At 53.3% G+C, this 57,671-nt stretch carries 45 protein-coding genes and 4 tRNA genes (2 of these 49 cut by a window edge); 30 read left to right on the top strand and 19 right to left on the bottom strand.

Annotated features, from left to right (window positions below; genetic code table 11):
• The 6 genes from argF to dksA form a co-directional block, all read right to left on the bottom strand.
• Nucleotides 1-492, bottom strand: partial view of an ornithine carbamoyltransferase gene (gene argF / locus B5D23_RS02610; RefSeq protein WP_144012513.1) — the 5' portion only. It extends 411 nt beyond the left edge of the window; the window shows 492 of its 903 coding nt (coding positions 1-492); it begins with the start codon at nt 490-492; the stop codon falls past the left edge of the window.
• Between the two features lie 725 nt (nt 493-1,217).
• Nucleotides 1,218-1,772, bottom strand: a complete 555-nt coding sequence (ybeY, locus tag B5D23_RS15170; protein ID WP_234985053.1) for an rRNA maturation RNase YbeY — start codon at nt 1,770-1,772, stop codon at nt 1,218-1,220.
• A complete protein-coding gene (locus B5D23_RS02600; RefSeq protein WP_078683821.1) occupies nt 1,769-4,285 on the bottom strand; it encodes an HD family phosphohydrolase in 2,517 nt (838 codons plus the stop codon). The genes ybeY and B5D23_RS02600 overlap by 4 nt, the downstream gene beginning before the upstream one ends.
• A complete protein-coding gene (locus B5D23_RS02595; RefSeq protein WP_078683820.1) occupies nt 4,251-5,234 on the bottom strand; it encodes a PhoH family protein in 984 nt (327 codons plus the stop codon). Before B5D23_RS02595 ends, B5D23_RS02600 begins: the two co-directional genes overlap by 35 nt.
• A gap of 79 nt (nt 5,235-5,313) precedes the next feature.
• Nucleotides 5,314-6,630: an NFACT RNA binding domain-containing protein gene (locus tag B5D23_RS02590; protein ID WP_159445879.1), complete on the bottom strand. Its 1,317-nt coding sequence runs from the start codon at nt 6,628-6,630 to the stop codon at nt 5,314-5,316.
• 279 nt (nt 6,631-6,909) lie between these two features.
• The gene (gene dksA, locus B5D23_RS02585; protein ID WP_078683818.1) at nt 6,910-7,272 is read right to left on the bottom strand and encodes an RNA polymerase-binding protein DksA; all 363 of its coding nucleotides are present in this window, start codon (nt 7,270-7,272) and stop codon (nt 6,910-6,912) included.
• Between the two features lie 213 nt (nt 7,273-7,485).
• Between dksA and B5D23_RS02580 the strand changes: the two genes are divergently transcribed.
• The 8 genes from B5D23_RS02580 (at nt 7,486) to B5D23_RS02545 (ending at nt 13,677) form a co-directional block, all read left to right on the top strand.
• Nucleotides 7,486-8,232, top strand: coding sequence for a Rossmann-like domain-containing protein (locus B5D23_RS02580; RefSeq protein ID WP_078683817.1), 747 nt, complete (start codon nt 7,486-7,488; stop codon nt 8,230-8,232).
• Nucleotides 8,233-8,341: 109 nt separating this feature from the next.
• Nucleotides 8,342-8,416, top strand: a tRNA-Gly gene (locus B5D23_RS02575).
• A gap of 155 nt (nt 8,417-8,571) precedes the next feature.
• Nucleotides 8,572-8,646 (top strand) — tRNA-Cys (locus B5D23_RS02570).
• A gap of 6 nt (nt 8,647-8,652) precedes the next feature.
• Nucleotides 8,653-8,727 (top strand) — tRNA-Gly (locus B5D23_RS02565).
• A gap of 103 nt (nt 8,728-8,830) precedes the next feature.
• Nucleotides 8,831-9,568 carry a class I SAM-dependent methyltransferase gene (locus B5D23_RS02560; protein WP_233813892.1) on the top strand — a complete coding sequence of 246 codons (738 nt, stop codon included), beginning with the start codon at nt 8,831-8,833 and terminating at the stop codon, nt 9,566-9,568.
• A 2-nt stretch (nt 9,569-9,570) separates the two neighbouring features.
• Nucleotides 9,571-11,301, top strand: a complete 1,731-nt coding sequence (locus B5D23_RS02555; protein ID WP_078683815.1) for a YcaO-like family protein — start codon at nt 9,571-9,573, stop codon at nt 11,299-11,301.
• A gap of 232 nt (nt 11,302-11,533) precedes the next feature.
• Nucleotides 11,534-11,851, top strand: coding sequence for a TusE/DsrC/DsvC family sulfur relay protein (locus B5D23_RS02550; RefSeq protein WP_078683814.1), 318 nt, complete (start codon nt 11,534-11,536; stop codon nt 11,849-11,851).
• Between the two features lie 587 nt (nt 11,852-12,438).
• On the top strand, nt 12,439-13,677 hold the full coding sequence (locus B5D23_RS02545; protein ID WP_078683813.1) for a M48 family metallopeptidase: 1,239 nt from the start codon (nt 12,439-12,441) through the stop codon (nt 13,675-13,677).
• A 482-nt stretch (nt 13,678-14,159) separates the two neighbouring features.
• Here B5D23_RS02545 and B5D23_RS02540 read toward each other — a convergent pair whose 3' ends face one another.
• Nucleotides 14,160-16,775: a tetratricopeptide repeat protein gene (locus tag B5D23_RS02540; protein ID WP_144012511.1), complete on the bottom strand. Its 2,616-nt coding sequence runs from the start codon at nt 16,773-16,775 to the stop codon at nt 14,160-14,162.
• Between the two features lie 42 nt (nt 16,776-16,817).
• Here B5D23_RS02540 and B5D23_RS02535 point away from each other — a divergent pair, with 42 nt between their 5' ends.
• From B5D23_RS02535 to B5D23_RS02520, 4 genes are all read left to right on the top strand, one after another.
• Nucleotides 16,818-17,183 (top strand): molybdenum cofactor biosynthesis protein MoaE, encoded by a 366-nt coding sequence (locus B5D23_RS02535; protein ID WP_078683811.1) that lies wholly within the window; start codon nt 16,818-16,820, stop codon nt 17,181-17,183.
• 125 nt (nt 17,184-17,308) lie between these two features.
• Nucleotides 17,309-18,409: a glycosyltransferase gene (locus tag B5D23_RS02530; RefSeq protein WP_078683810.1), complete on the top strand. Its 1,101-nt coding sequence runs from the start codon at nt 17,309-17,311 to the stop codon at nt 18,407-18,409.
• Nucleotides 18,410-18,426: 17 nt separating this feature from the next.
• On the top strand, nt 18,427-19,518 hold the full coding sequence (locus B5D23_RS02525; RefSeq protein WP_078683809.1) for a glycosyltransferase family 4 protein: 1,092 nt from the start codon (nt 18,427-18,429) through the stop codon (nt 19,516-19,518).
• Nucleotides 19,519-19,533: 15 nt separating this feature from the next.
• A tRNA-Tyr gene (locus tag B5D23_RS02520) sits at nt 19,534-19,619 on the top strand.
• Between the two features lie 142 nt (nt 19,620-19,761).
• Here B5D23_RS02520 and B5D23_RS02515 read toward each other — a convergent pair.
• The 9 genes from B5D23_RS02515 to B5D23_RS02475 form a co-directional block, all read right to left on the bottom strand.
• The gene (locus B5D23_RS02515; protein WP_078683808.1) at nt 19,762-21,573 is read right to left on the bottom strand and encodes a DegV family protein; all 1,812 of its coding nucleotides are present in this window, start codon (nt 21,571-21,573) and stop codon (nt 19,762-19,764) included.
• Nucleotides 21,574-21,703: 130 nt separating this feature from the next.
• Entirely contained in the window at nt 21,704-23,110 is a 1,407-nt protein-coding gene (locus tag B5D23_RS02510) for a class II fumarate hydratase (protein ID WP_078683807.1), read from the bottom strand.
• 30 nt (nt 23,111-23,140) lie between these two features.
• On the bottom strand, nt 23,141-24,328 hold the full coding sequence (locus B5D23_RS02505) for a DNA polymerase IV (protein WP_078683806.1): 1,188 nt from the start codon (nt 24,326-24,328) through the stop codon (nt 23,141-23,143).
• A 118-nt stretch (nt 24,329-24,446) separates the two neighbouring features.
• Nucleotides 24,447-24,983 carry an OmpH family outer membrane protein gene (locus B5D23_RS02500; RefSeq protein WP_078683805.1) on the bottom strand — a complete coding sequence of 179 codons (537 nt, stop codon included), beginning with the start codon at nt 24,981-24,983 and terminating at the stop codon, nt 24,447-24,449.
• A 110-nt stretch (nt 24,984-25,093) separates the two neighbouring features.
• Nucleotides 25,094-26,761: a gamma-glutamyltransferase family protein gene (locus tag B5D23_RS02495; RefSeq protein WP_078683804.1), complete on the bottom strand. Its 1,668-nt coding sequence runs from the start codon at nt 26,759-26,761 to the stop codon at nt 25,094-25,096.
• 129 nt (nt 26,762-26,890) lie between these two features.
• Nucleotides 26,891-27,745: an ABC transporter permease gene (locus B5D23_RS02490; protein WP_078683803.1), complete on the bottom strand. Its 855-nt coding sequence runs from the start codon at nt 27,743-27,745 to the stop codon at nt 26,891-26,893.
• 37 nt (nt 27,746-27,782) lie between these two features.
• The gene (locus tag B5D23_RS02485; protein WP_200803614.1) at nt 27,783-28,796 is read right to left on the bottom strand and encodes an ABC transporter substrate-binding protein; all 1,014 of its coding nucleotides are present in this window, start codon (nt 28,794-28,796) and stop codon (nt 27,783-27,785) included.
• A gap of 186 nt (nt 28,797-28,982) precedes the next feature.
• Complete coding sequence (locus tag B5D23_RS02480) at nt 28,983-30,260, bottom strand: quaternary amine ABC transporter ATP-binding protein (RefSeq protein ID WP_078683802.1); 1,278 nt, start codon at nt 30,258-30,260, stop codon at nt 28,983-28,985.
• Between the two features lie 305 nt (nt 30,261-30,565).
• A complete protein-coding gene (locus B5D23_RS02475; RefSeq protein ID WP_159445878.1) occupies nt 30,566-33,151 on the bottom strand; it encodes a [protein-PII] uridylyltransferase family protein in 2,586 nt (861 codons plus the stop codon).
• Between the two features lie 900 nt (nt 33,152-34,051).
• On the opposite strand from B5D23_RS02475, the gene gpt reads away from it, so the two are divergent.
• From gpt to B5D23_RS02395, 15 genes are all read left to right on the top strand, one after another.
• Nucleotides 34,052-34,534, top strand: coding sequence for a xanthine phosphoribosyltransferase (gpt, locus tag B5D23_RS02470; RefSeq protein WP_078683800.1), 483 nt, complete (start codon nt 34,052-34,054; stop codon nt 34,532-34,534).
• Nucleotides 34,535-34,642: 108 nt separating this feature from the next.
• Complete coding sequence (locus tag B5D23_RS02465; protein WP_078683799.1) at nt 34,643-35,713, top strand: BMP family ABC transporter substrate-binding protein; 1,071 nt, start codon at nt 34,643-34,645, stop codon at nt 35,711-35,713.
• Nucleotides 35,714-35,727: 14 nt separating this feature from the next.
• Complete coding sequence (locus B5D23_RS02460; protein WP_078683798.1) at nt 35,728-36,801, top strand: ABC transporter permease; 1,074 nt, start codon at nt 35,728-35,730, stop codon at nt 36,799-36,801.
• On the top strand, nt 36,798-37,724 hold the full coding sequence (locus tag B5D23_RS02455) for an ABC transporter permease (RefSeq protein ID WP_078683797.1): 927 nt from the start codon (nt 36,798-36,800) through the stop codon (nt 37,722-37,724). The genes B5D23_RS02460 and B5D23_RS02455 overlap by 4 nt, the downstream gene beginning before the upstream one ends.
• A 5-nt stretch (nt 37,725-37,729) precedes the next feature.
• Nucleotides 37,730-39,229 carry an ABC transporter ATP-binding protein gene (locus tag B5D23_RS02450; protein ID WP_078683796.1) on the top strand — a complete coding sequence of 500 codons (1,500 nt, stop codon included), beginning with the start codon at nt 37,730-37,732 and terminating at the stop codon, nt 39,227-39,229.
• 503 nt (nt 39,230-39,732) lie between these two features.
• The gene (locus B5D23_RS02440; protein WP_078683794.1) at nt 39,733-40,095 is read left to right on the top strand and encodes a SpoIIAA family protein; all 363 of its coding nucleotides are present in this window, start codon (nt 39,733-39,735) and stop codon (nt 40,093-40,095) included.
• Between the two features lie 532 nt (nt 40,096-40,627).
• On the top strand, nt 40,628-41,617 hold the full coding sequence (locus B5D23_RS02435; RefSeq protein ID WP_078683793.1) for a 4Fe-4S binding protein: 990 nt from the start codon (nt 40,628-40,630) through the stop codon (nt 41,615-41,617).
• A complete protein-coding gene (locus B5D23_RS02430; RefSeq protein ID WP_348980881.1) occupies nt 41,617-42,315 on the top strand; it encodes a phosphoribosylanthranilate isomerase in 699 nt (232 codons plus the stop codon). Before B5D23_RS02435 ends, B5D23_RS02430 begins: the two co-directional genes overlap by 1 nt.
• A gap of 106 nt (nt 42,316-42,421) precedes the next feature.
• Nucleotides 42,422-43,264, top strand: a complete 843-nt coding sequence (locus tag B5D23_RS02425) for a tetratricopeptide repeat protein (protein ID WP_078683792.1) — start codon at nt 42,422-42,424, stop codon at nt 43,262-43,264.
• A gap of 161 nt (nt 43,265-43,425) precedes the next feature.
• The gene (locus tag B5D23_RS02420) at nt 43,426-43,905 is read left to right on the top strand and encodes a hypothetical protein (RefSeq protein WP_078683791.1); all 480 of its coding nucleotides are present in this window, start codon (nt 43,426-43,428) and stop codon (nt 43,903-43,905) included.
• A 44-nt stretch (nt 43,906-43,949) separates the two neighbouring features.
• On the top strand, nt 43,950-44,444 hold the full coding sequence (locus B5D23_RS02415; RefSeq protein WP_144012510.1) for a hypothetical protein: 495 nt from the start codon (nt 43,950-43,952) through the stop codon (nt 44,442-44,444).
• Nucleotides 44,445-44,638: 194 nt separating this feature from the next.
• Nucleotides 44,639-45,820 (top strand): aminotransferase class I/II-fold pyridoxal phosphate-dependent enzyme, encoded by a 1,182-nt coding sequence (locus tag B5D23_RS02410; RefSeq protein ID WP_078683790.1) that lies wholly within the window; start codon nt 44,639-44,641, stop codon nt 45,818-45,820.
• Nucleotides 45,820-47,103: a homoserine dehydrogenase gene (locus B5D23_RS02405; protein WP_078683902.1), complete on the top strand. Its 1,284-nt coding sequence runs from the start codon at nt 45,820-45,822 to the stop codon at nt 47,101-47,103. The genes B5D23_RS02410 and B5D23_RS02405 overlap by 1 nt, the downstream gene beginning before the upstream one ends.
• Nucleotides 47,104-47,242: 139 nt before the next feature.
• On the top strand, nt 47,243-48,439 hold the full coding sequence (apgM, locus tag B5D23_RS02400) for a BPG-independent phosphoglycerate mutase family protein (protein WP_078683789.1): 1,197 nt from the start codon (nt 47,243-47,245) through the stop codon (nt 48,437-48,439).
• A complete protein-coding gene (locus tag B5D23_RS02395; protein WP_078683788.1) occupies nt 48,436-48,846 on the top strand; it encodes an acyl-CoA thioesterase in 411 nt (136 codons plus the stop codon). Before apgM ends, B5D23_RS02395 begins: the two co-directional genes overlap by 4 nt.
• A gap of 568 nt (nt 48,847-49,414) precedes the next feature.
• Here B5D23_RS02395 and sucD read toward each other — a convergent pair.
• Both sucD and B5D23_RS02385 read right to left on the bottom strand, forming a co-directional pair.
• Complete coding sequence (gene sucD, locus B5D23_RS02390) at nt 49,415-51,490, bottom strand: succinate--CoA ligase subunit alpha (protein ID WP_078683787.1); 2,076 nt, start codon at nt 51,488-51,490, stop codon at nt 49,415-49,417.
• Nucleotides 51,491-51,631: 141 nt separating this feature from the next.
• Nucleotides 51,632-54,625: an NAD-glutamate dehydrogenase domain-containing protein gene (locus B5D23_RS02385; RefSeq protein WP_078683786.1), complete on the bottom strand. Its 2,994-nt coding sequence runs from the start codon at nt 54,623-54,625 to the stop codon at nt 51,632-51,634.
• 290 nt (nt 54,626-54,915) lie between these two features.
• Between B5D23_RS02385 and B5D23_RS02380 the strand changes: the two genes are divergently transcribed.
• The 3 genes from B5D23_RS02380 to B5D23_RS02370 are packed head-to-tail and all read left to right on the top strand — an operon-like array spanning nt 54,916 to nt 57,148.
• Nucleotides 54,916-55,410, top strand: coding sequence for a MarR family winged helix-turn-helix transcriptional regulator (locus B5D23_RS02380; RefSeq protein WP_078683785.1), 495 nt, complete (start codon nt 54,916-54,918; stop codon nt 55,408-55,410).
• The gene (locus B5D23_RS02375) at nt 55,407-56,186 is read left to right on the top strand and encodes a DUF429 domain-containing protein (protein ID WP_159445877.1); all 780 of its coding nucleotides are present in this window, start codon (nt 55,407-55,409) and stop codon (nt 56,184-56,186) included. Before B5D23_RS02380 ends, B5D23_RS02375 begins: the two co-directional genes overlap by 4 nt.
• Nucleotides 56,186-57,148, top strand: a complete 963-nt coding sequence (locus tag B5D23_RS02370) for a 4Fe-4S dicluster domain-containing protein (RefSeq protein ID WP_078683901.1) — start codon at nt 56,186-56,188, stop codon at nt 57,146-57,148. Before B5D23_RS02375 ends, B5D23_RS02370 begins: the two co-directional genes overlap by 1 nt.
• A 15-nt stretch (nt 57,149-57,163) precedes the next feature.
• On the opposite strand, the gene B5D23_RS02365 is transcribed toward B5D23_RS02370, so the two are convergent.
• On the bottom strand, nt 57,164-57,671 hold the 3' portion of the coding sequence (locus tag B5D23_RS02365; RefSeq protein ID WP_078683900.1) for a chemotaxis protein CheW. The gene runs 65 nt beyond the window's last position; 508 of the gene's 573 nt are visible here — the last part of the coding sequence; its start codon lies beyond the right edge, outside the window; its stop codon occupies nt 57,164-57,166.

The raw sequence follows: 57,671 nt of genomic DNA, 5'->3' as shown, positions 1-57,671 counted from the left end.
AATAAAGGAATGCGCCATGTTGTTGCCATCACCAACCCAGGCAACCTTCAGCCCTTCAAACTCGGGAGTGTTTTCGTACATCGTCAGCATGTCACTCATCACCTGGCAGGGATGATAGCTGTCTGTCAGGGCGTTCACGACCGGAACACTGCCCCACTCCGACAACTCATCAAGCTTCTCCTGACCAAATGTGCGCACAACCATGCCAGCACAAAAACGGGAAAGAACCCTCGCCGTGTCTCGCAGTGGCTCGTTACGCCCAAGCTGAGACTCAGCTGGCGTCATCAAAAGCGGACTGCCACCGAGATGACGAATGCCAACTTCAAAGCTCACTCGCGTTCGGGTCGATGCCTTCTCAAAAATCATCGCTACCGTCTTGCCAGACAGTAACGTCGTCCGGCAATCCGTCCGCTTCATCTCGTGCGCTCGTCGCACCAGTGCATGAGCCTGCTCTCTGTCAAGATCGAGGATGCTCAAAAAATGTCGAGACATGGGCACTTCCCCCTTTTAACTGTGCGTGTTTCTATGACCTATACGTACGGGAAACGAATAGTTAACGCCGAAGCACAGCAATTGTAAAGCACAGACACCCCATTTCACCATCATAAACCACCTTTTTGACATATTTGGCCAAACACCGTTCCTAACCACGATTTTTCCCAGGACTGTCAATTTTTGAATTTTTCCAGAAACCTACGCAAAAGGCTCCGGGTGGGTGGGGTTACGAGACTCCGTCTCATGCTCTGCAAGGGGCGCAGGGCGGGCGGTGTTTTTATTGGGGCGCTGCCCCAAACCCTGCAAGGGGCGCTGCCCCTTGACCCCGCCCAAGGACGAGGCCCTTGGGAATCCCGCTTTCGCCCGAAAAAAAAGGGGCCGGATGAGTGAAAGCCTTTGGCTTTCCCCTTCATCCGGCCCCTTTTTTTTCGGCCTAATTAACTAGGCGTGTGTTCTTTTTCTTTGCGCCTCACCCCTTTCTTTCTGAACGCTCGCGTTCAGAAAGAAAATGGTGGCAACTCGCAAAAGAGAAAGACTTTCTTATCGCTTTCTCACCCAAGTTTAAAAGCCGTGCAAGCGAAGCTTGCACGGCTTTTAAACTCGATGAGGATACGTAAGGGAATCATTCCCTTACGCGGGGGTTTGGGGGCTGGCCCCCAATCTTTCCCCACCCGCCCATCCAGCCCTTGCGGGCTGGGGCTAGCCCCAGTTCTCTCCCAGCTCTAACGAGCAGGGCCTTCCCCTGTAGCAGCCTGCACAGCCTGCTCAGTGAGGGAATACATTTCCTCGCCGTGGGGATAGCCTGCGAGATGTAAAAAGGCATGGGCGAGAAGCCGGGCAAAATGCTCAAGCACGGGCTGCCCGTAAAGGTCAGCTTCTCGCACAAGGGTGTCGGCAGAAAGAATAATCTCACCAATATACTGCGGGCGCTCTGGATCAGAATCCGGGAACGACAACACATTAGTGGGACCGATGCGGGATTTAAACTGCTCGTGATGCTGCGCCATCTCCGCATCGTTGACGATAGAAAGCTGCACTTCTGCTTCTGACATGCCAAGAGCAAACCGAACAGCCTCCACAAAGGGACGTAACTCACTCTGAGAAAGCGGAAGGGAGGGGTTCAAAAGACAATGCGTCTCAATAACCAACTCCCCTGCGGGGAGAAAAGAGACCTCTTCACCAGCTTCGGGAACACCAAGACTGGCGAAAAAATCAGGGTCCATGTTCTCAAGCTCAGGAGGCAGCTCGCCGAATTCGGCCTGCGAAAAATCCGTCATGAATTTACCGATCGAGATTTGCTAAATTTAAGTTCAGTGTCGCCATATCCATCATAACCATACGTTACAGGCACAGAGGAATCATGACAGGAACGCTCCGCGTCACAGGACGAATCCCCAGATGACGAAGAATCTTTTGCTGCATCAGAGGCAGAGGCGGAAGCAGAGGCATCCGAAGCCTGCTGGGAAGACGACGACTCAGCCGGAGGAAGCTCCTTGGCACTGTCCGCGGCCTGTCCATCAGTACGCGGCTGAGAACCAGAAGGATACTCAATGCGCTGATGGAAAATACCCGTAAGAATCCGGTGAAAAACCTCACTCAACCGATGCAAATCCTTCAGGGTCAGCTCTGACTCATCAAGCTGCCCGTCAGAAAAGATTTTCTTGATGACAGACTCAATGTGCCCCTTGATGCGAGACGGAGTCGGCTCAGAAAGCGTGCGACTTGATGCCTCAATGGCGTCAGCGAGCAAAATAAGTCCAGCTTCCTTGGTCTGCGGCTTGGGACCGGGATAGCGAAATTCTTCTTCGCGAACATCCTCTTCACCACGCGCCTCAGCCTGCTCCTTTGCCTTGTGATAAAAATACGAGATCAGATTTGTCCCATGATGCTGCTGAATAATGTCTTCAATCTCCTTGCCCAGCTTATGCTGACGGGCAAGCTCAACGCCCTTTTTGACGTGAGAGATCAAAATAAGCGCACTCATGGACGGGGTCAGCTTGTCGTGACGATTCCGCTCACGTCCAAGCTGATTCTCAATAAAATACTGTGGCTTGGTAATCTTGCCAACGTCATGATAGAGGGCCGCAACCTTGGCAACGAGAGGATTCGCCCCAATGGCCCGCGCACCAGCTTCGACCATGTTGGAGACAACAAGCGAATGATGATAGGTGCCGGGAGCTGCAACCATAAGCTCCTGCAAAAGTGGCTGCTCAAGATTCATCAATTCCATCAGCTTAAAGCGCGAGGTGAAACCAAGAATCAGCTCAACAGCAGGCGAAAGCGCCAAAACAATGAAAAGCGAGGCAATGCCACCTGCCAACACATAAAGCGTTCCAGCTCCAAGCTGCAACAGATCGCGAGACTCAACAAAGGCCACGCCAAACCAGGCAAGAAGAAGCCCACCGAGCAAGGGCACCAGACTGTAGAGCGTCTGATACCGGGTGTGCGTCTGCTTCATGAGGAAAGTCTGGAGCATGCAGCCGAGAAAATAAAAGAGGAAAAGCGGAAGCCCACCACCAAAAATGCTGGCGCAAAGAAAAGAAATAACGATGCCGATGTTAAAGCAAATGGCATGCGAAAAGAACAGGGCCAACAAACCACATGCACCTGCAATAGGCATTGCATAGGGCAAAAGATCGCGCGTCCATGCTCCGGCAGAAAGGGCAAGAGGTGCACCAAGAAGAGCCATGGCCTTTGCAAGCAGACCAAAGCCAAGAACAATGAGCGAAACGAGCATCATGTCCCGACCTGTCATGGCAGTGCACAGACCAGAGCGGGAGCTAAACCGAAGGCCGCCAACAAGAAGACACCCGACAAGGAAAAGGCCAATTGCCCGACCAAAGCCAAAGGTCTCGGGCGCATCGGAAATCATGGCCTTGAGCTTCACGTGCTGCGGCAAAGACACAGCCTCGCCCTGCCGGACAATGATCTGCCCCTGCTGCACATGAAAATATGCAGGCTCAACAGCGCGGGCGACTTCCCGCTTACGCGCCGCAGTCTCCTGCGCATTGAAGCTTAGGCTTGGACTCGCCAGAGGGCCAATCAGTGCCCAAATGTCGCGACGAATGAGCAGACTCTTGTGCAGGTCCTTCTTGAGATAAAATGCGAGGTCGTCCCGAAGAGCGTAGCGATCTGAAATTGCTGCGGGGTCCATGCGAAGCGTTTCAATGCCGGTTTCGACATTGCGGACCATGATGCCAGAATCAAAACGAGACATGGCACCAGAATCTGAAACAACGCCTTTTGCCATGTAGCCCTTGAGCCAAGGCAAAACACGCCCCAAAACAAGATTCTGAAAACTCTCTTCTTTCCAGCGCTCAAAGATGGGAAGCGCAACCTCGGAATTCAGGTCTTCGGACACGCGCCAGCGCACCTCGTTCACGTCCTCACCCTCGGAGGTATTCAGGACATGAAAGATGCGGGAAACGCGACGGTCAACGAATTCATAAGCATCGGGAGCCAAATCAAAAACAGGTGGCTGCGCTGCTGCGGCACGCCGACGTTTCTGCCGGGTAGCCTCAACATTTTCGACGAGAAATTCACGGTCCGCAACAACGTCACGGTCCGCAACCTCACCGACAAAATAGAGTCGGGGACCCGCACTCCAGTCTGCTCCAGCAAGCACACTCAAAATGAGGATGGCGGCGAGTATCGAGATGATGCCCATCGCACCGCTTGCGGCACAGAGACGACTGGAAAGAGTCCCCTCGCAGTTTCCAAAACCAGCGGAAGAATGACGCTCCCGCGACTTGGAACTATTTTTTTTCTTCAGCTTTCGAAACACGTTCATAAGCTTGTACTATTCTCCCCACAAGAGGATGCCTGATGACATCTTCCTTGTGGAACTGGACAAATGAAATACCTTCCACCCCCTGGAGGCAGTTTGCAGCGTGAATGAGACCTGACTGGGTATTCCCCGGCAGGTCAATCTGAGTCACGTCGCCTGTCACAACGGCCCTTGAACCAAAGCCAAGGCGCGTCAAAAACATTTTCATTTGCTCAGGTGTTGTGTTCTGGGCTTCGTCGAGAATGATAAAAGAATCATTCAGGGTTCGGCCACGCATAAACGCCAGTGGAGCGATTTCAATGACATTCTGCTCCAGCATTTCCTGAACCCGCTCAAAATCGAGCAGGTCATTCAGGGCGTCATACAATGGACGAAGATAGGGGTCGACCTTCTGCACCAGATCGCCGGGCAAAAAGCCCAGCCGCTCTCCGGCTTCGACAGCCGGACGGGTCAGCACAATGCGCTTGACCTCATGCCGTACCAGCGCAGCAACAGCCATTGCTACGGCAAGGTAGGTTTTTCCTGTGCCAGCCGGACCAATTCCAAAGCTGACATCACTTGTACGGATATTTTCCAGATAATCGCGCTGAGTCAGAGTCCGTGGACTAATGCGCTTTCTGGGCGTGACAGCCACAGTCTGCTCCTCAAACATGTCGCGGAGCTTTGCCGTGGGCTTCTGATTCAAAATGCCAAGCGCGGCGTCGACATCTTTCTGAAAGAGTCGGTTGCCAGCACGCAAGTGGTCGTGAAGCTGGATAAGCACATTGGCCGCCAGAGCAACAGCGTCTGCATCATCCCCACGCAAAAAGACCCGGCTTCCACGAGAACCTATACGGATGCCACTCTTCTTTGCAATAGAGGCAAGATGCGCGTCTTGCGGTCCAAAAAGCTCTCGTGCAAGAGCAATATCCTCGAACTCAAGAATTTTTTCGACACACTTTTCTTTTGGCATGTATTTCCAATGCTTCTCTTTTTCGAAGCAGTTGCTACAGCGTCACGGTAGCCTGTTTTATCACTACAGTCCAACGCGACTAAAACGCCGCGTCCTGCATAAGTTTTTCTTCCACGGAGGGGTCCAGATCAATGTGCAGCATCTCCTGAAGCTGGTCGACAGCGACCTGCCCCAAAGCCAGCCCCTTAGACTTGCGAACGTACTTGGCAAGCGCACACATCACCTCGGCGCGATCGGCGTTGGCATAATGGCTTTTGAGCGCAGCAAGGCAGGCTGCTTCTCGAATGCTCTGTTCCGGGACGTGCTGGTCTGGATAGTCACGTTTCAGAATAACGTGTGCGCCCGGTCCATTGGCGGCATGGAACCACAAATCAAACGGACTCGCCAAAAGCGACAAAATTTCGTGGTTGCCCTTGGCGCTCTTGCCCCGATACAGCGTAAAGCCATCAGAACTGGTAAACGCGGCAGCCTGAATTCCCTTGAGACGGCCCCGGTCATTTCGGCCGTGGCCCTGTGCAATACCAGCCCTTTTCAGATCTGGCAAAATGCTCCCATGCTCAACAGCATCCAGAGCAGACTCAAGGCTTTTGCGCCGCTCAACGGCAAACTGTAAGCCACGTTTTCCCTTGGCGGACTTCTTGAACAAACGGTTCATGTTGTCCCGCAAAGAAAAGCGAGGATCGAGCTTAATCCGACGCGCAGTTCCGTCAGGACACGGTACGTCGAGGTAAGGGCGTTTCTCGTTCTTGTCAAACTGGTAGAGCACAGCCTGAATTGCCTGCCCATCTTCAACACCAGCGACAAGCGCCTGCATTCGCAGCTCTTCTTCTTCCAGCTTTTTGAGGGCACGATGCAGTTTCTTCTTCTGGGCCTTGAGCCGAGCTGTGTCCTCTGCCGAAGCGAGTTTTGCCAACTCTGGGAACAGCGCTGTACGGCCAAAGAAGTCCGCAGCCTCCAAAACAGAATCAAAGGCATGTTCTTCACGCCCCCGACGCAGCTCTTCGGGCAGTCGCCATGCAAGGGCTTCAGCTTTTGCCCCAGCTTCTCCAGCTGTGAGATACACAAAGAAACGCTGACTTGCGCCACGTTCCAAAGCGCCAAGCATGGCCTGCGCTCGCTCTTTGGGAAAAGCCCGCACAAAGCGGCGCAGTGCAGGTGAAATTTGAGGATGTTCCCGCCAGACTTCCCGATTTTCCAAAACTTCCGAAAGCTCCGGCCAGCTTGGGTCCAGTCCAAAATCTTTGGGCAAGACCTCAGCCAAAACAGGTTCCTCGGACTCGGAGAGGATAAACCAGCGCCCTTCGCCGGGTGTTAGCTCAAAGGCTATGCGGCGGGTCGGCCAGTCCATGACATAGTCGACAAAACGCCTGTTTTCGAGGCGCTTGCGCAACCACATGCAGTATCCTGTTGGAACTGGGGGATTTGCGGGTTTTTCGCGTGTAATGAAGAGCAGACCATCTTTTTTTGAGGTCCTGCTTACAAGATAGGACCCCGCGTCCGAGCGGATTTTGAAAGTCCAGACACCGGGCGCGGGGTTAAAGATCCGATCGACTCGTCGCGAGGAGAGAGACTCCCCTACCTGAACGGCGAGACGTCTAAAAAAGTTCGCTTCCATATGATCAGTTCGCTGCAAAGCCGTCCGCTGCCATAAGGGCGTTCGGCCACCGCACAAGGTCTAGTCGCCGCGAACCTTTTCCTCTTCTTCCTGATGGCTTTTACATTGAATGCACAGAGTCGTCATAGGACGAGCCTTGAGACGCGGTACACCAATTTCTTCGCCGCATTCCTCGCAGATACCAAAGGTGCCGTTATCAATACGAGCGAGGGCCTGCTGAATCTTTTTAATGAGTTTTCGTTCCCGATCACGGAGCCGAAGGGTAAAGGAACGGTCAGACTCCGCAGTGGCACGGTCTGTAGGGTCTGCATAGTTCTCATGTCCATCAGTCATATCGCCAAGAGTTTCATCACCCTTTACGGAGACGTCTTCCAACATCTGCGTCAAACGGGAGCGAAACATTTCAAGATCTTTCTGATCCATGTCATTCCTCCGAGCTAAGACGGTCCAGACCCGCATCCAGGCGGGAGATGGGATTGAGTGGCTTCTTTACCGCAACCTTAGGACAAAAGTAAAGAAGTGAAATGGGAGAGACCAGCGGAATGTTATACCGCATAATACCGCATCTTGCCAAAGAAGAAAAAGAGGAAGTATATCTACCCAAGTTTACAGATTATCATCCAAGGAGTCACATCCATGCAGGAAAACATACTACACGAGCTTGTTGAAAGCGTACAAGATATTCCAGACAGCCCGGTTACGGGAAGCGTTTGCGGTCGATATATGGTCGGGATCAAAGGCCAAAAAGCAGGACTTGCAACCCGTATTGGGCACAAAGGTCCATATCCAGCCCCCCTCACGACCGAGGGTTTGCCCGACACACTCCACGGCATGGTGCGGCTCCTGACAGCTCCAGAAAAAGAACTCCCGCACCCAGAAGCCCGTGTTTTTGGCATTGCAGCCCTGAATGCCCTTTTGCCCATTCCGGACGGCGTCGAAGAAAGCAAGGGACAGGACATGATCGTCAAACACGCTATCGGGCAACGCGTTGTTGTTGTCGGACATTTCCCCTTTGTAGAAAAAATCGGACAAAAAAACGGAGGCTTTGCCTCTTTCCACACTCTGGAACTTGTTCCTCGCCCCGGCGACCTCTCCACGGATTACGCCGAAGACATGATTCCTCGGGCTGGCTTTGTGGCGATTACAGGAACCACCCTGCTCAACGGAACTCTTGCGGGACTTCTTGAGTTCTGCCGGCCCTCAACCCATGTTATGCTCCTTGGACCAAGCGTTCCTTTCTCACCTATTTTATTAGATATGGGCCTGAGCAGTTTGGCAGGCTGTGAGATCACAAACGCCGAACTCGCCTTTGCAGGAATAAAAAAGGGCCTTCCGTTTAAGGATATAGCCGGGACACGAAGCATAATTTGGAAAGAATCTTAAAAAAATTACACTTTTTTTGAAAATGTTGTTGACAGGTTTACCGTCTTCACATAAACCCTCTTTCACCGCAACGACGGCGGTTCTTTCAAAAGCGAAACAAACGAATTGGGCGGGAGTAACTCAGTGGTAGAGTGCAACCTTGCCAAGGTTGAAGTCGCGGGTTCAAATCCCGTCTCCCGCTCCACTCAATTCAATATGTTTCCGTCAAAAAGATTTTTCACCATGTGTAAAAAATCCTTGAAGACAGCTTAGAAAGAGGTTAGGTCTCATCTGGCCGGAGCAATTACAGGCATTGACAAATGCTTTGCACTCGGTATAAAAGCCTAATCGCATGATCAAGGCGACATAGCCAAGTGGTAAGGCAGAGGTCTGCAAAACCTCCATTCTCCGGTTCAAATCCGGATGTCGCCTCCATAATTCGCGGGAGTAACTCAGTGGTAGAGTGCAACCTTGCCAAGGTTGAAGTCGCGGGTTCAAATCCCGTCTCCCGCTCCAGTGAAATTGTAAAAGCCGGCTTTATAGCCGGCTTTTTTTGTGTCCAATGGGCACCACGCCTTTCTTGGTGCCTTCCACCCCCTTTTTCGATTCAGGAGGCCCCTTGAGCACGTCCCTTCCTTTTTCACCCGATGATACGCTGGACGAACTCCTTCACAAAGCAGAAGAGCGCTACACCCTGCGCTTTGAGCCTATCTCTGCTGGCGGCCAGACCATAGAAGTTTTGCAAATTGCAAACATGGCCGAATATGTCGAAAAAATTACAGAAGCAGAAAACATAGACGATCTGGAGCTGCCCTTTTGGGCCAAGATCTGGCCCGCTTCCATGATTCTTGCCCACTTCCTCTCTTCCATGCCACACAACCCAGACATTGAAATTCTGGAAATTGGCGCCGGACTCGGAGTTTGTGGGCTTTTTGCTGCTGCACGTGGATTCAAAACCACCATCACCGACATTACCCCTGACGCCCTGCTCTTTGCCCGCATCAATGCGCTCAAGAATGGACTTCAGGACCGAGTCGACATTCGCCCCGCTGATTTTTCTGCCGACAAACTTGGTCGACGCTTCGATTACATCATTGGCTCGGAAATCCTCTACGTTGAAAAGCTCCACCGTGGGCTTTCCAAATTCCTGCTCAATCACATTAAGCCAGCTCGCCACGCAGAAATTTTGCTGAGCCGCAGCTACTCCAGAAAAAGTATCCGGTTTTTCAAACTGATGGATAAGGAGTTCCTCTCTCAGGAAAAAGTCGTCGGTGGCAAACGACACGACACTGGCTCTGATCAGGAAAAATTCCTCTGTTCCATACACAGATTTAAACCCCGTAAGCAGGTTGCCTAGCTATGATCGAACTGAAAAGCTGTCCCAAGTCCTATTCCAAGGAACAGGATAAAGCCTGTTCCCCTCAGGAAACCGTTGAGCGCGTTCACGAGCGTCTCAAAAAATTTGGTACCGACGTCCTCGCGGAAGTCAAACGCATCGACACCGGCCGCCTTGGCATTCCCGTCTACATGAGCATCTGCGGCAACGCTGCCCGCGGCATTATGCCCACCAGAAAGCAGATGGGAAAAGGCGCCTCCCCCATTCAGGCCCAGGCCTCCGCGCTCATGGAACTGACTGAGCGATTCAGCTATTTCAGTTACTGGAGCAAAGAAGAAAACTTTGAGGAGCTGACCTGGTCCGAGGCTCAGGACGAATGGCCGGGTAAAGTCATTCCCGTTTCTGAAATCATCGCCTCTGCCAACGACTCCATTTCTAAAGAAGACGCCGCACGCATTCTCGATCTTATTACCTGGCGCTTTGTCCCTGCAACCAACGTGAGCAAAGAAACAGAGGAATACGTCCCTCTCGACTGGTTTAAAAAGCTCAACGAATTCAATGGCTCCAGCGCAGGCAACACCTTTGAGGAATCTATTCTGCAGGGTGCGTCCGAGCTGGTCGAACGCCACGTCAGCACCGTCAGCGACCGCCAGCAGCCACAGATGCCGACCATCGACCCCGACAGCTCTGACGACGCCGTGCTCGCCGAACTCGTTCGCGCCTTCCGCGACAACGGCATTCGCTTTTGGCTCAAAGACATGAGCCTTGGTATGCCTGCCCCCACAGTTGCAGCCATCGCATACGATCCCGAGAACTTCCCGCAGGCCAGCGAAATCGTCTACACCGCAGGCACAGCCGCTACGCCAGAAAAAGCCGCCATTCGTGCGCTAACCGAAGTCGCCCAGCTTGCTGGTGACTTTGAGACCGGCGCCAACTATGAGGCCTCCGGCCTGCCCAAGTATCTCAAGCTTGAGGACATCTCCTGGATCACTGACGGCCCGGTCGTTCCCCTCTCTTCCCTGCCGAGCCTCGAAGCTGACGACATCCGCAAGGAACTTGCAAACCTCTGTGATGGTCTTGCCGCCAAGGGGCACACACTTTACAGTATTTCCACCATGCACGACGAGATCGGGATTCCCACAAACTACAGTTTTGTGCCCGGATTCCTCTTCCGCGAACGCACCGAACAGGCCTCTCTTGGTCTCTTCGTCGGACGCATGCTCGCCGAAGATGCCCCAATTCCCAACGCACTCGAAGGGCTGGATGTGCTCGAAGAAGTCTACCCCAACGCACATTTCCTCCCCTTCTTCCGCGCGCTGCTGAACCTGCGCATGGGTGATCCTGCTGCTGCCGCAAAACTTTTTGCTACGGCAGAACCTCTTCAGCCAGACAGCGAAGATAAAGGCCTCGCCGCTTTTTATCAGGCCTATGCCCTTACTCAGGCTGGAGATTTTTCCAACGCGATGCCGCACCTCGACCGCGCTATCTCCTACTGTCCTGAAGTCAAAGAATACTTCAACCTGCGCGGCGTCTGCTTCTTCAAAGCCGAAAACTATGAAGAAGCTATGAAAAATTTCAAAGCAGCACTCGATCTCGACAGCGGTTCAGCAATGGACTTGGCAAATCTTGGAATGTGCTATAAGAAACTCGGACAGGCACAAGAAGCGATTCACTGCCTCGCCAATGCATATGAACTCGACCCTAACCTTGAGTTCGCAAAGGAACAGCTCGACCAACTGTTACAAGATGAATAATTTTCCGTCATTTTGCTGACAACTACGTCAAGTTCCTCTCATTTCAGAGGCAAAAGGCATTGACAAAAATCGCCCCAGAGTCGTAGACTCCGCAAAGTTTACGGCATGGTAGTTTGCCCTAAATACGAAGTTGAGCAGCGGAATGCTGCTAACTATAGGCGCTCATCTTTTACTCTTAGAGTAGCAGTGAGCTTGAACGGTTTTTCGTTCGAACACCCTAAGGAGGATGAACATGGCAACTGTTGAGTTCCAGGGAATTTCTTTCGATATCGATGAAGACGGTTTTCTTCAGCGTTTCGAAGACTGGTGCCCTGAGTGGGTTGAGTACGTTAAGGAATCCGAAGGCATCAAAGATCTGACTGACGAACATCAGAAAGTTCTCGACTTCCTGCAGGATTACTACAAGAAGAATGGCATCGCTCCTATGGTGCGCATTCTCTCCAAGGTGACTGGCTTCAAGCTGAAGCACATCTACGAGCTGTTCCCCTCCGGTCCTGGTAAGGGTGCTTGTAAGATGGCCGGTCTTCCTAAGCCCACCGGCTGCGTCTAATCGATCTCTCGATTCGACATTTCAAGGCGGAAGCTCTGCTTCCGCCTTTTTTTGTGCCCTAGGAAAAAGATTGAGTGGTAGGGGAAGAGAACCGGGGCCAGCCCCGGACCCCGCGTAAGGGAATGATTCCCTTACGTATCCTCAGCGAGTTTAAAAGCCGTGCAAGCTTCGCTTGGACGGCTTTTAAACTTGTTGGGGCTGCCTAAAGCGGCTTCTTTCTCTTCTGCGAGTTGCCACTCTTTTCTTTCTGAACGCGAGCGTTCAGAAAGAAAGGGTTGAGGCGCAAAGAAAAAGAAGGAACTGGGTGCCCACTAGCTCAAAAAATATGGCTGATGGAGAGAAAAGCAAAGCTTTCATCCCATTCAGCCATATTTTTTGAGCGATAGCGGGATTCCCAAGGGCCTCGTCCTTGGGCGGGGTCACGGGGCGGCGCCCCTTGCAGGGGTTGGGGCAGCGCCCCAATAAAACAACACCTGCCATCCAAGCGTCCCAATCTTCTCCCCACACTCGTGCCCCACACAGCTCATAGTCCGAGTAAAAAGGTGTATCCGTTGCAAGACAGGGAGAGGTGACGTAACAGAGGGGGGATGAACGCATACCTCCTTTTCATTGTAAGCTTTATGATCCTGGCGTGGGGAGTGGAGAGCTATGTCTCTCTGCTGAATCTCCGAGCACTGCACCCGGAGCTTCCGCGCGAATTCTCAGACACATTCGACGCAGCGAGTTACGCGAAATCGCAAGAGTACACACGAATTGGGAGCCGCTTTGGTCTCATCGCGAGCAGTGTTGAGCTTGTGGTGCTCCTTGCCTTCATTTTTCTTGGTGGTTTCCCGGTAGTAGATAGCATTGCCAAAAGCTTCGGCTTTGGGAACATCATCACTGGCCTTCTTTTCTTTGCCATCCTGAGCCTGCTCGACGGCATTGTTGGCCTCCCCTTCTCCATTTACCGCACCTTTGTGATCGAAACGCGATACGGTTTCAACAAGACCACACCGCTCACATTCGTCATGGACCGCCTCAAAGGAATGCTCCTTGGTGTTGTGATCGGCGGACCGCTCATGGCCGCCGTTCTCTGGTTCTTTGAAGCCACAGGTCCCGCAGCCTGGCTCTACGCATGGGCGACAGTCACCGTGGTCAGCCTCGCCCTGCAGTACCTCATGCCCAAGTACATCCTGCCGCTTTTCAACAGCTTTACGCCGCTGCCCAAAGGACCGCTTCGCACCGCCATTCACGACTATGCCGAGTCCGTTGGTTTCCTTGCCAATGACCTCTTTATGATTGACGGCTCCAAGCGTTCCAGCAAGGCCAATGCGTTTTTTACAGGCTTTGGCAAAAAGAAGCGCATCGCCCTTTTTGACACGCTCATCGACAAGCTCAGCACAGAAGAAATCGTCGCCGTCGTCGCTCACGAGGTCGGGCACTCCGCCTGCGGCCACATTCTCAAACTCTTTCTGCTCTCCACTCTCAGAACAGGCGCAACCTTCCTGCTCCTCTCTCTCTTCCTCAATGCAGAAGGACTTTATCAGGCCTTTGGCATGCAATCACAAAGCATCTATGCGGGCTTTGTCTTTTTTATGCTCCTGTTGCACCCCTTTAGTCTCCTCATATCTCTCGGCACACAGACCCTCTCTCGGCGCTTTGAGTTTCAGGCCGATGCCTTTGCAGCTCGCACGACTCAGACACCGGGCGCCCTCATCTCCGGCTTAAAAAAACTCTCCGTGACCAACCTCGCCAACTTGACCCCGCACCCCGCATATGTGCGACTCCATTACTCCCACCCGCCACTCTTGCAGCGCATTCGCGCTATACAAGGTGTCGACGTATAGGACTCAGGTTAGGGCGCAGTTTTATTGGGGCGCTGCCCCAAACCCTGCAAGGGGCGCTAGGGTGGGCGGGTGTTGTTTTATTGGGGCGCTGCCCCAAACCCTGCAAGGGGCGCCGCCCCTTGACCCCGCCCAAGGACGAGGCCCTTGGGAATCCCGCTTTCGCCCAAAATTAAAGGGCCGGATGTGTGAAAGCCTTTGGCTTTCCCTTACATCCGGCCCTTTAATTTTGGCCTAGTGGGCGTTTCCCTAGCGCGTGCTCTTTTGCCTTTTCTGCCGCACTTATTTTCTTTCTGAACGCAAGCGTTCAGAAAAAAATGGTGGCAACGCGCAGAAGAGAAAGAAGCTCTCGACGTTATACCCAACAAGTTTGAATTTCATTCACGCGAAGCGTGGAGGGAATTCAAACTCGCTGAGGATACGTAAGGGAATCATTCCCTTACGCGGGGTCCGGGGCTGGCCCCGGTTCTCTTCCCCTCCCAACTTTACCCTTTACCGTCTTTGCTAAAAAGCGCTCGGCGTTTTTTTTCAAACACCAGTGCAGTGCGAATAGTGGAGAGAACGAGGGCAATCGCGGAAAAGATAACCACAGCACCTTTCTGGAGAGACCACTTCTGCTCTCCGACAAGAGAGTTAAGCCACGGGTACTGACTCATGTCCAAAAAGTAGACCGCAGCGGGTACCGCAGCGAGGGCGAAACCGAGACAAACGATTTCGATCCACATAAAACTCTTGCCTAAAATGAGCGAAAATAAGGTCGTGTCACGAATAATCTTAAGTGTAATAAGGCGATGCCCAAGCCGCTTGAGCTTGTCCTCAACCTTCTCAAAATACTCATGACTTCGGCGGAAATTTCGAGGGACCTGAAAATGCTGCTGCGCGACCCAGTTGAGCTTGGTCACACAATAATTGAAGTCCCGATTAAACTCTCGAAGCGCGCGAGGAAAAGGGAACCATGAAATTTCGCTGTTGATGACCTTGAGTTGCTGACGGAAACGCTTGCCCTTCTTTTCGAGAAGCTGCACTTCGGATTCGACACGGGCCTTTTTCTTTTTGGCAAGAAGCTTGTAACCATTGCTGAGATGGCAAAAGGCAACAAAATTCTCAATGCCATCCAAGCGAAGAAGCGCAGCAATGCGCCGCTGCATGTCCCGATTAAACTCGTGTTCCGTGCCAAACCACTCGTCGAGGTCAGCCTTTAATTCCTCAAGATTCTCCTTGCCTTCGATGGCCTTGGCTTTGGCTGTGCTCCAGACAGTCCAAAGATGAGAGAGAATCTGAAGATAGCCACGCTCAATTTCCGGATCCATGAGCAAACGATTGAACATGTGCGGATCGCGCTCAAAAAGATCATCTAAGACGCCAACGACATGCTCGGAAAAGCCCATACGCACCATGCACACAGCCTGACGATACAGCAGCTCATTCCAGCGAGGAGCGACACTCTGGGCGTCCTTATAAAAAGTGCTCGCAAGATCACTCCGCCCAATGACTTCATTGGCCCTGCCCTGAACAAATTTCAGATACGAAATGTGAAGCGGGGTTGCTCCGAGAGACTCAGCTTCCTTCCAGTAGGAGAGCGCGCGTTCAATGTCGCCACGCTCTAGAGCAATAAAACCAAGCAGCGAGCGAGACTTGTAATCACGCGGATGATGGAGGGCGGCATCCTTGGCAAGCCGCTCTGCACCGGGGATATCTCCAGCAAGAAGCGAATTGTATGCCTGCTCGACAGGACTGCTTTCCTGCGGAGAAAGCTGCTCCAAACCACGAGGCATGTTCTTGCCCTGCGCACGCCAGACAAGAGGGAGAAAACGAAGCTGACATACAGCCTTTGATTCAAAATAACTTTTGGTGAGAAGCGAAGGCTTTTCCTTGCCCTCCAAAAGGGCACGAACCCCTTCAAGTGGCTTTTCCTTGAGAGTATCACCAGCCTGATGATAGGCCTCGTTCATCTGCTCCACGTCAAGACGGGAAAGCTGCTTAATGGTCTCTGGCGAAAGTTCTGCTAGCTTTCGGCTTGGGCAGTCTTTTTCTGTATGGTTGCGCATGCCACAATAAAAGCACTCACGATGCTTGCCCGCGAGAAAACCAATTGGGAGTGACATGGGCAAAGAGCCGCCAAGTTCTTCTTCGCTGGACTCAGGGAGATAGAGATAACACCAGTCAGAAAAACGACTGCGCTCAAAACTGTAGTTAACGTCCTTGATGTGGAAAGGCTTGCCCAAAAGAAACGCTGAGCGGTAGCTCATGTGCGGGAAGTCTGGCGCGAGCTTCGCCCAGTCCAGCGGAATCTTCTTGGGAAGTTCTTCGTTGAACTGATAGCCGTCTTTTTCTACGGCAGCCATAACACTCGGCCAGTACGAAACATCACCCTTGCCTTTGCCACGATGCAAAAGAGAGAGAATCTCCATGCACCACTTGCGCAAAGTGCCGTAGCTGTCGAGATCACAAATCAGGTTATCGTTCTGGACAATGTAGCGAACTTTGAGCCGCTTGAGGACGTTCTCAATCTCTCCAAAAAACTTGCGCCAGCCCTCGACGAAACCTTCATCATGGGAATTTCCAAGAGGCTTAATCACAAAATACCAGCCCAGCTTGGAAGAAAATCCCATACGGGCGTCACCATGCAGCTCGCTCCACGACGCGGCAGAAAGTCCGACGTCAGGATGCTCCAGCTTGGTGAGCCGCATGCCCGGAATCGCTTCAATGGAAGGACGCAAATCAGGATGAATCAGGACCTGAAATGAATGTGGTTCCATTATTTGTTGACTGTACAACTCGGAATGAATTGACAAGGAGAGTTCAAGCTGGAATCCTACCTGTAAGGCTGATGGCATGGCCTGGAGAAACACCGGTAAATCATTAAGATTTGCCCAGACCTGAAGCCGTGCCAACGCTGTGAACACGTCCTTGGAGAAGAAGAACCAAAGAGCCTGATTCTGCTCTTCGGCAATACGCATTCCTCCAAAATCGTGAAAGGTATTGGGAATAGCGCTCGTCAGTTCCCCAGACCAGACAATCCAGACACAGAATCCGGTTGTAGACATCCGCGATTCGTGCAGGGACGGCTGGTCCTTGAGAAGAGACGATAAGGTATGCATTGCCACTGTTATAACCCTCTAACCCTGAAAGATGAGATCATCATGGATTTTTCAAAAACTATCGCAGAGCTGAAAAAAGATCCCGAGTTTACGCAAAACGTAGGAATGCTCCTGTGCCACAACGGGGTTGTACGAGGCACATCCAGAGCAGACATGGCCGAAGTCACACAGCTTGAGGTCGTTTCTGACCAGGCAAAGATTGACGCCCTGTGCAAAGAATACGAACAGCAGGAAGGCATCTGGCGCTGTGTAGCCGAGGGCCGCTCTGGCTGTTTCAAGCCCGGCGACGATGTTCTTTTTATCATTGTTGCTGGCGACTACCGCGAAAACGTTAAGGCCACTTTGGCCGAGCTTCTGGACCGGATCAAATCCGAGGCCGTCAGCAAAAAAGAAGCCTGCAATCGCTAGCGTTTTCCCGGATCGCTCACGGGAATTTTCTGCGGGTCCTTCTGCCAAGCGCCAAGCCCTTGACGCCAAGACAGAGGGACCCTCAAGTTTGTTGCAATTTCTATGCAAGGCCCGTAAAAATAAGCATGCGCATCATACAAGTCGTTAATGTTCGCTGGTTCAATGCAACCGCATGGTATGCCCTGTTTCTCAGTCGCCTTCTTCGTGATGCCGGACACGAGGTAATCGTCCTGACGCTCGAAGGGACGGAAACCCATGAAAAAGCCCTTGCATGGGGGCTTGATGCCCGTGCTCTCCCCCTCAACACCGTGAACCCCATAAGGCTTGTGTCACTGCTTTTTTCGCTGCGCAAGCTTGTCAAAACATTTCAGCCAGATGTGGTCAACTGCCATCGGGGTGAGTCCTTTATCTTGTGGGGCCTGCTCAAAAAGTGTGGCAAGGGCTTCAAACTCTTTCGAACCCGAGGTGACCAGCGCCTCCCCCGGAATAATTTTCCTAACCGCTGGCTTCATTCCTCGTGCGCTGATGGGGTCATTTCCACAAATTCTGTCATGCACCGGCACTTTTTGTCGAACTTTGGGATTCCCAACCCACAGCTCCACCTTATTCCCGGTGGCGTCGACAGGGATAAATTTCAGTTCTCCCCGGCAGGCCGAGCAGAACTCCGTGAGCAGTATGGCTACGCCGACAGCGATTTCGTCGTTGGCCTTCTTGGCCGCTTTGATGAAGTCAAAGGCCAAAAGGAACTTATTGCTTCCATTGCCACGCTCCGGGCACAGGGCCTGACCCAGATCAAACTCCTGCTCCTTGGGTTTGAAACAGCAACCTCCGAGCAGTCTGTCAGAACGTGGATTGCAGAAAACGACATGCAGGATGCCACAACCATAACAGGCTTCTGCCCCGACATCGCAGCCGCAATTTCCTGCTGTGACCTCGGCGTCATCGCCTCCAAATGGTCCGAGACCATTGCTCGTGCGGCGCTGGAATTCATGTCCTGCCATGTTCCTATTGTGAGTAGCTCCGTCGGTGTCATGCCCGATCTCCTGCCCGCAGAGGCGCTCTTTGCGCCCGGCGATGTGCAGGATATGGGTACCCACATTACGCGGGCATATACCGATGCCGCCTACTACGCCCGCCTTGGTCACATTCAGGGCGAGCGCATCAATCACCTGACCGGGGCAGACTTTCTCCAGCAGACTCTCAACGTGTACCGAGGACTCGCGTGAACGCCAGAATAGCAGTAATGCTTCCCAAACTTTCAAGCTACGGAGGGGCCGAAGGCTTTTCCCTGCGCCTTGCCACCGCCCTTGCCCAGGCCGGACACGAGGTTGATTTTATTTGCGCACGGCAAGAAGCTCCTGCGCCCAAAGGCGTCAACGCTATTGCTGTCGGTCGCCCGCCTCTGGGCCGTGCCGCAAAAATAGCATGGTATGCTTACGCCGCGGAGCAGGCTCGCAAACGCGGCAGCTATGACCTGAGTTTTTCTATGGGCAAAACGCTTCAGCAGGATGTTCTGCGCATGAGCGGAGGCCCACTGTCAGTTTTCTGGCGACTCTCACAGCGCGCATGGGAAAAGGGTTTTCCCCGCACCTGGAAGATGGCGCGGCGGCACCTTGCTCCTGCAAATTCCATCATACGCCGACTTGAAGAAGAATCACTGCGCAACCAGAAAGTCTGCGTCACGGTGTCCCACCGGGTTCGGGACTGGCTGCTTGAGGCTCACCCGTGGCTGGCAGAAAGAGATCTGCGCATTATCTACAACAAGCCTGACCTCACCCGCTTTTCGCCGCCGACACCTGATGAGCGTCTGGCGGCTCGAACACATTTTGGCGTGGCTGAGGGTGAATGTGCCATCTCTTTTGCAGGAACCAACTTTGCGCTCAAGGGACTGGAGACCCTGATTCGGGCGGTACACATGCTGCCAGAAAAATTTGTTGTGCTCGTGGCTGGGGGACGAAACCCAGGACGCTTTGGACAGCTTGCCGAAAAACTCGGACTTGAAAAAAGAATCCGCTTCCTTGGCCGCGTTGATGAGATGCCAACGCTCTACCGCGCCAGCGATATTTTTTGCCTTCCGTCTTTTTATGACACCTGCTCAAATGCCGTTTTGGAGGCGCTGGCCAGTGGAGCACGCGTTATTTCCACAAAAGATAACGGTTCCAGCTACTTTTTATCGCCAGAAAGAGTTCTTGAGGATTCTGCAGATTTCGAGAGTCTGGCGCAGATAATCGAAGCTTGTGCGAGCGAGCCTGCACCGGAAAACTTTGTCTGGCCAAAAAAAATTCGCGCTGGCATCAATCCATACCTTGACCTTGTGGAAGAACTGAACTATTAGCTTTTTCACCGAGACGGAGGGGTTCCCGAGTGGCCAAAGGGAACAGACTGTAAATCTGTCGGCGATTGCCTTCGGAGGTTCAAATCCTCCCCCCTCCACCATCGATAAAAATTCGTCCCGGCTTCTTTTGAAGCTGGGGCTTTTTTTTGGCCTTTTGTCCGACAACGGACCTTCTTCAATACGCATAAAAAAAGCCCCCTGCTCCGCGAGGAGAGGGGGCTTTGTCTTGTCATAAAGATGGACCTAGTCACCAAGCACAGCAATCGCTGCTGCACCCAGTCCAGAATAGCATCCAAGCACAGGAGACGCTTCCAGATCGAAAAGCGGCTCAACACCAAAATGATTCCAGATCAGATCCTTGTAGATTCGGCAGGTCTTTGGTGCGGCAACGTGTGCCACGGCAAAACGCAGATTGCGCTTGCCTTTGCAAACCTCACGAACGTTCTTCATAAGCACGGAACGGGCGTGGCGACGGCCAAGGCCCTTGCCGATAACTTCGGCTTTCCCGGTCTCAGGATCAAACGTCAGCACAGGCTTGATGTTCAACGCCTTGGCAATGGCTCCCTGCTTCTTGGAGAGACGGCCACCGCGTACGGCAAAATCAAGCGTATCCAGCGTCACAAAGATGCGAACCCGGCGAGCAGCATCACGGGCAACATCTGCAACTTCTGCGGCCGTCAGACCACGAGAAGCGGCAAGAGCTGCTTCACGTACGACCAAACCAAGACCAACGGTCAGGTTGTTGCCGTCAAGAACCTGAATGTGCTCAGCAGAATCAAGATTATTCGCAATGGCGCGAGAACCCTGCATTGTGCCACTGTTGGCAGCGGTTACATGGATAGCCACGATGTTCTCGTAGTTTTCCAGCATACCGTCATACAGCGACTTAAATTCACTTGGAGCAGGCTGAGACGTTTTGGCACTCTCGCTCTGGCGAAGCTGACTATTGAACTCCGCAGGCGTAATGTCGATTTTGTCTATAAATTCCTTGCCGTTCAGCGTCAGAGTCAACGGAGCAACACCAATGCCGTATTCCTTGAGAAAATCAGCAGGCAGGTCGCAGCAGGAGTCAGTAATGATACCAACATGCTGCTTTGCCTTTGCCAAAAGATCACGATGCTGTTTCAGCATGTCATCAATCTTTTTGTTGCTGATCTCGCCATAGGTTTCAGCAATGGCAAAGACGGCGTGGGGGTCGTTAACATGAACGTGAACGCGCACAGTCTCGGAAGTTCCCGCAACAATCAGGCTATCGCCCAGTTCTGCCAGTTCGGTACGCAGGGCATCACGGTCAATGTCTTTGCCGCGAAGCATGCATTCCGTACAAAACTGAAACGTTAAGTCTTCAACAGCAACGCGCTCCTGCACCTTGCCGCTGGCACCACTCTGGAGAATATCTTTCTCAATCTTCATGTCCAGACGGCCCTGCTCCACAAAGTCGCGAATGCCGTCCAAAAGATAGACAAAGCCCTGAGCTCCGGCATCGACAACGCCAGCAGTCTTCAGGGCAGCGAGTTTTTCAGACGTTTCCTCAAGTGAGACCTGCACCCGTTTATACGAATCCTGCAAGAGATCTGGGAAGTCACTGTACTTCTCGCAGTTGGCCTTCATATGGTCGGCCCAGTCCGTAATAACGGTGAGGATGGTTCCCTCTTTGGGATTAGCCATAGACTCCTTTGCCCGGCGCGCAGCTTCGCTTGCTGCATCAGCAAACTGCTGCGGGGTCAGACGGCACAGGTCCTTAACGCCCTCGGAAAAACCGCAGAAAAACTGGGCAAGAATAACTCCGGAGTTTCCTCGCGCACCCAAAAGTGCGGCTTCGGCAATAATCTTGCTCATTTTATCGATGGACTGATCGAGGGAATTGGACACACCATCAACGATAGACCGCATTGTACCGGCCATATTCTTTCCTGTGTCGCCATCCGGCACCGGGAAGACATTGATTTCGTCGAGATGTTCGTGCTTATCGATAAGCCGTTTTGCAGCGGCGCACAGAATCCGCTTAAAGCGGATACCGTCTATGTATTGGATTCTATTTGGCGTTTGAGCCATTGATTTTCCTCTCTGCTCTCAAGGATGATCACGAGTACTGCTTTCGCACTACTCTGTGTGACAGCCTCATATCGTTTTTACGACATTGAGGCAACTCTATGGATGCGTACGCAACTTTTGTTCTTTCCTTCTAGAGCAGCGGACCGGTCATATTTTCGGGCCTGATCTGCTGTTCAAATTCCTCTTCTGTCAGTATTTGCAGCTCACTGCATGCCATCTTGAGTGTGATGCCCCTTTTACGTGCATGCTGCGCAACTCGTGCAGCATCGTCATAACCTATAACGGGAACCAGTGCAGTGGCAAGCATAAGCGACTTGCCAACGTATTCTTTTATTTTAGAGGAGTTAGCCTGCAATCCAGAAAGCGTTTTTTCGCGGAAGGACCGCAGTCCCTTAGCGAGCGAATCCAAAGAAAACAGAACATCGTAGGCGATTATCGGCTTATAGACATTTAATTCAAAATTTCCCTGCGAGTCTGCGAACCCAATTGCAGCATCAAGCCCCATAACCTGCACACAAATCATGCACAACGCTTCGCACTGGGTCGGGTTCACCTTGCCGGGCATAATGCTTGATCCCGGCTCATTCACAGGCAGCTCCAGCTCACCAAGCCCACAATCTGGGCCACTTCCGAGCCAGCGAATGTCGTTGGCAATTTTCATCAGCGCCGAAGCAGCGACTCGCATTGCCCCAGACAGGGCAGTCAGAGAATTGTGCGCGGCCATGCGGGAATACATATTGGGAGCAACGACAAAAGGCAGGCCCGTCATCTCGGCCAGCTGACGCACAGCAAGTTCGCCAAAGGTCCCCGGAGCATTCAGCCCCGTTCCCACAGCTGTTCCGCCAAGAGGCAGGGCATAGAGCGCATCAGCACAGCGGCGCAAATGGTCCAGCGCGTCATCAAGCTGAGCCGCATACCCGGAGAATTCCTGCCCCAAAGTCAGAGGCACAGCATCCATAAGATGCGTGCGGCCAATCTTGACCACATGATCCCACTGCTCTGCCTTGCGAGCGAGGTCTTCGCGCACGTCATCAAGCTCTGGCACAAGTTCGCCAACAAGCTTCCGTACGGCCACCATCTGCATGGCAGCAGGAACAATGTCATTTGTGGACTGACAGCGATTCACATGATCGTTCGGATGGACGGGATCTTTTTTGCCTGGCTCCATGCTACTCAGAATGGCGGCACGGTTGGCAATGACTTCATTGACATTCATGTTGCTTTGGGTGCCACTCCCACTCTGCCAGATACTCAGCGGGAAATGTGCATCCAGACGCCCCTCGACGCCTTCGAGAGCAACTTTTTCTATAAGACAGCCAAGATCATTGCTCAGCAGACCAATTTCCATATTGGCCTTTGCCGCAGCAAGCTTGATCTGAAACAGGGCATGAATCAGGTCCAGTGGCATAGGTGGACCTGACGGGAAATTTTCCAGTGCACGCTGCGTCTGTGCCCCCCAAAGCTTGTTTGCGGGAACATTCACTGGGCCAAGAGAATCCTGCTCTATCCGGACGTCCTTTGTATTTTCGTCAGACATGCGTCTCTCCCTGTTTCTGGCATATGTCGTTCACTTTGGCTTTTTGACTGACGGTCCCCGAAGCACAGCCCCACGCCCAAACTTTTCACGTATGGCGTCGATTGTGCGATCAAGGTCCTTTTCGCGCGAGGTCTCGCCCTGCGACTTTTCTTCTCCATCTTCTTCAAAAAGACTGAGCTGCCGAGGAACAGCCCGAAAATTCGACACCCCAACACCAATAAGCCGAACCCGGCGCGGCAGGGCTTCCTTTTGGAAAAGCTGGGCCGCAACATCAAAAATCATACGGGTTTCGTCAGTTCGGCGGGCAAGAGTTTGTGACCGGGTGCGAGTGCTAAAGTCATCAAATTTGAGCTTGAGCGTCACCGTACGGCCACGAAGCTTGTGCCGCCGCAGGTCGTGCCCGACCCGCTCCGCATGACGCCACAGCCAGCCCAAAAGAAGCTCTCGATCAGTGGTGTCCTCCTCCAGCGTATTCTCGGCACTTGAGGACTTTGGCTCATGGTAGACCACCACAGGGGAAAGGTCGATGCCCTGCGCGCGATCATGCAGCAGAGTCCCCATCTTTCCAAAGCGCTTTTCCCAAAATCCCCGGGGCCACTGCAAGACATCCCCTGCCTTGCTTATGCCATAGCGGGAAAGCGCCTCCCGCGCCTTTGGACCAATGCCCGGAATTTTTCCAACCGGAAGAGTTTCCAAAAACTTTGTAACATCCTCCGGGCGAATTTCATAGATGCCATCCGGTTTATTCATGTCGGAAGCAATCTTTGCCAAAAACTTGTTGGGAGCGATGCCCACAGAACAGGTCAATCCAGTCGCAGCGAGCACTTCACTTTTGATATGCTGCGCCACAATTCGGGGCGCGCCAAAAAGGAGCGAGGTTCCGGTCACGTCAATATAGGCCTCGTCAACCGAGACCTGCTCCACCAGAGGCGATACAGTCCGAAAAATATCCATAACAACATGGGAGACTTCCTTGTATCGCCACCGACGCCCCGGCAAAAAGACACCCTGCGGGCAAAGCCGCCGGGCCGTTGCAACAGGCATGGCAGAATGAACACCAAAAACTCTGGCTTCATATGATGCTGTAGAAACCACGCCCCGGTGCCCCTGCCCAATGATGACAGGCTTGCCCCTCAGCTCCGGGGCATCGACCTGCTCAACGCTGGCAAAAAAAGCGTCCATATCGACGTGGAGTATGACCCGTTGTTCATCCTTCATATGCACGGTGTTCTCATTGCTCTTCGGCACTGTCAACACAGGCCAGACAAGGCATAAAAAAAGCCGTTTCCTCTGCGCGTGGCAAAGAAAACGGCTCACTCTGTCCTGTACTCAGGACTTATTTGCTTTCTTCAGCAGCCTTTTCAGGTGCGGCGCTCTCTTTCTTCTCTGGAGCAGGGATGCCCAGATCAATCTTGCGCGCATTCATAGCTGCAATGATGTCTTTGGTTACGTCAGAACTTTCATCAAAAGAAACAGCCTGCTGGCGGTTCATGATGACACTCAGGCCTTTTTCTGCACGGTATGCGTCCAGAGCTGCCTTGAGTTCCTTGTCCAGAATGGTCACCAGACGCTGCTGCTCACCAGTCATTTTCTGCTGAAGCTTCATGGCTTCATCACGCATGGCCTTCATGGCCGCGGCATCAGGCTTCTCCTTGCCAGTGGTCTGCGCCTGAAGCGTTGCCACTTTCTGCTGGAACTCCATGCTCAGGCCCTTGAGGTATTCGCCAGCCTCAACGCAAAAATCACAATTCTGGTAGACTTCGTTTGCGTCAACAACTGCAAGCTTGGGGCTTGCTTTCTGCTCCTGCTGGCATCCTGTCAGCCCCGCAAGGGCGAGCATCAGCACAGCGACAACCATCAGCTTGATTCTCATGACAACTCCTGTTTCTTATTCTCGGGCGAAGTCCCGGAAGTGCTCACTTTACCCTGCCCCACAGTTCAAGGCAAGGTTCAAGATTCTTTTCCTGTAATCTTTTGTGTCACTTAGAAGCCAAAGGCACAGCCATCAGCCCGGGCATCACTGCCCGCACACAAAAATCCAGTCGTGGGATTGCGCAAAATGCACTGCCCCCGACCAAAAAGTCCACGCTCATAGCCCTGCACACAGCGCACAGGGTGTCCAAGTGCAGACACGGCGTTTCGCAGCTGTTCAGGGACACTTTCTTCCAGCGCGACAAGACCTTGCGGACTGCCACTTTCTATACAAAACCGTCCCCGGTCCAGTGCACATTGCGGGTCATAGCCATCATCAAGAAGAGATGAAAGAACCTGCACATGTCCCTGTGGCTGCATAAAGCCTCCCATGACGCCAAACGGTCCGGCAAGCGAGCCATCAGCATATGTCATTAGGCCAGGAATAATAGTATGATACGGACGCTTCTCCGGGGCAAGCACATTATCATGCAACGGATCGAGCGAAAAATTATGTCCCCGATTTTGCACAGCAAATCCGGTCATTTTGGGCACTATTCCCGTTCCAAATGTCATGTAACAGCTGTTCACCATAGAACAGGCATTCCCCTCAGCATCAACCACGCAAAAATACACGGTGTCAGAGCTGGGAAGTGGCTGAGCGTTTACCGAGACATTTCGACGGTCCATAAAAATCTGACGGGCACAGCGTGCCGCCAAATCCCGTGACAGAAGCTGCTCAGACCGGGCGTGCATGGCGCGGGGGTCAGTGACATGCTCGCGACTCAGCGCAAAAGCCTGCCGCATAGCTTCAATCTGCATGTGCAAACGCATCGCCTCATCCCGCATATCCACACCGGACTCACGAAGCTCCTGCAAAATATTCAAGGCAATAAGCGCAGTAATGCCCTGCCCATTGGGGGCACACTCGTGCACAGTCATTCCCTGATACACCGTTGAAACAGAATCAGCCCAGTCGCAGTGATGCGCGGCCATGTCAGAGCGTTCGAGCACTCCACCCCGTTCCTGCACCGCCTGCACAATATCCGCCGCAAATTCTCCCGCATAAAACAGCTCATGGGCCGCAGCAGGAGTTCCCGCCCGCGAGAGTCCCGTCAAAACCCGCTCCATGCCGGGGCTGTACATCACTTCACCGGGACGCGGCGCACGGCCATTCTTGAGGAGTTCCTGTCCTCCAGCCACCCGCAAGACAGATTCGCCCTCTTTCCAGAGCATTGAGGTCACAGGTCCAACACTAAACCCTTCACGGGCACAGCTCAGAGCTGGAGCCAAAACCTGTTCAAGAGGCAAACGCCCATAGCGTTCAAGCAGCGCACACCACGCAGACAAAGCACCGGGTACCGTAACACACAGCGGATGCCGAGGCGGCAGCTCCGCACCACAGCGCTTTTTCACCAGCTCAAGGCTCAGCGCTTTGGGAGAACGACCTGACCCGTTAAGTCCGGCAACCTGCGCACAGGACGCATCATAATAGAGAGCAAAGGCATCGCCACCAAGCCCCGTAGAGCATGGTTCAATAACCGCAAGCACTGCGGCCATAGCTATCGCCGCATCTGCCGCAGTTCCGCCCTGTGCAAGCATCGAGAGTCCGGCCTGTACCGCCTGCGGCTGGCTTGCTGCGGCCATGCATTTTTGGGCAAAGACAGGAGAACGCCGGACACCCGGGCCAAAATCAGGGCAGCCTGCCGAATCAGAAAACGAAAAGGGAAACGAACGCATACACTCCTCCACGCGATGAATCATTCGGACCACGAAAGCTCTAGCATCTTCCACAGAATCCAGCCAGCACGCCATCAAAAGAGCATAAAAAAAGACCCGCACAAAGGCGGGTCTTCAGGAGGAATTGTCCTAGGCATTGGCCGATTCGGCGCTTGCCATGGCATGCGTCAAACGGTCAATAATGATTGCCAGAATAACGATGGACAGACCGGCAACAAAACCGCGTCCCACCTCAATTCTGTTGATTGCAACAAGCACTTCCATGCCCAGCCCACGCGCGCCAATCATGGATGCGACCACGACCATAGACAACGCCATCATGGTTGTCTGGTTCACGCCGACAACAATAGTTGGGCGGGCCAAAGGCAGTTCTACCTTTACGAGGGTCTGCCAGCCCGTTGCTCCAAAGGCCTGCGAGCATTCCAGCACGTCTTTGGGGACTTCGCGAATGCCAACATTGGTCAGGCGGATAAGCGGTGGCATGGCATAAATAATCGTTGCGAACAGCGCGGGCACCTTGCCAAGGCCAAAAAACATCAGCACCGGAATCAGGTACACAAAGCTTGGCATAGTCTGCATGGCGTCCAGAAGTGGTTTCATCACGGCCTGAAAGCGGTCACTTTTGGCCATGAGAATACCAAGCGGCACCCCACCAGCCAGAGACAGCACCACGGCCCCCACAACCAGCGAGAGGGTCATCATGGCAAAGTCCCAGTAGCCAAAACAGCCAATGGCAAAAAGCATCAGGGACATTACAGCGCCAGCACGCAGCTTGCCCATGATTCTCCAGCCCGCAATAAACGTCAGGACCAGCACGACAGGCCACGGTACCCAGAGGAACAGGCGCTCAACCTGTACCAGCATCGTGAGCAGCGTCTGGCCAACGCTATCGAAAAATTCGCCCCAGTGCATGAGCATCCAGTCCATGACCGAGTCAGTCCACTTTGCCAGCGGTATATAAAACATTTTGGGAAATTCAAACATACTGTCTCCTTGGTTTATGTTTCAGCACAGGCGAGGGTTAAATTGCAGCGAGGGCGTCCATAACCTTCACGGCATCAGCCTCGGAGACCCACGTCTTCCAGACTTCTGGATGCTTCTTCAAAAACCAAATCGCAGTCTCATCTGCGGAGCACTTTTCAGCACTCATATGCGCAAGAAATTCATTGTTCATCGCGGTGGTCGTCTCATATTTCTTGAGCAGCGCCACAAGCTCCGGAGCCTTTTCTGGCAGGCGCTTGTTCACGATGATGTGGACGCGGGGGACAGGAGCGGAACAGCCCCGGTCTTTCTCCCACTGCTCGTCGCTGTAGGCAGGCTCTTCAAGGCGGGTCATGTTATACATACCAAGCGCCCACGTGGGTGCCCAGTAATAGCCAACCCAGGCCTTGCCCTTGCGATACGCTCTGGTCATGGTGCCAGACAGTGCAGCGTCAGAACCGGGGATAAACATATTAAACGTGTCTTCCAGCCCATAGGCGGCAAACTTTCTTTCATTGTCCGGAGTCACGGACCAGCCCGCGATGGAGCCGTACAAACGGCCCTTGGTGGGATCTTCCGGGTCCTTAAACAGCTTCCAGTATTTTTTCAGGTCCTGCACGGTGCGCAGATCAGGAGCAACAGGCTTAATGCCGCGCTCTGGATCGCCCTTGATGAGATAGGTGGGCACCAGCCAGCCCTGCCAGGAGTCAGCAAAGTTTGAACCAAGATCAATCACCCGTTTCCGCGCAACAGCACGTTTCACGGCCCGCTGCATGTTGTCGACCCAGACTTCCATATCGACATCGACGTCGCCGGAAGCCACAGCCTGGAACATAATGGTCGTTCCGCCGGGCAGATATTCACTGTCATAGCCATAGGCATGCTTGATGATAAATCCCACAACACGGTTGTGGACCATCACGCTGTCCCAGCTCAGGTCAGTGAAAACAATCTTGTCCTGAGCCGAAGCAGGCCCGGCAAGACACGCAAGCCCAACAAAAGCGCTCATAAGACAAACAGCAACAGTTTTTCTGATCTTCATAAAATCAATCACAGAGCCTCCCGGTATATTTGGAACCTTTCAGAGAAGAAAGGCAGAAGCGGACTCGCCGCGGGGAGCGAAAGCAGACAGCTCACAGCTCTGGGCGAATCCTGATCGCAGAATGCACCATGACTCACCAGCTTAGTACTGGCGAGTCGGGCATTCATGACACTGAGTAAGAAGAGGAAAGATGTACCGTCAGGAGTACAGACCGACTCTTTCGGCACGGGAAGAAGAGCTGGCACGCTGACGCAGAAGCCGAACGGCATCGTCTGCGGACCAGTCTTCGAGACCACCACGCTCGGCAACAGCTCCGAGCAGAAGTCCCTTAATGATGACACCCATAAGTTTGTGGTCTGGGGTCACCACGGCGACAGGCAACGAGCTTTCATACATCATGTTGAACAGCTCAGATGCAGGCGCGTCAGGGCTGACGGTCTGCACATCAAGCAAATCCGCAGCATCAAGGGTCTTGTCGCCACGCTCGGCGAGCTTTGCAGCAACATCTGCCGACAAAAGCCCAAGTACCCGATGCTCGTGGTCCAAAACAAAAATGCTGGAAATGTTGTTTGCCCGCATTTTACGGAGCGCAGTACGCGGACCATCAGAGCGCATGAAAGCCACTGTTTCGGATTTTTTCATCACGTTTTCAGCGGTCAGCACCTTGGTAATATCCACGTCTTCCACAAAGCGCTCAACGTAATCGTTAGCCGGGCTGGTCAGAATATCCTCTGGCGTCCCGACCTGCACAATGCGGCCGTCTTTCATCAGAACAATCCGGTCACCAAGCTTCAGCGCTTCGTCCAGATCGTGACTGATGAAAATAATTGTCTTGCGGAGCTTTTTCTGAAGCTCAATCAGTTCGTCCTGCATATCCCGCCGAATCAGCGGGTCGAGGGCGCTAAAGGCCTCATCCATGAGCAAAATGTCCGGATCAGAAGCGAGCGCACGGGCAAGTCCGACACGCTGCTGCATACCACCAGACAAATCAGAAGGACGCGACTTGGCCCACTGACCAAGACCGACTCTATCCAATGCTTCACGGGCCTTCTTGCGGCGTTCGCCAAGGGAAACACCCTGCACTTCGAGACCAAATTCAACGTTTTCGCGCACCGTACGGTGTGGGAACAGGGCAAACTTCTGAAAGACCATGCCCAGTTTCTGCTGGCGAACAAGACGCAACTCGTTCGCAGAAAGATCGGTGATGTCCTGACCATCAATGAATATATGGCCAGACGTAGGCTCAACAAGGCGGTTGATGCAACGGACCAGCGTTGATTTGCCGCTCCCGGAAAGACCCATTATGACAACGATCTCTCCTTCCTTCACGGTAAACGACGCATTGTCCACGCCAACAGACAGCTTTGTCTTCTCAAAGATTTCCTGTTTGCCTTGTCCTTTGTTCAAAAGATCAAGGCCGCGCTCAGGGTGGGAACCGAAAATTTTACATACATTTTCGACAACAACTTTATCCATACAGGCTCCCCATTTCGGTTGTGTATATCTGTGCTAAATCGCGAGCACCATAGCACACTTTTCGATTCTGTCAAGACGCAGTACCAAAACTCAACACCATCACGTTATAGACAGCACTCCCCTCTTCAACATTCATATCAATGTAACATCACAATGTTGACAATGTAAAATTCCTCACTGCTACAGTGTTGATAGAGTATTTTTTTATTTCTCCCCATCCCCTTAGTCTAACATACAAAAAGAGCCACCCCCTAAAGGGGGTGGCGTCTCAAATATGATATTCCTCTCGCAGCCCAGCTACGGCATCACTCACCGAGCGTCATTGCAAAAAGTCGTTTTCTCACATCATCAAGTCGGTTTTTCGCCTCGATGCGTTTCCCGCTCTCCCGAACAAAGTACTCCATTCGGCAGCGGCCTGCCTGTCGCCGCACTCGCGAAAACACAAGGTCCATTCCCATATCACGGAAGACTCTGGCGCACAGGTACATCAGCCCTCTGCGGAACGGCGCATTCATTTCCAGCACGGTATGGAATGCGGAATCATCGTTATCGACCCCCAGCTCCACACCTGTCTCTGCGTCTTTTCCTGAGCACGGCTCTGGAATATCCGACTCAAGGTGTGTATCCAGCGCAAGCCGTCCCGTCAGTGCGGAGCGAAGTGAAATTTCCACCCGCGAGAACAGCTCATCCCGCGGCATGGATTCTGGCAGCGACTTCATTCGGAAAATATGAAGCACAGAGCCATTTCGCCACACAAAGCTCACAGCCGACTGCACCGGGATTTCCATCAGCGCCATCACTCCGCTCACCGCGGCAGCAAAATCTGGCGAGTACTGCGCTGCGACACAGAATTCCCATTCATCTTCGAGCGAATCAAAGCGCAGGTCGCGAACAATTACGCCAGCGCCACCGCGTCCACCGGGTTTAATTCTTTGGTCCTGTTCCACCGCGGCCTTGAGCTTTTGCAGCATCTCAGCGTGACGCAAAATATCCGGCAGTTCCACAGAAAGAATATATCGCGCCGGGACGGCCTCGAGCATATCCTGAGCGAGTTCTTCACCGCTCTGTTTTTCCAGCGCCTCATACAGCCGGCGGCGCTTATCCAGCAGCTCGTTTCCAAGTCCGGCAGCCTTTTCTCCACCGCTTTCCAGCATCCTCCGCACCTTGGCCACGAGGTCAGCCACATGTTGCGCAATGCTTCTGGTCCACAGTTTTGGACTCGTCGCCCTCGCATGTGCCCACGTAAAGAGGTAGAGCCTGTCCAGCCGTTCCGGCGAGCCAATCAGCGCCGCACAGCGTGCTATCTCTGATTCATCATTGGTGTCCCGGTGTCGGGCGACATCGAGAAGCACCGTGCGCCGCGTCACCAAAAAAAGAATATCTTCGGCCTGTTCCCGTGGCATTTTCCAGCGCTCCAGCAGCTGCTCCACGGTATCCTCTGCACCCTGGTTTGCATCGCCGGGACCAATTGCATGGAGCAAGGCCGCAAGCAAAACTGTTTCTTCCTGCCCGCAGCGGCGCTGTTCTTCCTTAAAGGCTTCTGGCGCACGTTTTTCTGCCTGCGCCAGCAAATGCAGTGTCGCGAGGCAATGGCGGCCAGAGGTAAACACGTGTTCCTGCATTGTCGGAACTCGGTACTGCACAGCCGCAAGCTCAGGAATACACACGCCAAGGAATCCTGTTTCCATCATCTGGACCAGTGTGTCCTCAGCGTTTCCGGCCTGCAAAATATTTCGGAAAAGCTCCAGCGCTTCTGGCGCTCCCGTCAGGACATCTTTCCAGTCTGCCGAACGGGAAATAACTTCTCTCTGGGTTGGCCACGCCAGCAGAACTCCCTCACGCGCAGAGACGCCAAAGAGCCACAGCACATCTTCTGGAGACTCCAGCGTTTTCTCTTCACCTAGGAACAGTTCATCACCAGAAAGTTCTACGCCCGGAGCAATTGACGTACGCGCAGGAATTTCACCCTCTGCATTTGGCAACTGGCGGCTAAAGGTCTCCCGCGCGGCCTGAATGGCAACAAAAGCCTGCGACAGGCGGCCCATAAATGCCAGCTGGTCGGCTTTCCCCTGTCCGTCTTCAAAGCCCAGTGCCCCAGCCACTGCCGGAATATCTTCTCGCCGCAGCACATCTTGCCGAGCACCATTCAGGGTATGCAGGACCTGACGGGTATGAGACAAAAAAGCCCACTGCTCTTCCAGAACCCGGCGGCTTTCTGCATCCAGTGCACCGCACTCGGTCAGCCCTTCAAAGCTCCCCGCGCCGTAGAACACCTGCCCCAGCCAGCGCAGTTGCTGCACATCCCGCAGGCCGCCCACAGACTCTTTCAAATCAGGTTCGACCCGCTCTGCGGCGCTCCCGCTTCGGCGGCGGCGTGTCCCTACATTCTTTTTTACAAAGGACAGGAACGCCCGGTGTTTCTTTTTCAAAACTTTTGTCTGGAACTGTTCACAAAATTCTTCAAAAATTTCTTCGGAACCGCCTATGAAGCGCAGGTCCAGAAGCGATGTGAACACCCGAAAATCTTTTCTGCTCTCGCTCAGGATCTCCCGGTAGCTTCGGAAAGCGTGCCGAACTTCAAAGCCCCTGTCCCACAGCGGTGCAAAAAGCTGGGGCGCAAAGTCAAGCGACTCCGCAGGCAACTTGCCCGGGTACACCAGCACCAGCTCAACATCCGAGAAAACACTCGGATTCCTTCTGCCATAGCTCCCTACAGCGCACAGGGCAAAAGGACAGTTGCGCTGCAAACCCGCTCGGTAAAGCAGCTCCTGTAGACGCTCTCCAAAGTACCCGTCCAGCAGTTGAACATACTCAGAAGGCCGAAAATCCGCGGCCTCCTCAGGTGTGCAGGACCTGTATTGCAGTGCGCGTTCCAGATGGCGTTCACTCACACTCGTTTCCTCCTCTACGTAAAAAGCACCAATGTCTCAGGCCTCTTCCTACGCAGACTATCGTTTATCCGTGATAATTTTGCGATATTGTCACGCCTGCTCTATACGAAGCATACGCTTCTAGGCAATACCCAAGTTCATGGCAGAGAGTTACAAGACTCCATCTCACAGCAAAACGGGTGGGGTTACGAGACTCCGTCTCGTGCTCTGCAAGGGGCGCTGCCCCTTGACCCCGCCCAAGGACGAGGCCCTTGGGAATCCCGCTATCGCTCAAAAAATACGGCTGAAGGGATGAAAGCTTCGCTTTCCTCTCCATCAGCCGTATTTTTTGAGCTAGGGGCGTTTCCCGAACGCGTGTTCTTCTGCCTTTTCTGCCGCACGTATTTTCTTTTTGAACGCTCGCGTTCAAAAAGAAAATGGTGGCAACGCACGGGAAAGAAAAAGAAGCTCTTTACGCCTTCTCACCCAAGTTTGAATTCCATTCACGCGAAGCGTGGATGGAATTCAAACTCGATGAGGATACGTAAGGGAATCATTCCCTTACGCGGGGGTTTGGGGGCAGCGCCCCCAATTTCTCCCTCCCCCCCATGCAGCTTTGAAAGCTAAAAATTCACGTAAAGGGCTTGATTTCCACCTAGCACTCAAATACTCACCTCTTTTCTTATGTCACACCGTGGAGGTCGAATTTTCACATTATTTGTGCAGGAATCGACAAATCGCGGCCTTTTCGTTCCTGCCCGCACATGTATTTCTACAATTTCTGCGGGGTAAGCGACTGCAATATCAAGCGTTTTCACTTACATTTTGACGCAGGAGAATCTGTTCACGAAGGGCTTGCGTTCCACGGCAAAATTTATAAAAGTGCGGTTTTTAAAAACCGCGGTTTAGGAAGGTTCTTTTATGTCTGCAAAAAGCGACAGATATCACAAAATGTTTCCTGTTTCCTGGGAGCAGCTGCATCGCGACGGAAAAGCCCTTGCCTGGAGACTCCACGAAATTGGCGAATTCAAGGGAATTGTTGCTGTTACTCGTGGCGGGCTTGTTCCGGCAGCCATCATTGCGCGCGAACTTGACATTCATCATATCGATACTGTCTGCATCACCAGCTACGACTGGAAAAACCAGGGTGAACCCACCATTCTCAAGGCGGTTGAGGGTGATGGAGAAGGCTGGCTGGTCATTGACGATCTTGTAGATACGGGTAACACTGCAAAGATTATCCGTGAGATGCTTCCTAAGGCACATTTTGCTACACTCTACGCCAAGCCCAAGGGCAAGCCGACTGTTGAGTCATATATTACTGAAGTAAGTCAGGACACGTGGGTGCTTTTCCCCTGGGACGCGGAATCCCAGTTTGTTGAGCCACTTGTTACACAGAAATAGAGCGTAACTTCGCCACGGCGAAGATTTTGACCCAAATGAGCGAGGCCTTTCGCATCGGAGCGAGGGGCCGCATATCAATATCATCGTGAAATGCGGAGGATGAAGAGGATGCGCAAGATCTGGTATCTCTGCCTGATGCTGGCTCTGATGGCTGCACCTGCCTTTGGTAGTGTCGCACACGCCAAGGACATGAAGGTCGGTTTTGTCTATGTTTCTCCTATTGGTGACGCGGGGTATTCCTATGCCCACGATCTTGGCCGCCAGGCCATCGCCAAAATGCCCGGCATTTCGGGCACGTCCTATGTCGAATCTGTCAAAGAAGGCGCTGACGCAGAACGCGTTATCCTGAACATGGCCCGCAAAGGCTATGACGTCATCTTTGCTACCAGCTTTGGCTACATGGACCCCATGCTGAAAATTTCCAAAAAATTCCCCAAAACGCAGTTCATGCACTGCTCTGGATACAAAACATCCAGCAACATGAGCGCATACTTTGGGCGTATGTACCAGGCCCGTTACCTCGCTGGTATGGTGGCTGGCTCCATGACCAAGAGCAACAAGCTCGGTTATGTTGGCGCCTTCCCCATCCCGGAAGTTATCCGTGGCATCAACGCATTCACCCTGGGCGCACAGGCTGTGAACCCCAAGGCTGAAGTTCGTGTTGTCTGGTCCAAGACCTGGTACGATCCGGCTACCGAAAAAGAAGCTGCAAAGAGCCTGCTGGACATCGGTTGCGACGTCATCACACAGCATCAGGACTCCCCTGCTCCGCAGGAAGCTGCTCAGGAACGCGGCGTATACTCCATCGGTTACAACTCCGACATGAGTTCCTTTGCTCCTGATGCACACCTGACCTCTGCTGTCTGGAACTGGACTCCCTTCTATGAAGAAGTGATTACCAAGATTCAGAATGGCACATGGAAAGCTGGCAGCTACTGGCCCGGTCTGGAAGAAAACATTATTGGTCTTGCTCCCTTCGGCAAAATGGTTCCGCAGGACGTGCGTGACACCGTGAATGCACGAAAGGCAGAGATTGCCAAGGGCGCACACCATGTTTTCGCTGGCCCCATTTATGACCAGAACGGCAAGGAAGTCATTCCTGCTGGCAAGGTTGCTACTGACAAAGAGCTGCTGAGCATGTCCTGGTTCGTTAAGGGCGTCGTTGGAACCACCCGATAGCCAAAAGTACACTCATGTTTGGACTCAACGTCACAAAAAGACAGGAGCCTCCCCGGTGGGGCTCCTTTTTCATTTATCCTGCATGTATTCTGATTTCTCTTGGAATCAGCAGTCTGCTTCTTGCACTTCAGGGCAAGCCCGCGCTCACGGGCATGCTTATGCTCTGGCAGGGAGCCTTTGGAGCAAGCTACGCCATAGAAGATACCATTTTAAAAATGGTTCCTATCTTCCTTTGTTCGCTCGGTGTAGCTGTCACATTCCGGATGCAGGTCTGGAACATTGGAGCTGAAGGCCAGTTCGCTCTTGGTGCCGTTGGCGGCACATGGGCAGCCATCACGTTTCCCCAGCTCCCGGCGTGGCAGCTCCTGCCGCTCATGTTTTTCTGTTCTGCCGTTGCGGGCGGCCTGTGGGCGCTCATTCCCGCATACCTCAAGACCAAACTCCAGGTGAACGAAATCATCACCACCCTGATGTTTAACTACATCGGCATTTCTGTTCTGGAATATCTGGTGTATGGCCCGTGGAAAGCCGCTGCAAGCTTTGGCTTTCCCATGACTGACGAGTTTTCTGAAGCCGCCATTATTGGGGCAATCCCCGGCACCCGCCTGCACTGGGGTGTGCTGGTCTGCGTTGCCTGCGGCGTCATGCTTCATGTTTTTCTCAACCACTCTCGCCTTGGCTTTGAGCTGAAAGCAAGCGGTGAAAGCTTCAAGGCTGCCCGCTACGCCAAAATCCCATACAAGTTTTTGGTCCTGCTCGTCATGGCAATCTGTGGTGCTCTTGCTGGCTGGGCTGGCATGATTGAGACCTCCGCCGTCGTCAACAGACTCCAGCCTTCCATCATGGTGGGATACGGCTTTACCGCTGTCGTTGTCGCATGGCTCGCTCGCCTTAATCCGCTCGGCATTGCCTTTGCGTCCCTGTTCCTTGCTGCCCTGCGCGTCGGTGTCGAAAACCTGATGCTCGAACTTCAGGTCCCCGCTGCGTTTGGTGGCATCATGGAAGGTCTGATTCTTTTGACCGTTATTGCAGGACAGTTCTTCATGTCCTACAAAATCAAGTTTCGTTCTGGTGAGGTGTCCAAGTGAACCTTGAGCTTTTGATTCCTCTCCTTGCCGCCGCCATTCAGTCCGGCACTCCAGTCCTTTTTGCCACACTCGGAGAGATGTTCACCGAGCGCGCGGGCGTGCTGAACCTTGGCGTTGAAGGCATGATGATTGTTGGTGCGCTGGCCGCATTTTTGACCGCCAAGTTTACAGGTTCACCGTGGCTTGGTCTGGTTGCTGGTGGTCTTGCTGGCGCAGGCATGGGAGCCATTCACGGTCTCGTCTGTCTGGAATTCCTCGGAAACCAGACCGTCTCCGGTCTGGCCCTGACGATCTTTGGTATCGGGCTTGCCGACTACCTTGGGACGCCGTTCATTGGCCAGAGCGCGCCGGGCTTTTACGCCTTTGATGTCCCGCTGCTCTCTTCCATCCCTGCGATTGGTTCCATATTCTTTAAGCACGACGCTATGGTGTATCTGTCTTACATCACGCCCGTGCTTTTTTGGTTCTTCTGGCATCGGACCAAAACCGGTCTGGCCCTCACAGCCGCAGGTGAATACCCCAAAGCAGCTGCCGCCGCAGGTCTGCACCCCGTGCGCCTGAGCTGGCTCGGCATTCTGGCTGGTGGCTTCCTCGTCGGCATTGGCGGTGCATACCTCTCGCTGGCCTACACCCATCTGTGGACAAACGGCATGAGTGCAGGTCGTGGCTGGATTGCTGTTGCTCTCGTTATTTTTGCCTTCTGGCGTCCCGGTCGTGCCGTCTTTGGCGCGTATCTTTTTGGTGGCGTTATGGCATTCCAGCTCAGACTTCAGGCCACAGGAACCAACCTGCCGTCGTCTCTGCTGCTCATGCTCCCCTACCTGTTGACTGTCCTCGTCCTGCTTTTCTCTGCCATGCGTGGCAGTGGCAAGAGTTCGGCAGCTCCAGGTTCGCTCGGCGTTAACATCGAACCCGAAGGATAAGCTTCATGTCTGATTCTCCTTCCGCCATGCCTCTTATCCGGCTCGATGGCATCAGCAAATCATTTGGCCCGGTCAAAGCAAATCAGGATATTCATCTCGATATCCACGCTGGCCGTGTCCTCGCTCTGCTTGGCGAAAACGGTGCAGGCAAATCAACGCTGATGAACATGCTCTCCGGGCGCTTTCGTCCTGACTCCGGGCAGATCATCATTGACGGTGTTCCGCACGACTTTGCGTCTTCCAAGGACGCAATTGATGCTGGAATTGGCATGGTGTACCAGCACTTTATGCTCGTGAACACCATGACCGTTGCCGAAAATGTCTTACTCGGCCAGGAAGGCTCATACTTTGTGAAGCCAAGCGAGATGGAGCGCAAGGTCTCTGAGCTTGCTGAGCGTTTTAACCTGCCTATCAATCCCGCAGCGCGCATTGAAGACCTTTCCATGGGTGAACGTCAGCGCGTCGAGATTCTCAAGCTTCTCATGCGCGACAGCCGCGTGCTCATCTTTGACGAGCCAACCGCTGTTTTGACTCCTACAGAAACACCGCAGCTTTTTGATGCGATGCGTGAAATGACCCGTCAGGGCAAGGCCGTTGTCTTCATCAGTCACAAGATGGATGAGATTATGGACATTGCCGACGACGTCGCCATTCTTCGGCGCGGGCAGATTGTTGAATCCATGCCCAAGTCGTCCATCAAGTCGAAGCAGGAGCTGGCAAGTCACATGGTTGGGCGTGAGGTTATTCTCGAAATTGAGAAAGCCCCGGCTCCCAAGGGTGAAACCGTTCTTGAAATTCAGCATCTCTCCGGCGATGGCATGGAAGATCTGAACCTGACTTTGGTTCGCGGCGAAATCGTCGCGATTGTCGGCGTTGCTGGCAACGGGCAGAATGAGCTTGTTGCCGCCGTCACAGGTCAGGAGGAACCCCGGCACGGTTCGGTTCAGCTTCTTGGGCAGAAGTGGCGCGATTTCTACTCTGGAAGGCACTGGAAGAACACTCTCAGCTACATTCCTGAGGATCGTCTCGGTTGCGCAACCTGTCCCGAACTTGATCTTGTCGACAATGTGCTCCTCACCACCCGCAAGGGCTTTGCCCCCGGCTTCTTTCTCAACAAGAAACGAGCAGAAGGTGTGACCACAAGCATCATTCGGCGTTTTCACGTGCAGCCACCGCTCCCGGAAATTCGCGCACGTCAGCTCTCTGGTGGCAACCTCCAGAAGCTCGTGCTCGGTCGTGAGTTTTTCCGCCAGCCCAAGATCATCGTCGCCGAACAGCCCAGTCAGGGACTCGACGTCTCTGCAACAGAAGAAGTTTGGCACCGTTTGCTCAACGCCCGGCGAAAGTCTGGCGTCCTGCTTGTGACTGGCGACCTCAACGAAGCTTTCCAGCTCGCCGACCGTGTCGCCGTTATGTTCCGTGGCAAATTTATGGACGTCTTTGACGTCAACGACACAGAAAAAATCGAAAAGATCGGCCTTCTTATGGCTGGTGTTACTGAATAACGAGGTGCCGTCTCGTGCTCTGCAAGGAGTGTGAGGGTGGTGGGTGGATATACGAGACTCTGTCTCGTGCTCTGCAAGGGGCGCTGCCCCTTAACCCCGCCCAAGGACGAGGCCCTTGGGAATCCCGATTTCGCCCAAAATGAAAGGGCCGGATGTGTGAAAGCCGTTGGCTTTCCACTACATCCGGCCCTTTCATTTTGGCCTAGTGGGCGTCCCGTGTGTTCTTTTTCTTTGCGCTCCAACCCTTTCTTTTTGAACGCTCGCGTTCAAGAAGAAAAGGGTGGCGAACTCGCAGAAGAGAAAGAAGCTCTCGACGTTATGCCCAACAAGTTTGAATTTCATTCACGCGAAGCGTGGAGGGAATTCAAACTCGATGAGGATACGTAAGGGAATCATTCCCTTACGCGGGGGTTTGGGGGCTGGCCCCCAAAAAATGCCTCTGGTTCGACACAGCGTAAGCGAGAGGGTATGCTAAGAGCTTCCACTCAAACAAGGAGCACAGCATGATAGAAAGAATAGTTTTGCCTCAAAACAGTGAAGCGTTAGCGTTTCGTATTTGTGAGAAGGTCACGAAAGAAGAATACTTAGATGTTGTACGCCCCGCTGCTGAGGAAGCATTTTCTGGCGACAAAAAGATTCCTCTTTTCATTGAGGTCGAGCCGGGAACCAGCTTCGAAGTTGCCGCGCTTTTTGAAGACTCGTTTGTCGCTCTCAAATTCCATGGCAAAATTTCCAGAGCCGCCTTTGTCGCCGACGAAGCGTGGATTAAGAACACCGTCAGCGTTGTCAAAACCGTCCTCCGCATCGACGCTCAGACCTTCCCGCATGAGCAGCGTCTTGACGCTATTCAGTGGGTTACGCAGTAGTTTTTTATGGGGGACGTTGTCCCCCATACCCCCTACAAGGGGCGCTGCCCCTTGACCCCGCCCAAGGACGAGGCCCTTGGGAATCCCGATTTCGCTCAAAAAAAAACGGCTGAATAGGATGAAAGCTTCGCTTTCCTCTCCATCAGCCGTATTTTTTTGAGCTAGTGGGCATTTCCAAAACGCGTGTTCTTCTGCCTTTTTCTGCCGCACTTATTTTCTTTCTGAACGCAAGCGTTCAGAAAGAAAATGGTGGCGAACTCGCAGAAGAGAAAGAAGCTCTTTACGCCATTCTCACCCAAGTTTGAATTTCATTCACGCGAAGCGTGGAGGAAATTCAAACTCGATGAGGATACGTAAGGGAATCATTCCCTTACGCGGGGGTTTGGGGGCTGACCCCCAACCTTCCCCTCCCCCCCCATCCAGCACTGCCGCGCTGGGGCTGGCCCCCAATTCTTCCCCCACCAAACTGCACAAACTTGCTCTAGCAGACGGAAAGGAGTAGCGGGGACGCATTCAAGAGGACAATAACGACATGAATCTTTCCAAAATCACCACACCGTCGCGAATTCGGGCAATCATCCAAACTGTTTTTGCGGCCTACTGCATGTATATAGGCTGGGCTTTCTACCGCTTTGTGACGAGTGGCCTTTCCAGTACGGGAGGGGCTGCCACGCGACCGTCATCTGTAGAAGCATTCCTGCCAATCAGTGCATTCCTTGCATTCAAACGGTACCTTGCCACTGGCCAGTGGGATAGTATCCACCCGGCAGGCCTCACCATATTCATTGCAGCGATAGCGATTGCCTTCTTCGCCAGAAAAGGTTTCTGCGGCTATATCTGCCCTGTGGGACTGATTGAGCGCACGCTTGCTGCTGTAGGGAAAAAACTCGGACTGCGCCGCGAGCCTCCACGCTGGACACACAGAGGCCTAAGCGTTTTCAAATATGCTTTGCTGGCATTCTTCGGGTTTACCGTCCTGCGAATGAACGTCGTCAGCATCACGGCTTTCCTGCGAAGCGAGTATAATCTCGTTGCCGATGCGAAAATGATGGCGTTCTTCCTGAACCCCAGTGGGACAGCTCTCGTTGTTTTTGGCACACTGGGAGCACTGAGCATCATCGTGCCCTACTTCTGGTGCCGTTACCTGTGCCCATACGGTGCGCTGCTGAGCATTTTTTCTTTCTGGTCACCGATAGCAGTCACACGTGATGAAAAAGCGTGTATAAATTGTGGGAAATGTGCACGAGTCTGCCCTGGACATATCGAAGTAGATAAAAAACTCCGAGTAAACTCGCCTGAATGCATCGGCTGTATGCAGTGCGTCGAAAGCTGCCCAGCCCCGAACTGCCTGACAACAAAAGTTGGGAAAAAGTGGAAAATATCCCCACTTGTTCCGGGAATTCTTTCTGTTGCCATCCTGCTTGGATTGTACCTCTGGGCAAGCAATACAGGCCACTGGGATTCACAAATTCCAGGTGAAATGCTGAAGCGGTACTATATGCGTGTGCTGGGGGGAATGTAGTGAAAAAAGGCTTCTGCCCACAAATCCAGATCGCGGGAATCCATGATATGGACGAGGCGCAGCTGCTTGCTGACTGCGGAGTGGAAAGCCTTGGCTTCCCGCTCCGGCTGGCCGTGCACGCAGAAGACGTAAGCGAGAGTACTGCCAAAAAAATCATCGCAGCATTCCACGACACCATTCCTTCTGTGCTCATCACCTACCTGACTGATGCAGATGAGATCCTCAGCTTCTGCGAAGAGCTGGGAACGAGTATGCTCCAGCTCCACGCTGAGGTTCCGGGTAAACTGCTTGCAGAACTCAAGGCCCGACGCCCAGAGTTATACATCATCAAAAGCATCATCATGCCTGCCCAAGCTTCGGAAGAGGCCACAAGCCAGCTCAAGAAGCTGCTCAAAGAGTACGCTCCATACGCAGACGCATTTCTGACAGATAGCTATGACCCGACAACAGGGGCAACAGGAGCCACAGGCAAGACACACGACTGGAGGCTGGACCGCCAGCTCGTGGAGCTTTCTCCCTGTCCTGTTATCCTTGCTGGGGGACTCAATCCCGACAATGTGCATGACGCAATTCTTCAAGTCCACCCGGCAGGAGTTGATGCACATACGGGAGTTGAAGGGCCTGACGGCCGAAAGGATGAAAGATTGCTGCGCAAATTTGTTTCAGAAACCCGAAAAGCCTTCTCAGCGCTAGGATAGAGAGCTGTTTTCAGGGCAGAAGCTCTGCTTCTGCGCTTGGCGTGCGGAACTCTTCCGTGTTATCTTTTCTGTTCTGGAAGAAAAAGTCCTGTTGGGAAGAGCCGTTGTGGTCCTCACAGGTTTTTGGGCGACCCTCGCCAATCGGACGCCGGGCATCGCGGAGACGGCGGCCAGACAGGTTTCATCCGCATACGCAGAACTCATGCCTCAAGACGAAAAGAAATCCAGCCCTATTCACGGTGTTTTTTCGACCATTGAACGAATCCAGTCTGGCTCTGGTGCATCCAAAAAGGTCAAGACAGCAAAGCGCTTCTGGCTCATCCATGAAAAAGAAAATGGCAAAGCAGAAGCAACGCCCGTTAACGAAAATCTTGTCGCTATTGGCGAAAAGAAAATCGTTTCTCTCGACAATGTCCTGTCTGTATTCCAGCCGGAACCTGATTTTTATCAGCACAAACAGTTTTTCCCATCAGAGGATGCCAAGCCCAAAGCGCCTACTATTGAAGGCTTTGAAATTTCTGGCAGTCCCGAAGAAATGGAAAAAAATGCTCGTGCAAGCTTTGGCATGGGCCTGATGTACCTCAAGCAGGGGAACCATGAACGCGCCCAGCACGTTTTTGAAGAGCTGGCCAAGGTGGAAGTTGATCTTAAGCCTGAGCACAAGCATATGTTCAACGACTTTGGCGTCTCGCTCAGAAAGCAGCACCTCTTTGACACAGCGCTCAAGCACTACCTCCGAGCCATGACAATTGCCTCTGATGATGACAATCTGATGCATAATATTGCCAGAGCATATTATGAAAAAGCAGAGTTCCATCAGGCTGTTGTGTACCTGAAAAAATCTCTGGAACTCAATCCAGAGCATGAGATGTCACGCCGCTTTCTGGAATGGCTCAAGCGCAAGCACAAAGAGTCCCTTTCTCCTGCGGATCTTTTTGACATGGAATAATGAGACACACAAAGGCCCAAGGCTCACTGCTTTGGGCCTTTGCTTTTCCTGTGACTTTTTGTCATTAAACAACGAGCATGATATGTTTCTTGTCAGTGTACTGCATGACCACTACTCTCTGATTTGAGTAGCAACCTTCCACGCTCACCAAGGGGGCGCACATGCTCATAGACTACACAGAAACCCTTGAACGCCTTCAGCGAGGCCTCGGAAAGGCCTACGAAAAAAATCCGTCCGTCCTCAACATCCCCGGCAAGTCCATTGCCGTCAAAGTCGACCCCAACTATTACCTTGCGATAATGCCCTCTTTTCAGAACCGCATTGCGGAATGGGCAGGCGTTTTTCCTGAAAAAGCGTCAAAAAGCCTCGTGCATACGGGAAATATCGCATGTCCGTCATCAAGCTCACCATTTTCACTGCAACTCGGCGTCCAGTGGGGAGAACCGCTTACAGTTCGCACTCTGCTATGCGCATTTGTCTCAGCAGACTTTATTGATCAGGCACTCAAAATTTATGCTAAACGCCCGGCCCCCTTGCCTGTTGCAGACATTTATCTCCTCGAAGCACAGCAAAGCGAACTAAAAAATTTTTTCGGGAACAAGACTTTTCTTGACAAGACGGCATTTAAACCGCAAATCTGATTCCCTAATCTTTCGTACCGCTTGTTTTCAAAAGGGAATCTTTTATGGCTTTTGTAAAAAAAATGCAGACAATTATTCTAGGCGCTCTCGTGCTTAGTCTTCTTGCATGTACAGCCTTTGCAGCCGACGCTGCATCTCCCGCTGCAAAAGCACAAAAGCTCCCAGACACCCCAAAAGCCCCTCAGGTTTCTCGCAACACTGTTGTGAGCATCTCTCACGACGGGCTTGATGACATCGGTACTCAGCTCGTTTTCCGCCTCAAAGAACTTTTCAACAAGTCCAGCCTCTTTGATCTGTCCGCCAAAGACGAAAAGAAGATGCGACTTGTTATCAAGACCAGCAGCGAATTCCCGACCCGTCCTGAAATGGGTTCGGTCTATTCTGTTGTCTGGACTTTCTCTTCTGGCGAAAACGTTCTGAACCACTACCTGGCTTCCGAGTCTGGTATTGTAACTTCTGCCAATGTGGCAGCAGCCGCAGAGGCCCTTGCGGGCCGTACTGATGCCGCAGCGGCAAAGTACGCCTATCTGTTCGAGTAACAGGCCTGCCGGCCATTTCCGGTTTCAGCCTGCTGCTCGGCGGGTGGACCGGACCTCCCGCCCCCACCAAAATCAGCAGGCCCCCAAAGGAAGGGACGGAAGTCCTCATTTCTCTTCTGGCGAAACCGACGAAAGACCGGCTTCTTCCGCGCTTTTGTGCGCAAGACTTTCTACTCTAGAAGGAGCAGTGTCGCATGAACCAGTTTCCACGCATACACCGCCTGCCACCGTATGTCTTCTCTGTCGTCAACCAGCTCAAAATGAAGCTGCGTCGTCAGAACGTGGACATTGTCGACCTCAGCATGGGGAACCCGGATACTCCAACCCCCCAGCACATCGTCGACAAGCTTGTCGAGGCCTCCCAGAAACCGTCTAACCACCGTTATTCTGTTTCTCGAGGCATCCCGAACCTGAGAGCCGCAATTTGTGACTGGTATGCCCGACGTTATGGTGTGTATCTGGACCCCGATCAGGAAGCTATCTCCTGCATGGGTTCCAAAGAAGGTATCGCCCACCTCGCTCTCGCCATGCTCCAGCCCGGAGACGTTGTCTTTACTCAGGACCCCGCATATCCCATCCATCCCTATTGTGCCATCATCGCAGGCGCAGACGTCCGCCGCATCCCCATTGGACCAGAACGAGACTTCATTGAAGACCTCGAACTCGCCATGCGCCAGACCTGGCCCAAGCCAAAACTGCTGATCTACTGCTACCCTCACAACCCCACAGCCGAAGTCGTCGACGTCAGCTTCCACCAGAGAATTGTTGACTTTGCTAAAGAACACGGCATCTTCGTCATCCACGATCTCGCGTACGCAGATTTTACCTTTGACGGCTACGAAGCACCAAGCTTCCTGCAGGCCAACGGCGCCAAAGAAGTTGGCGTTGAGTTCTTCTCCATGTCCAAAAGTTACTCTATGGCGGGCTGGCGAATGGGCTTCTGCTGTGGTAATCGTGACATGGTACAGGCGCTCACAAGAATGAAGAGCTATCTCGACTACGGCATTTTCCAGCCAATCCAGATTGCAGCTACCGTTGCTCTCAACGGCCCGCAGGATTGCGTCAAGGAAACTGTCGAAGTCTACCGCAAGCGCCGCGACATCCTGTGCGAAGGGTTAAACAGGATTGGGTGGGAAGTTACCCCGCCAAAGGCCACCATGTTCCTCTGGGCAAAAATCCCGGAACCTTTCCGCGACATGGGGTCTGTTGAATTTTCTAAAATGCTGCTGAAAGATGCCCACGTTGCGGTCTCGCCCGGTCTTGGCTTTGGCCATTATGGCGACGACCACGTCCGCTTTGCTCTCATCGAGAACAAACAGCGGACCCAGCAGGCAATCCGAGGCATCAAAACGGTTCTGGAGGGAGCCAGCTCGTGATAAATAAAACGGTCATCAACATTGGTGTGGCTGGATTCGGCACTGTAGGTCAGGGCCTCGCCGATGTGATTGAGAAAAACCACGACCTTATCGTTCGCCGCACAGGACGCGAAATTCGCATCAAGTCCGTGCTGATCCGGAGCGAACATCGACGCGCAGAAGTTCAGGCTATCGGCGCTGAGGCTGTCACAGACTATCGTCAGCTCATTACCGACCCCGACATTGACGTCGTTGTCGAGCTGACCGGTGGCATTGCCTTCCCAAAACAGCTGATCGCTGACGCAATCAACGCTGGCAAGCACGTGGTTACAGCAAACAAGGCTTTGCTCGCAGAAGATGGCATGGGGCTGTTTGCCCTCGCCGCAAAAAAAGGCGTCCATCTTGGCTTTGAAGCCAGTGTGGCTGGTGGTATTCCTGTTGTCGGTCCCTTGCGGGATTCACTCGCCGGTAACGGCGTGCACAAAATTCTCGGCATTCTGAACGGCACAGCAAACTACATTCTCACTGAGATGACCGACAAGGGTCTGGACTTCCAGACCGCGCTGAACGACGCAACAGAAAAAGGCTACGCAGAAGCTGATCCAACTCTGGACATTGAAGGTATCGACACTGCCCACAAGCTCGCTCTGCTCATCCGCCTTGCGTTTGGCTGCAACTATCCTTTTGACAAGCTCCCGGTCACAGGCATCACCGTTGTGACGCCTATGGACATCAGCTTTGCAAAAGAATTCGGCTTCCGCATCAAACTTCTGGCGCAGTCTCGCCTCATCGACGGCAAAGTCGAAGCAGGTGTCTACCCGGCTCTCGTGCCCGAAGACAACCTTCTCGCTTCCGTCAATGGTGCATTCAACGCCATTCGACTTGCTGGAAACGCCGGTCCAGTCGTCCTCCACGGCAAGGGAGCAGGCGCCCTGCCGACCGGAAGTGCTGTCCTCGCAGACATCATGGCCATTGCCCGTGCCGCAGAACCAAACAACCTTGGTTTTGTTGGCGTTGAACTGCCCGAGGCTGAGCAAATCGACCTCGACGACGCCGTATCCCTGCACTACCTCCGCTTTACCGCTCACGACCACCCCGGTGTGCTTCGTGACATTGCCGGAGTGCTCGCAGAACGCGGTATCAGCATTCAGCAGGCAACCCAAAAATCTGCCCTGCCCGATGGTGGCGTACCCCTCGTCTTCCTCACTCATGAGGCAAAGGCGTGTGACATCCATTATTCGATGCAGAAAATCGACCAGATGGGACTCACTGTTGACCGGACTATGCACCTGCGCATTCTCTAGTGTTCAGCACAAAAGACTCTTCAGCCCGCTTCCAAACATTGGAGGCGGGCTTTTTTTGGGCGTGGACCGCACTTGCAATTTTCTCTCATGGCCGTACACTCCGCCAAATTCTCGCACAGTCTAACCGATATTTTTTTGCATGAAAAAGCCCCAAGTTCTCGTTCTTATCGCTGACGGTATGGGAGACTCCCCCGTCCACTGCCCGTGGAACATCACGCCCCTTGCCGCCGCCCACACGCCAAACATGGACGCCCTTGCCTCGCGCTGTGTCGCCAGTCTTGTGCAGACCATTCCGCACGGAATGATTGCAGGCTCTGACGTCGCCAACATGAGTCTCTTCGGTTACGACCCGCGCCAGTATCACACCGGCAGAGGTCCCATTGAAGCTGCTGCGTCCTCTCTCCCCGTGGACCCTGAGGACCTGATTTGGCGCCTCAATTTTGTCACCCTCAGCAACGACAGCACACCTGTCATGCTTGACTATGCTGGTGGGCATCCTGCCGACTGCGTTGCACAGCAAATTTTCGCCCTTCTCCGCAGTATTTGCCCCGACGGCATGGAGCTGATTCCCGGCTTTCAGTATCGCCACACACTGATTCAGCGAGGCGCCGCCCACTCCTCGCTCGCCGCAAAGCACATTCGCGAGCCGCACAATATCATCGGTCAGAGCATTCAGCCAGACATTGAGGAGCTTGAGCACTCCCCAGAGTTACTGCACTTCTTCACCGAAGCTCGCAAAATTTTATCCGGGCAGTCTCTCGTCCCTGCCATCAACGCCCTGTGGCCATGGGGACAAGGCAAACCGCTTCATCTCCCCTCCCTTCAGCAGCAGCTCGGCTGTTCCGGGACTGTTATATCTGCCGTAGATTTGATAAAAGGACTGGGAAAAGCTGCACGCATGGACGTCCCAGACATCCCCGGTGCAACAGCAACGCTGGCAACAGACTACGCCTCCAAGGTGCGTGCCGCTGCACGCGCTATTAAGCAGGGACAGGACTGTGTCTTTGTCCACATTGAAGCCCCTGACGAGGCTGCGCACTCCGGCTCTTTTGCCCAGAAGCAGGAAGCTATTGCCGTCTTTGACCAAAAAATCGTTGGGCCTCTTCGTCACGTTGCCGAAGCCGCAGGTGCAGCGATACTCGTTACCTGCGACCACTTAACACCGCTCCACACCCGGAAGCATGCCGCGCAGCCTGTCCCCTGCATTCTCCACCATCAGTCAGCAACAGAGCACGCACTGACCAGTTTTTCCGAGCTGAACGTCGCCGCAGCTATGCAACAGCCCCTCCCCGGCCATCAGCTCCTGCAACACGTGCTCAAAAGGATTCGCTCATGAGTCTCGAATTTCCGTTTCCAGAATTTTGGTATCCGCATCGCGTCTCTTATGGCGAAACCGATGCCATGAAAGTGCTCTACAATGGCGAGTATCTTCACATCTTTGAGCGCGCCAGGAACTTCATGATTCATCAGGCTGGCATCAGCTATCAGCTCGTCGAAGACAAAGGCATTATGCTCCCCGTACGCGATGCGCACGTGCGCTATCGCCGACCCATTCGTTTCGATCAGCTTATTTACGTCCGCATCGGTGTTTCTGAGTGGTCTCGCGCTTCCATGACCTTTGCCTACGAAATTTTCAACGAAGACAAGTCCACCCTCCACGCAACAGGCTCAACTCAGCACGCCTGCACAAACCTCCTCGGGAAACCCGTTCGCGTCCCTCAGTGGCTCCGTGACCTTTTTTAGCAGAGATTAAATTTTTGGGGCCTGCAAGGGATGTGGGGCGGGCGTGTATTGTTTTATTGGGGCGCTGCCCCAAACCCTGCAAGGGGCGCTGCCCCTTGACCCCGCCCAAGGACGAGGCCCTTGGGAATCCCGCTATCGCCCAAAATTAAAGGGCCGGATGTGTGAAAGCCGTTGGCTTTCCCCTACATCCGGCCCTTTAATTTTGGCCTAGTGGGCGTTTCCCGATTGCGTCTTCTTCTGCCTTTTCCAAACCGCACTTATTTTCTTTCTGAACGCAAGCGTTCAAAAAGAAAATGGTGGCAACGCACGGGAAAGAGAAAGAGGCTCTCGACGCTAGCCCCATTAAGTTTAAAAGCCGTGCAAGCGAAGCTTGAACGGCTTTTAAACTCGATGAGGATACGTAAGGGAATCATTCCCTTACGCGGGGGTTTGGGGGCTGGCCCCCAACTTTCCCCCACCCACCCATCCAGCACGACCGCGCTGGGGCAGGCTCCAATCTTCTTCCCACTCTCAAGCACAAGGAACCCGAGGGGGGAAAGCCCCTCGGGATTCCTTCTCGAACCAACGACTAGCGCCTCACCAGCGCGCCCCCGACGAGCGGCGGCAAATGGGAGAGGTCGGGACAGACGATAAAGCCTGCACGCTTCATCGCGCTGATCTTGTCGTTTATGTCGTGCCCTGACTCGAGAATTGCACCGGCATGACCGAGCCGTTTTCCGGGGGGAGCGGTCTGGCCAGCGATGAAAGCTATAACGGGTTTCTTGAACCCGGTTTCAGTCACATAGGCAGCGAGGTCCTCCTCAGCCTGCCCCCCGATTTCGCCAAGAATCACAATCGCTTTGGTATTCTCATCCTCGCGCAAAGCGGGCATGAGATCGCGGAAAGTCGTTCCAATAAAAGGGTCACCGCCAATACCAACACAAAGGGACTGCCCAATGCCCGCAGCAGTGAGCCGTGAGGCGGCTTCATAGGTCAACGTGCCACTGCGAGAGAGAATAGCGACAGGTCCAGGACTAAAGGCGTGACCGGGCATAATGCCAATTTTTGTCCGCCCGGGGGCGATGAGACCGGGATTGTTGGGACCAATAAGCCGAGTCTTGGTGCCCTTGAGCTGCTCTTTGACACTCAACATGTCGTGCTGCGAAAGGCCATCAGTAATGCAGACAACCCAGTCGATGCCATTCTGTGCAGCCTCAAGAATCGCATCAGGAGCAAAGGGAGCTGGCACAAAAATAATACTGCCCCGAATGCTGTTTTCCTGCATGGCCTCCTCGACACTGTTGAACACGGGGACACCGCAGACATGCTGCCCACCTTTGAAGGGGGTGACGCCAGCCACAATGTTGGTGCCGTAATCAAGCATGAGCTGCGTGTGAAGCTGCGCTGTACGCCCTGTAATGCCCTGCACAAGGACAGGCATCCCTTTCTCAAAACTCAAGGCAGAGGGAAACGGCTTAGGAACGTAAACAGGAAGCGGGCCGGGGACGTCGAGGCACTCGTCACAAACACCAGAATGCTCCCCAGCCATCTTGGAGAGCGCGACAATGGCGTCATGAACCTCAGACACAATGACAAGATTCGGTTCATTCAGCTCACGCAAAATACGCTGCCCTTCTTCGGACTCATTGCCGGAAAGACGAACAACCATAGGCTTGGAGGGAGCCTTGTTGTCGAGAGCCTCAGCAATGGCGAGGGCAACCTTGCGGCAGGAGAGAACGCCACCAAAAATGTTGAGGAAAATCTCGCGAACATCATCATCGGAGAAAAGAAGACGAAGAGCTGTGCGCACACGATCAAGGTCGGCAGCTCCGCCCAAATCCATAAAATTCGCAGCAGGCAAGCCAGAGGCGTTGAGCAAATCCATTGTTGCCATAGCAAGCCCGGCACCATTGACCATAAGCCCTACACTCCCGGATAGGGTGTGATAGGAAAGGCCTGCGGTCCGCGCAAACTGCTCCTCACGAGAGGCGTGCTCTGGGGTATAAAACCGGTCAAGATCGGAATGCTGTAACAGGAAGTTGTCATCAATCTCGACTTTGCCATCGAGAGCAGTCCATTCACCCGCCTTGTTAATCACGAGGGGATTAATTTCTGCGAGCAGCAAACCATAGCGCCGCACGCCCTTGTAGAGCTGCACCATAAACTCATAAAAGCTGGGCCAGTCTGCTTTCTGTAAACCGAGATGGAAAAACGCGGCACGAATGTGGAAGGTCTTCATTCCACCAGTGAGAGAAATTTCCTGCACGAGCAAATTGCGTAAGTCCTGACTCTCGATTTCAGTACCGCCCTGCCGTCCTATGGTGAAAAGAAGCTTGCGCCGCTCGCGAGAGATAGAAAAGGAGCAGTAAAATTCCCGCTCATAGTCCATACCCTGCTCAACGCGAATAAAGGGGACAGGCTTGCCGCCAAAGTTCATCCCAAATATTTTTTCTGCTGTGGGGATAAAATCTTCAAGTTTTTCGACGCGCAAAACGCCACCAGCTTTTCCTCGACCGCCAGAGAGAACCTGCGCCTTGAGGAACCACGGAAAACTGAGTTCCGGGGTCACCTGCTGATAGTTCCCGGGCGCACAGAGAACGCCCTTGGGAACCGTAATTCCTGCCTCGGAGAAAAGCCGTTTGCTTTGGTGTTCATCAAGCAACATGTCGTGAGCCTTCCTGTGAAGTTGTTGTCTGCACCCGCAGAAGGCCGAAGCTCCTGTCGGGGCTTCCCTACATGGGAAAAGTGCCAGAGGACAGAGTAAAGCGGCCTCTCCCCTCACAAAAGAGGAAAGGCCGCATTTCTGTTATTCAACCTCAAGCTGCTGCTCTGTCAGGAACCGACGCCCTGTCTCGGCAACAATCCGAAGCACTTCTTCCTTGTATGGCATATCGCACTTTTCGAGTTCATCCATGTAGCCGCGCAGACGCCTGTCTTCGCGCAGATACGCCAGAATCACCTCTCCAGCCTTCCGGGTCTGGCTCATGGAAGTCAGCCAGCCAAGCCCTTCGGCATAGATAATACGGGCCGCAGCATGCGATGCCACGAGTGCCCGCAAATAACTCTGTGGAATATTGTCGAAAATCCTGTCTTCAAACTTTGTCGACAAAACCTGCGGACAATACCCAAGAACGAGATTCCGAACATCCTCACGGGTTCCAATGCGTGGACCACCTTGCAGCTCTTCTGCCAGACGGTCACCAAGCTCGTTGATTTCGCGAGAAACTTCGCGAGTCAGCTCAGTCAGGAACACCTTGCCATTGGTCCGCTTAAACTCAGTAAGCAAAAGCTGGGCTTCGCTTCTGGCCCGAACCCTCAGAATCCCCAAAACCTGCGCCACATACTCGTCCTTGATGCTGAGGAACTCCTCATCTGTAAGCGTCAGCCCAGCAAGGATTTCATAGGACGAACAAATAACGCCAGTCTTGTTCGCACTGGCACCGTGTAGAATCATGACACCATGCTGCTGAAGTTTTTCACGTGCAGGCGGCGACAGGAAGATGTTGGCGCCTTCCACAATGGCGCGAGACGTCGGAACACCGTCCTTGTCCAAATACTGCTGCCAGTTCCGCTCGTTGATCGTGTCGGGACGACCACCGGAAGGAATAAAGACGTCAGCATGAGCGCGGAAATGCAGATTGTCGCGAAGCTCCACACCCTCAGGCGTGTCAGTTCCGGCAACAACGGCATCCTTGCCCCGAAGCTTTGCCGGGTCGAACTCGGAAATGCCCCTGACGTCCTTAAACAGCCGCATCAGCTCGGCATGATCCAGACCCTCAGGATCATACGCAGCACCATGCCCGTCATTGGCAGCAACAATCACGGCGTTGTCGCCAAACTGCTCAATGAGAATGCGCATGGCATTACCAGCGACGTCGCCACGCGGTCCACCCGTGAACTTCACGGTGAAGCGCTCCTTGTGCGGGTCAATGCCCAAAACATTCAGGACTTCTTCCACAAAGACAATAACACCAAGAGAGGTCACGCCATATTCTTTGTGATTGATGCCTGTTTTTGGCTTGGAACTCATAAACGCAGACGGCCAGCGGAACCCACGCTCCCGTGCACGCTCAACAATCCAGTTAATGTGCTTGGGCTGAATGTGCTCGTCTGGGCCAAGGAAGATGACTTCTTCCTGCTGCACATAATCTTTGACGCCGGGAAGCGTAAACACGCCTTCGGGGGCGTCTGGCTCCGTCACAATCAGGTCGAGCAGCGAATCTGCCATAGACTTGACCGCGAGGTCGATGTCGCCACGTGGTCCAAGCAGGATAACGGCCTTTGAGCCGCCTTCCGGGATGTCTTTGTTCTTCTGCTGCTGCGAATACGCAAGCGCGGTCACTTCGGAGAAAAGGCGGTTAGATTCCAGCTCGAAATTTTCCTGACTGCGAGTCGGAACCACACGCACACCACCGCGAGCGGTATCGCGATAACGAACATGAAACGCCTGATAGTTTGCGCCGTGGAAGAAGAAGAACCCATATGGCAGAGGATTGTCTTCACTCTTGCCATAATCACCGGGCAAGGAACTGAGAATCTTGGAGTCCATCCGGAAGGACAGACCAAAGCGGTTGGGAAGGAAGTAGTTCGTCCGCAGGGTATGGCGGATAAACATTAAGATGACGTCAAAGACATGCAGGGTCATCTCGTCAGAAATGGTCCTCAGACTCCGGCGAATCTCTTTTTGCAGCTCAAGCGACTGCTTTTCACCGGCATCCAGTTGAGGATCAAAACGCAACTCAAAGCAGCGAAGAAGCTTTTCAGCAATTTCAGGATGCGCAAGCACGGCATGAACAATGTTGTGAGCCGTGTAGGCATACATGTCACGGCGGACAAGGAACTGATGCACAAACTCTGTTGCGGCCTGCATGAACATGACCTGCGAGATTGACCAGCCTCTCTCGTCAGCAAAGGTTTCCAGAGTTTCATCACCAGCAAACCATTTGATACGACTCAGCTCGGTTTCGACCTGTTCCCAGCGGTCTTTGTTCGCGAGTGGTTCACTTGCGCACTGGCGCAAATAAAAGCTGCACAAACCAAAAGTCTGGTCTGGCAGCGCATACACATCCACGTACCCACGCTGCACTTCACAATGCGAACGCTGGAGAACGCGAACCAGTTCCTGAACAACGCCTTTTTGTGGCGGTGAGCTCATGGCCACCATAAGTCGGCACTGATCTTCATAGACATTATCTTCGCGATAGACCCGGACCTGCTCGCAGCCAGTCATATCTTTCCAGATACGGAAATGGCGCACGGCCCGCTCAACCTCAAACTTGTCAACGCAGTCGCCAGTTGCTCCGGCCAAAAAGTCGGCGAACTCAGACACTTCTTCTGCGGGCAGCATGCTGCTGTCCTGCACTTTTTTAATGGCTTCGGCAAAGCCGGGACCGTCTCTGTCCACGGTACTCTGCGGCGCCAAAATAAATGTGTCCAGCCGAATTTGACCGTCACGGCTCGCATACATGCGGGCATTCAAAATTTCTTCGTCCAGAACTTCCCCAAGAGCAGCAATAAGTTCTGCCGTTCCACCTCCAGGTGAAATAAACGTCACCTTTGTCCCACACGGACTTTTTAACGCAAGAACATGTTTGTCGACCGTAATGTTTCCGGAAATCAGCCCCTGAAGATGCCGAACCTGCTCATCACGTGAGTGGGTCTGGAAGTAGTACGGTGGCATATTGTCATAGAACCACGGTACAATTCGCTCGGCACTCTGCACCAGTTCGTCGGAGACTCTGCCGCGCACTTCTGCTACGACATCAAGCCCCGTGCCACCATCGACACGTTCTTTCTCCACGATCGTCCTCCCTTGTAATGTTCAAAAGAACCCTGAGGCGCACACACCGTTGCAACAGGCACACAAGAACGACATAAGTGAACACAAACGCAGGCCATTTCAAAAATGTCATAGAGAACAGGCACTTCTGACACTGTGTACAGCATTTGGTGCATTGCGCATCATCGCGTTAATTCAAGCCGTACCCATACTCTCACAGGCGGGGACATATCTCAAGCTTTTCAGGACATTGACGTACAAACTTCTGCAATTTACAATGGCTGTCGTTATTCTTCGAAAACGGAGTCCACATGTCCACAAATACGCTTGCACCCCAGTTTGATGCACTGCTTTCTGTTCTTTCCCGCATCCCCAGCCGAGATTTCTCGGCAGTCCAGACCTCTGTCGATCTTTTGGAGACGGCTCAGGCCATGTTTCGCTGCCTCGAGGAGCGTTTTTTCAAGGACGTTGTCTCAAAGGGAAAGTTTATGGTTCTGACCCTGCTTATGGATGCGCCAGAAAGTCAGATGACCCCTTCCGAGCTTGCGAGCAAGGCCGGAGTAACCCGTGCCACAATGACCGGGCTTCTGGACCGCCTCGAAACCGAAGGGCACGTGACCCGCGCCCAGAGTCAGGAAGACCGCAGAAAGCTGACCATTAACCTGACACAGGCAGGTCAAGACTTTTTGCAGGATGTTCTGCCAAGGCTGGCCGAGCTTTTAGAAAGTATTGGTGCATCACTGCCCGCAGGAAACCGTGGGACGCTCAATGGACTTCTGGGAAGCATGAAGGAGGCGCTCTCGTGAGCACAGACGCGGACGGTGACCGGTCACGGGAATACATAGCCGGAGTTGACGGCACAAAAAATGGCTGGATTCTCACCAAAGCCAAAGACTGGCCCTGCACAGAAATCCCAGACGTTTTTTTTGCCAACAATTTTGAAGAACTGATTGCACTCACTCAGGATTGTGACGCCATCGCACTCGACATGCCGCTTGGCCTCCCCTCCCGCGACGAAATCAGAACCTGTGACCGTGAGGCCCGCAGCCTTCTTGAATCACTCAGCCCCTCGCCCCGGGGAGCCGCTTCACGACTCTTTTTAACCCCGCCGCGCGAGGCTCTGTATGGGCATGGTGGCAAAGCGCGCGAATTTCAGAAGCTCCACCGCCAGTACAGAGGAAAAGGTGCCGGACTTCCAGTCTGGGGCATTGTCCCAAAGATGACCGAAGCCGACGCAGCGCTCTGCACGGACCCTACCCTTCAAGACCGCTTTTTTGAGTTTCATCCCGAACTCGCCTTTGCTCACCTTGCGGGGAAAACCCTCGCCTCCAAGCATAATGCCGCAGGCGTTCTCTCCCGCTTCACCCTCCTCCACCCCTTCCTTCCCCGACTTTTGGACATTTCTCTCGATAGCTCATTCCATTCCGCCACAATAGATGACATACTCGACGCTTTGGTTGGACTATCCACCGCGGCACACTTTCGACGTGTTCGCCACGATGCTTCACCACAAGACCGCAGGCTCCCCGCGTCAACGGTTCCGCTCGATGTGAAGGGGCTGCGAATGGAGATATGGTTCTGATGTCCCTCTCGAAATTTTTTAAATTCTTCCCCTGGGTCAAACCCTCTACTGTTGCTTTTCTCGAAGAAGCAGAAAAGCTCCCCCACTTCGGCTGGCTCGAAAAGCTGCACGGCTACATCTATGGCCGCTTCTGCTACTTTTACATCGGCGTTGGAATAGGCAAGCACCCGCTCACCAAGCTCGCCGCCCCCCTTGTCTGGCTTATGGACAAGCTCTATCCTCTCCATCCCGAAGAGACCACATCCTCGCACTTTTCATGGGCCGACTCCTATCACGGCAAGGCTGTACCTCTTGATGAAGCCGTTAAGCTCATTCAGGTGAACAGAAACATTGAGCTTCACAACCTTGAGCATGTGCTTCCATACAACAACGCCAAGGACATTGTTCTCCAGCACCCCGACCACATTGCGGTGCTGGACTGCCCCTGTCGTGCCCTGCGCGAGCATCCCTGTCTGCCCATGGATGTCTGTCTGATTATTGGTGAGCCTTTTGCCAGCTTCATCCGCGAGCACCATCCAGACAAATCTCGCTGGATCACCGCCGAGGAAGCCGTTGAAATCCTCAAAGCAGAGGACAAGCGCGGTCACGTCCATCATGTCTTTTTTAAGGAAGCCATGCTGGAACGCTTCTACGCTATTTGCAACTGTTGCAGCTGCTGCTGTGGAGCCATGCAGGCCCAGCGGAATGGTATTGAGATGTTGTGTTCCTCAGGCTTCATCGCCCAAATCAACACAGAAGAATGTGTCGGCTGCGGCATGTGTGAAAAGCACTGCCAGTTCCACGCCATACAGATCATAGAAAAAAAGGCTGTGGTAGACACAGCCAAATGTATGGGATGCGGTGTCTGTCAGGGGCAGTGCGCAAAGCAGGCCATTAGCCTCGCCCGCGCAGACGGCAAGCCAGAACCGCTTGAGATTGAAAAGCTGCTTGAACAAGCAAGCTCAAGCAGCCAACACGCCTAAAAAGCACTCATACGACTATGCCGGGGCAAGGCCTTCCAAGCCCGGCAAATCTTCATCTTTTCCCTGTGGTTCCAGAGCCTGTGCATTCTGTACAGGTTCTGGGGCTACATCAACAGACCGCACAGCCTGAAGCTCTTCCGCAGAGAACACCGTATCGATGTCCAGCAGCATAATAAACTGCTCATCCTGTTTGGACATGCCACTGATGAAGTTTGTGTCGACAGTGGTCCCCATTCGCGGCGGTGGCTTGATCTCATCGCCCGTCAGCTCAATCACTTCGCGCACCGAATCAGCCAGAGCGCCAAGAATCAGCTCTTCGCCGTCCATGTTGACTTCCATTATGATAATGCAGGTGTTCACGGTGTATTCCGTCGCCGACATGCCGAACTTGAGACGCATGTCCACGACCGGGACCGCATTGCCGCGCAGGTTAATCACCCCACGCAAAAACTCTGGAGTCCGCGGGATCTTGGTGACTTCCTGTACTTCCAGAACCTCCCTGACCTTTGAAATGTCCAGAGCA

It is taken from the genome of Desulfobaculum bizertense DSM 18034 (assembly GCF_900167065.1).
Classification (GTDB): domain Bacteria; phylum Desulfobacterota; class Desulfovibrionia; order Desulfovibrionales; family Desulfovibrionaceae; genus Desulfobaculum; species Desulfobaculum bizertense.
Note: the sequence above shows the minus strand (reverse complement) of the source record. Positions and strands in the feature narration are given on the sequence as shown.

Bases quoted from the DNA above. Each gene is read 5' to 3' on its own strand.
- B5D23_RS02550 (WP_078683814.1), top strand. From the start codon at position 11,534: ATGGCAACTGTTGAGTTCCAGGGAATTTCTTTCGATATCGATGAAGAC.
- B5D23_RS02545 (WP_078683813.1), top strand. From the start codon at position 12,439: ATGAACGCATACCTCCTTTTCATTGTAAGCTTTATGATCCTGGCGTGG.
- B5D23_RS02410 (WP_078683790.1), top strand. From the start codon at position 44,639: ATGAACCAGTTTCCACGCATACACCGCCTGCCACCGTATGTCTTCTCT.
- dksA (WP_078683818.1), bottom strand. From the start codon at position 7,272: ATGGATCAGAAAGATCTTGAAATGTTTCGCTCCCGTTTGACGCAGATG.
- B5D23_RS02510 (WP_078683807.1), bottom strand. From the start codon at position 23,110: ATGTCTGACGAAAATACAAAGGACGTCCGGATAGAGCAGGATTCTCTT.
- B5D23_RS02420 (WP_078683791.1), top strand. From the start codon at position 43,426: ATGCTCATAGACTACACAGAAACCCTTGAACGCCTTCAGCGAGGCCTC.
- B5D23_RS02465 (WP_078683799.1), top strand. From the start codon at position 34,643: ATGCGCAAGATCTGGTATCTCTGCCTGATGCTGGCTCTGATGGCTGCA.
- gpt (WP_078683800.1), top strand. From the start codon at position 34,052: ATGTCTGCAAAAAGCGACAGATATCACAAAATGTTTCCTGTTTCCTGG.
- B5D23_RS02480 (WP_078683802.1), bottom strand. From the start codon at position 30,260: ATGGATAAAGTTGTTGTCGAAAATGTATGTAAAATTTTCGGTTCCCAC.
- B5D23_RS02595 (WP_078683820.1), bottom strand. From the start codon at position 5,234: ATGCCAAAAGAAAAGTGTGTCGAAAAAATTCTTGAGTTCGAGGATATT.
- B5D23_RS02495 (WP_078683804.1), bottom strand. From the start codon at position 26,761: ATGCGTTCGTTTCCCTTTTCGTTTTCTGATTCGGCAGGCTGCCCTGAT.
- B5D23_RS02580 (WP_078683817.1), top strand. From the start codon at position 7,486: ATGCAGGAAAACATACTACACGAGCTTGTTGAAAGCGTACAAGATATT.
- B5D23_RS02415 (WP_144012510.1), top strand. From the start codon at position 43,950: ATGGCTTTTGTAAAAAAAATGCAGACAATTATTCTAGGCGCTCTCGTG.
- B5D23_RS02370 (WP_078683901.1), top strand. From the start codon at position 56,186: ATGTCCCTCTCGAAATTTTTTAAATTCTTCCCCTGGGTCAAACCCTCT.
- B5D23_RS02395 (WP_078683788.1), top strand. From the start codon at position 48,436: ATGAGTCTCGAATTTCCGTTTCCAGAATTTTGGTATCCGCATCGCGTC.
- B5D23_RS02435 (WP_078683793.1), top strand. From the start codon at position 40,628: ATGAATCTTTCCAAAATCACCACACCGTCGCGAATTCGGGCAATCATC.
- B5D23_RS02525 (WP_078683809.1), top strand. From the start codon at position 18,427: ATGCTTCCCAAACTTTCAAGCTACGGAGGGGCCGAAGGCTTTTCCCTG.
- B5D23_RS02535 (WP_078683811.1), top strand. From the start codon at position 16,818: ATGGATTTTTCAAAAACTATCGCAGAGCTGAAAAAAGATCCCGAGTTT.
- B5D23_RS02380 (WP_078683785.1), top strand. From the start codon at position 54,916: ATGTCCACAAATACGCTTGCACCCCAGTTTGATGCACTGCTTTCTGTT.
- B5D23_RS02555 (WP_078683815.1), top strand. From the start codon at position 9,571: ATGATCGAACTGAAAAGCTGTCCCAAGTCCTATTCCAAGGAACAGGAT.
- B5D23_RS02600 (WP_078683821.1), bottom strand. From the start codon at position 4,285: ATGAACGTGTTTCGAAAGCTGAAGAAAAAAAATAGTTCCAAGTCGCGG.
- sucD (WP_078683787.1), bottom strand. From the start codon at position 51,490: ATGTTGCTTGATGAACACCAAAGCAAACGGCTTTTCTCCGAGGCAGGA.
- B5D23_RS02540 (WP_144012511.1), bottom strand. From the start codon at position 16,775: ATGCATACCTTATCGTCTCTTCTCAAGGACCAGCCGTCCCTGCACGAA.
- B5D23_RS02460 (WP_078683798.1), top strand. From the start codon at position 35,728: ATGTTTGGACTCAACGTCACAAAAAGACAGGAGCCTCCCCGGTGGGGC.
- B5D23_RS02440 (WP_078683794.1), top strand. From the start codon at position 39,733: ATGATAGAAAGAATAGTTTTGCCTCAAAACAGTGAAGCGTTAGCGTTT.
- B5D23_RS02490 (WP_078683803.1), bottom strand. From the start codon at position 27,745: ATGTTTGAATTTCCCAAAATGTTTTATATACCGCTGGCAAAGTGGACT.
- B5D23_RS02515 (WP_078683808.1), bottom strand. From the start codon at position 21,573: ATGGCTCAAACGCCAAATAGAATCCAATACATAGACGGTATCCGCTTT.
- B5D23_RS02450 (WP_078683796.1), top strand. From the start codon at position 37,730: ATGTCTGATTCTCCTTCCGCCATGCCTCTTATCCGGCTCGATGGCATC.
- B5D23_RS02500 (WP_078683805.1), bottom strand. From the start codon at position 24,983: ATGAGAATCAAGCTGATGGTTGTCGCTGTGCTGATGCTCGCCCTTGCG.
- B5D23_RS02530 (WP_078683810.1), top strand. From the start codon at position 17,309: ATGCGCATCATACAAGTCGTTAATGTTCGCTGGTTCAATGCAACCGCA.
- B5D23_RS02590 (WP_159445879.1), bottom strand. From the start codon at position 6,630: ATGTGGTTGCGCAAGCGCCTCGAAAACAGGCGTTTTGTCGACTATGTC.
- ybeY (WP_234985053.1), bottom strand. From the start codon at position 1,772: ATGACGGATTTTTCGCAGGCCGAATTCGGCGAGCTGCCTCCTGAGCTT.
- apgM (WP_078683789.1), top strand. From the start codon at position 47,243: ATGAAAAAGCCCCAAGTTCTCGTTCTTATCGCTGACGGTATGGGAGAC.
- B5D23_RS02505 (WP_078683806.1), bottom strand. From the start codon at position 24,328: ATGAAGGATGAACAACGGGTCATACTCCACGTCGATATGGACGCTTTT.